We start from the raw sequence: 41181 nt of genomic DNA on the forward strand, positions 1-41181 counted from the left end.
CAGCAGCGGTCCGACCCGCTCCGCCTCGGCGGTGACCTGCACGGCCCCGCGCACCCGGTCCCACGTGGCGTCGCCCGGGGGCCACGCGGACCGGCCCGTCACAAGGTTGCGCACGACCTCCACGGGCACCCGCGCCCCATCGAGAGCCGCACTCGACCACGCGCCCCGCACGCGCGACTCGGCGGCCGCCTCCGGGATGCGGCGGCGCAGGCCCTCGTGAAAGCGCAGCCGGGTGCCGGCCTCGCGCGCGGCCGCGCAGGCCGTAGCCACGCGGGGCCAGGCGGCAACGAGCAACAGCGAATCGGCGGGGGCAGACACGTGCCGCAGCCTACAGTTGGCCCGTGTTCTGGACCGGCGGCTCGGCCGCTCCCGCGCCCGTCGGGTCCGCCCCCGTCTCGGCCTATGGCGCCGCGTTCGGCCACCCGTACGGCCACCCACACAGTGCCGCGGCAGGGCTGCCCGACGGCGGGCTACCCGACTCACTGGTCGTCGTCATCACGCTGGCCGCGGCCCTCGTCTGCTGGACCCTGGTCACCTTCGTCGCGCGCCGCCGCACCGCGATGACCTCCGCCGCCACCGCCGCCACGTACCAGTCGCTGCACACCGCCTCGCTGGCCGCGCGCCACCTGCGCCACGGCCTCACCCCGCAGGCCGCCGAGCGGGCCGCCAGCGAACTGCGCCCGCTGTTGGGCGTGGAGGCCGTGGCCTTCTGCGACGCCGGTGGGCTGCTGGCCTGGGAGGGAGTCAGCGAGCAGCACGCCGTCGACTTTCCCGAGCAGGCCCAAGAGGTGCTGCGGTCCGGCCGCACGGTGCGCCTGGAACACCGAAAGCTCGACTGCGGGCAGCCCGACTGCAGGGTGCGCGACGCGATCCTGGCCCCGCTGGTGTGCCAAGACCGGGTCGTGGCGGTGCTCGGCTCGTTCGACACCCACGTCTCCGCCGACCTCGTGCGCGCCACCCAGGCCGTGGCCGACTGGGTCTCCAGCCAGGTCGAACTCGCCGAACTCGACCGCGAGCGCGCCCGCACGACGGAGGCCGAGCTGCGGGCCCTGCGCGCCCAGATCAGCCCGCACTTCGTCTACAACGCCCTGGCGGCCATCGCCTCGTTCGTGCGCACCGACCCCGTCCGCGCCCGCGAGTTGCTGCTGGAGTTCGCCGACTTCACCCGCTACTCGTTCCGCTCCACGGGGCAGGTGACGCCGCTGGCCGACGAGCTGACCAATATCGAGCGCTACCTGGCGCTGGAGGAGGCCCGTTTCGGCGACCGGCTCTCGGTGAGCCTGCTGGTGGCCCCGGAGGTGCTCGGCGTCGACGTGCCGTCGCTGGCGATCCAGCCGCTGGTGGAGAACGCGGTGCGGCACGGCATCGAGGCCAAGGAGGGGCCGGGGCACATCTCGATCACGGCCACCGATCTGGGCGCCGAGGCCGAGATCGTCGTCGAGGACGACGGCGTCGGTGCCAGTCCGGAGGCCGTGCGCGCGGTGCTGTCCGGCGAGCCCGGCGGCGATCACGTGGGCCTGGCCAATGTCGATGCCCGGCTGCGGACCACCTACGGCGACTCCTACGGCCTGGTCGTGGAGACCGCGCACGGAGCCGGCACCCGCGTCAGCTTCCGGGTCCCCAAATTTTCGCCCCACCTCCACGGGTGAGTCGCCGCTACCCTTGGCGGGCATGACGACGTCCAGCGCCGGCGCGTACGCGAACGGCCCGGCACCGCACGGGGCGCCGGGTCGCCCCGGCGGTGGGCTGCAAGCCCTCATCGTCGACGACGAGGCCCCAGCGGCGGCCGAGCTCGCCTGGCTGCTGGAGCAGGACGAGCGCATCGCGTCGGTGCGCACCGTGCATTCCGGCGCCGATGCGCTGCGGGCTCTGGATGCCGCCGCGGCCGACGTCATCTTCTGCGACATCCGCATGCCGGGCCTGGACGGGATGGAGTTGGCCCGGGTGCTCGGCCGGTTCGCCGAGCCGCCGCAGATCGTTTTCGTCACCGCCTACAGCGACCACGCGCTCGGCGCTTTCGAGGTCGCGGCCGTCGACTACGTCATGAAGCCGGTGCGCCAGGCGCGACTGGGTGAGGCGGTGCGCAAGGTGGCCGCGCGCACCCACAGCGGCGGGGCCACCGTGGCCGCGGCCCAGCCCGTCGACGAGACGATCCCTGTCGAGCTCGGCGGCGTGACGACCTTCGTGCAGCGCTCCGACATCCTCTACGTGCAAGCGCAGGGCGACTACGCGCGCCTGCACACCGCGGACGCCAGCCACCTCGTGCGGATGTCGCTGACCCACCTGGAGGAGCGTTGGGGCGAGGCGGGATTTGCGCGTATCCACCGCTCCACCCTCGTGTCGCTGCCGGCGATCGACCAGGTGCGCGTCGAGCGGGGGCGGTGCGTGGTGTGCCTGGGTGACATCGAGTTGCAGGTCAGCCGCCGGCACACGCGCGAGCTGCGCGACCGACTCATGCGCCTGCCCGGGCGGGGCGGCAGATGAGCTTGTCGGGCCGCGGCCCGACACCCAAACGGGTCCGCATCACCTCCCCGCGCCGCCAGGCCATGCGGCGACCTCCGACGCGCCCCATCACCACCGAGCTCGACGAACAGACCGCGTTGGGCCAGGTCTATGTCGACGCGCTGCTCACGGCGCAGCGGCGCCTGGCCGTCCGGCTGCTGGGCGGGATGCTGCTGCTCGTCGCCGTGACGGTAGCGACCTTCCTCGGGGTGCCCGCCGTGCACGCGGCACGGATCGGCCCGGTGCCGTTCACCTGGCTGTGGCTCGGCGGCGCCGCCTACGTGCTGCTGGTGCTGGCCGCCCTGGCCTATCTGCGCGCCACCGAGCGGCTCGAGCGCGAGTTCATTGCGCTGGTGCGCCGAAGCCGCACGTGACCGGGCCTGCATGACTGCGCAACCGTGGCTGGCGCTGCCGATCGCGCTCGTGTGCGCGCTGACGGTGCTGGGCGGCATGTACGGCCTGCGGCTCTCGCGCACCACCTCCGACTTCTACGTCGCCGGTCGCGCCGTCGGCCCGTGGACCAACGCCTCCGCCATCGGCGGCGAGTACCTGTCCGCCGCTTCCTTTCTCGGCGTCGCGGGCATCGTCTACCTCGGCGGCGTCGACACCTTGTGGTTCCCCGTCGGGTACACGCTCGGCTACCTCGTGCTGCTCGTGCTCGTCGCGGCCCCGCTGCGCCGCTCCGGCGCCTACACCGCCTCCGACTTCGCCCAGGCCCGGCTCGAACGCCGCGGCGTGCGCCGGCTGAGCACCCTGTTGGCGATCCTCATCGGCTGGCTGTACCTGTTGCCGCAGTTGCACGGGGCCGGGCTGGCCCTGCAGAGCCTCACCGGCGCTCCCGCGTGGGTGGGCGGGATGCTCGTGTGTGTCGTCGTGACGTTCAACGTCGTCGCCGGGGGGATGCGCTCGGTGACCCTCGTGCAGGCCGTTCAGTACTGGTTCAAGCTCGCCGCGATCGCGGTCCCGGCGCTCATCCTGCTGGGGTTGTGGTGGGCCCAGGGCGCGCCGGCCCCGCAGCTCGACCTCGCGCTGGCGCTCGACCCCGCCCCCACCGCGACCCGCGCCTACGTGACGGTCAGCACCCTCGTCGCCTTGTGCCTGGGCACGATGGGCCTGCCGCACGTGCTCGTGCGCTTCTACACCAACCCCAACGGGCGCGCGGCGCGGCGCACGACGGTCGCGGTCATCGCCTTGCTCGGCGCCTTCTATCTCTTCCCGCCCCTCTATGCCATCTTGGGCCGCGTGTACCGCCCCCCGACCGGCACGGCCCCTGCGTTCGACGGCCGGGCCGACGCCATCGTGCTGCAGTTGCCGCAGGTCATGAGCGATGGCCCGCTGGGGCGCACGCTGCTGGCCGTCCTCGCCGCCGGGGCCTTCGCGGCGTTCTTGTCGACGGCCTCTGGCCTGGCGGTCGCGGTGACCGGAGCGCTGGACCAGGATGTCGTGCGGCCGGGACTGGCGCGGATCACCGGCGGTGACGCCGAGGGGGTGCACAGCTTCCGGCTTGCGGCGCTGCTGACGATGCTCGTGCCGGCGATGATCTTCCCCTCGGTCGGCGACATCGGCCTAGCCACCACCGTGACGCTGGCGTTCGCCGTCGCCGCCTCCACCTTCGCCCCGCTGCTGGTGCTCGGAGTGTGGTGGCCACGGCTGTCGTCCACGGGCGCCCTCGCCGGCCTGGCCGTCGGCGGCGTGACGTCGCTGGGTGCTGCGACCGCGACGGTCTTCGGGGTGCTGCCGCCGGGTGCCTGGCACACGGTCGTGGCCAATCCCGCGGCCTGGAGCGTGCCGCTGGCGACCCTGACGATGATCCTGGTCTCCCTGGCCACACCCGGTCGGGTCCCCGCCAACACCAGGGCCACCATGATGCGCTTGCACCTGCCCGAGGGCGCCTTTCCGGGCCGTTCCGGTCTCTGAGGCGGCGTCCGCACCCGCTGAGGCCCCGTCAAGACCCCTTGACGCCCCTTGTGGCCTCTAGAGGCCACCGCGAACCATCACCGTTCGGCGCTGCGCAACGACCGTTCATCGCGTCCGGTTTCCTACCGGCGCAACGATTCGGCCACTTCCAGTGACGCACCGTGCCAATCGGGGGACAGCGGTGGTGCGCACCGTGCAAGGTGTTCCCCACGACGACGGCGCGTCCGTCTCGCCGAGCCGTCCCGACATGGCGCGGCTCCCCTAGCGCCACCAACGGAGGTGACCCGGTGTCCAGCAGCCAGAGCGGCGGCTCGTCCCAAGCAGACGGCTTGACCGCCTACCAGGAAATACAGGCCAGCGAAGAATTCCAGGATTTACGTAAGAGATTCCGGGCTTTCGTGTTCCCGATGACCGCGGGGTTCTTGATCTGGTACTTCCTTTACGTGCTGACCGTCACCTTCTTGCCGGAGTTCATGTCGATCCGGGTCGTCGGCAACATCAACCTCGGCCTCATCTTCGGCTTGCTGCAGTTCGTCACGACGTTCGCGATCACGATGGCCTACGTGCGTTGGGCCGACAAGGTTTTCGACCCCCGTGCAGACGCGCTCGCTGCCAAGTTCGCTGAGGGAGATTCTTCGAAATGAGCACCCTCGCCTTCACCCTCCCGGCGGCGCTGCCCGCGGCTGAGGCCGTGCGCGTCGGTAACCCGACGCTCAACATCGCTATCTTCGTCATCTTCGTCGTCTTCACCCTGACGGTCGTCATCAAGGTCGCTGCCGGCAAGAAGACCGCGGCCGAGTACTACACCGCCGGTTCGGCCTTCACCGGTCGGCAGAACGGCTGGGCCATCACCGGTGACTACCTGTCGGCGGCCTCGTTCCTGGGTATCGCCGGCGCCGTCGCGATCCAGGGCCTCGACGGCTTCCTGTTCTCCATCGGTTACCTCGTCGCCTGGCTCGTGGCGCTGCTGCTCACGGCCGAGCTCATGCGTAACACCGGCCGGTTCACCCTGGCCGACGTCGTCTCCTTCCGGTTGCGCCAGCGCCCGGTGCGCATCGCGGCGGCCACCTCCTCGCTGACGGTGTCGTTCTTCTACCTGCTGGCGCAGATGGCCGGAGCCGGTGGTCTCGTCTCGCTGCTGCTCGGCCTCGACCGGCGCTGGGCGCAGAACATCGTCATCGCCATCGTCGGCGCGGTCATGATCGGCTACGTCATGATCGGCGGCATGAAGGGCACCACCTGGGTGCAGATCATCAAGGCGATCCTGCTGGTCAGCGGTACCGCCATCATCACCATCTGGGTGCTGGGCATGTACGGCTTCAACCTCTCCCAGCTGCTGCAGGGCGCGGTCAACACCTCCCCCGCCGGCGAGAAGCTGCTCGAACCGGGCCTGAGATACGGCGCGAACCTCACCTCGAAACTCGACTTCATCTCGCTGTCGATGGCGATCGTGTTGGGCACCGCGGGTCTGCCGCACGTGCTCATCCGCTTCTACACGGTCCCCACCAGCAAGCAGGCTCGCAAGTCCGTGGAGTGGGCCATCTGGCTCATCGGTGGCTTCTACCTGCTCACCCTGGTCATCGGCTACGGCGCCGCGGCGATGGTGGGCCCGGACCAGATCATGGCGGCACCAGGCGCGGCGAACTCGGCAGCGCCGTTGTTGGCCTACGCACTCGGCGGTTCGTGGCTGCTGGGCATCATCTCCGGTATCGCGTTCGCCACGATCCTCGCTGTGGTCGCCGGCCTGACGATCACCACCAGCGCCACGTTCGCGCACGACCTGTACAACGAGGTCATCAAGCGCGGCAAGGCCACCCCGGAGCAGGAGGTCAAGGTCGCCCGCACGACCGCGTTGATCTTCGGTGTCGTGGGTGTGGTCGGCGGCATCCTGGCCTACGGCCAGAACATCGCCTTCCTCGTGGCCCTGGCCTTCGCCGTCGCGGCGAGCGCCAACCTGCCGACGATCATCTACTCGCTCTTCTGGCGCCGCTTCAACACTCGCGGTGCGCTGTGGAGCATGTACGGCGGCCTCATCTCCGCCGTGGGTCTGATCCTCTTCAGCCCGGTCGTCTCCGGAAAGGTCAACGCGCAGGGTCAGGTCGTGTCGATGATCACCAACCCGAACATCGACTTCTCCTGGTTCCCGCTGGAGAACCCGGGCATCGTCTCCATTCCGCTGGCGTTCTTCCTCGGCTGGCTGGGCACGGTGACAAGCAGCGAGACCAACGCGGTCAAGTACGCCGAGATGGAGGTCCGCTCCCTCACGGGTGCGGGCGCCAACATCAAGGCGCTCGACCACTAAGACGTCGGGCCCAGGCGCCGGCCGGACACCCAACCGTCGGCGCCCGGCCGCCCGTCGAACACCCGGAGGCCGTCCCCGCAACCGCGAGGGGCGGCCTCCGCTTGTGCGCTCCGAGCCTGGTGGGTGCCGCCGCTGTCGCGGGGCCAGCCGCGGGGCCCTGCTCGCTGCGGCGAACCTGCAGAGACACGTGTGGGTCGGGCGTCCAAGACGCCGGCGGTCTAGCGTGGCGCTCCTGACCTCCTCTCTGCTGGATCGAGTTGCCATGAACGCCCCCTCGCACCGCCGCCTGCTCGCCGTGTGCCTCGGCCTGGGTCTCGTCGTCGCCCCGCTGCAGGGTCTGGCCGTGGGGCCGGCCAACGGGTCGCCCGAGGTGCACCACGCCGCCCTGCAGGCCCTGGACTCCGCCACGACAGCCCAGCAGGCTCAGGCGGCCCAGCAGTCTCAGGCGGCCGGGCAGGCCCCGACTGCGGGGGCCGCCTCCCAGGCCGCCCGCCCCAGCGCGTTCGTCGTCAACGTCGGCAGCGGGGGGCGCATCGCCGACGGCCGCCTGCACGTCGTGCGCACCGCCGTCGTCAAGGCCGGCGGCCGGGTAGTGCAGGAGTGGCCGCAGATCGGCGTCCTCGTGGTGCACAGCACCCGGGCCGACTTCGCCACCCGGCTGCGTCCCGGCGCCGCGACCGGGATCACCTCGGTGGGGCCGACCCGCACGGTGCCCATCACCGAGTCGCTGCGTTCGGTGCGCGCCAACCCGCCGCGCGCGGGGCTCGCGAGCCCCGCGGCACCCCGCAGGAGCCCCGACCCCAAAGAGCGGGAGCAGTGGGGTCTGGCGGCGGTCCGCGCCGTCGGCGCGACCCCGGCGGCCGCGACGATGTCGGCGCGCACCCTGGCCGGAGTGACGGTCGCCGTCGTCGACAGCGGCATCGAGGCCGCCCATCCCGACCTGCGGGGCCGCATCGACGCCAGCGCGTCGGTGGACTGCACGAACGGGGGCCGCCCCGACCGCACCCCCAGCCGATGGTTGAACACCACGAGCGGCCACGGCACGCACGTCGCAGGCATCATCGCCGCGGCCCGCAACGGCGTCGGCGGCTCCGGCGTGGCCCCCGGCGTGCGGCTGGCGTCGGTCAAGGTGGTCAACAACGACGGCTTCATCTACCCCGAGTACGCGATCTGCGGCATCATCTCGGTCGCCGACAAAGGCATCCGGCTGGCCAATCACAGCTACTACGTCGACCCGTGGCAGTTCTGGTGCAGCACCGACAAGCGCCAGGCCGCGGGCCGGGAGGCGGTGCGGCGGGCGTTCGCTTACGCGCACTCGCGGGGCGTTCTGTCGGTGGCAGCCGCCGGCAACGAAGGCCTCGATCTGGCGCGCAAGACCCGCGATGTGGCGAGTCCGGGCGACTCCGCGCCGGTCGCACGCACCCTCAACAGCACCTGTCTGAACCTGCCGGCCGAATTGCCCGGTGTCGTGACGGTCTCGGCGGCCGACCCGGGCGCGCGCCTGGCCGACTACTCCAACTACGGGCGCAACGTCATCGACGTCATCGCGCCCGGCTCCGACATCGTCTCGACGGTCCCGGGCCGCAGTTGGGCCCAGATGTCCGGCACGTCGATGGCGGCGCCCTTCACCACCGGCGTGCTGGCGCTGCTGGCCGCCCGCAACCCCACGGCCTCCCCGAATCAGTTGTCGGCGCTGCTGCTGCGCCAGGCCCGCGACGTGCCGTGCCCCCGCGGCGACCGCCGCTGCACGGGCACGACCGCCCGTAACTCCTTCGCCGGTGAGGGCATGGTGGACGCCTCCCGGGCCGTCGGCCGCCCCTGAGCCAAAAGGCCACCGGGTCAAAAGCCACTGAGCCAAAGTCACTTAGCCGAAGCCACTGAGCCGAAGCCACTCAGCCGAAGCCACTCAGTCGAACCGATTGCCTCGGGCCCAAGGGCCCATGGCGGGCATGAACCCCGGGCGTAGCGTGGTCGGCATCGAGCGCCGGCAAGGGTGCCGGGGCTCACGACAGAGAGATTCGTCGTGTTACTGGCTCCTTCCAGACCCGGTGACGACGCCCCCGGCGCCGCCCCCCAGGCCCCCCTTTCAAAACTGGCTCGCTTCGCCGTTCTCGGCGTCAGCGCATTGGCACTCACGGCCTGCGCCGCGGCCCCCGCGCAAGAGGGCGACCATCACGTCGGGGGCGAGGCAACCCTCGTTCTGCCCGACCTGTCGATGGTCGACTTCGCGGGCATTCCCGGCCGCACCTTGCTGCTGTTCGCGATGATCATCTGCGCGTTCGGTCTCGGCTTCGGTGTGTTCACGTATTCGCGGCTGCGCGCGATGCCGGTGCACGCCTCGATGCGCGAGGTGTCCGAACTCATTTACACCACGTGCAAGGCGTACCTGATGCAGCAGGGCAAGTTCCTGCTGCTGCTGTGGGTCTTCATCGCGATCGTCATCGTCGCCTATTACCGTTTCCTCGTCGGTTTCGACTGGGGCCGGGTGGCGATCGTTATCGCGTTCAGCCTCATCGGCATGGCCGGCTCGTACGGGGTCGCGTGGTATGGCATCCGGGTCAATACGCTGGCCAACTCGCGCACGGCGTTCGCCTCGCTGCGCGGCAAGCCCTACCCGGTGCACTCGATCCCCATGCAGTCCGGCATGTCGGTCGGCATGGTGCTCATCAGCGTCGAGCTGTTCCTCATGCTCGTCATCCTCACGCTGCTGCCCGGCGAGGTCGCCGGGGCCTGCTTCATCGGCTTCGCGATCGGTGAGTCGCTCGGCGCTTCGGTGCTGCGCATCGCGGGCGGTATCTTCACGAAGATCGCCGACATCGGCTCCGACCTCATGAAGATCGCGTTCAAGATCAAGGAAGACGACGCCCGTAACCCCGGCGTCATCGCCGACTGCACCGGTGACAACGCCGGCGACTCGGTGGGCCCGTCGGCCGACGGTTTCGAGACCTACGGCGTGACCGGCGTCGCCCTGGTGACCTTCATCCTCATCGGCGTACACGACCCGAACGTTCAGGTCACGCTGCTGGTATGGATGTTCCTCATCCGCGCGATGATGCTCATCGCTTCCGCATTGGCGTATCAGGCCAACGATCTGTTCACCCGCCGCCGCTGGGGCGCGCGCGATCAGATGAACTTCGAGGCACCGCTGACGAACCTCGTGTGGCTCACCTCGGCGCTGTGCATCATCTTCACCTTCGCGTCGTCGGCCGTGCTGTTGTCGCACGAGCCCGACGGCCTGTGGTGGAAGTTGTCGGCGATCATCACGTGCGGCACCCTGGCCGGCGCGCTGATCCCCGAACTCGTCAAGGTGTTTACCTCCACCGAGTCGGCCCACGTGCGTGAGGTCGTCAAGTCCTCCCGCCAGGGTGGCGCCTCGCTGAACATTCTCTCCGGCCTCGTGGCCGGCAATATCTCCGGATTCTGGCTCGGCATCGTCGTCGTCGGCCTCATGGGCGGCGCGTACGGGATCAGCGAATTGGGCCTGGATCAACTGATGCTGGCGCCCTCGGTGTTCGCCTTCGGTCTCGTGGCCTTCGGCTTCCTCGGCATGGGTCCGGTGACGATCGCGGTCGACTCCTACGGCCCGGTCACCGACAACGCGCAGTCGGTCTATGAGCTCTCGCTCATCGAAGAGGAGCCGAACATCGACTCCCAGCTGCAGAACGAGTTCGGCTTCGAGCCGCAATGGGACCGCGCCAAGCAGATGCTGGAAGAGAACGACGGCGCGGGCAACACCTTCAAAGCCACGGCCAAACCGGTGCTCATCGGCACCGCGGTCGTAGGGGCCACGACGATGATCTTCGCGATCATCATGGGCCTGACCAACGGCCTGACCGAAGGAATCGTCAACCTGTCACTGCTGCACCCGCCGTTCCTGCTGGGCCTCATCACCGGCGGCGCAGTCATCTACTGGTTCACCGGCGCCTCCATCCAGGCCGTGACGACGGGTGCCTATCGGGCGGTCGAATTCATCGCGGGCAATATGACCCTGGACGGAGTGACGAAGGCGTCGGCGGAAGATTCTCGCCGAGTCGTCGAGATCTGCACCCAGTACGCCCAGCGCGGCATGCTCAACATGTTCCTCGCGATCTTCTTCGCGACGCTGAGCTTCGCCTTCGCCGAGCCGTACTTCTTCATCGGCTATCTGATCTCCATCGCGATCTTCGGGCTGTACCAGGCGATCTTCATGGCTAATGCCGGCGGCGCGTGGGACAACGCGAAGAAGATCGTGGAGGTCGACCTGCACGCCAAGGGCACCCCGCTGCACGACGCGACGATCGTCGGCGACACGGTGGGTGACCCGTACAAGGACACCTCGTCGGTGGCGCTCAACCCGGTCATCAAGTTCACGACGCTGTTCGGTCTGCTCGCCGTCGAGTTGGCCGTCAGCATGGCGGCGCGCGGACTGTCCGCGTGGACGCTGGGCTTCGGCGTGGTGTTCTTCGTCGTCGCGTGCGTCTTCGTCTGGCGCTCGTTCTACTCAATGCGCATTCGTGAGGAGGTATCGGCATGAAGATCGCGATCAAGCTCGGGCTGGCCCCCGCAGCAGCCAGCGCTACCCAGAACCGGATCGAGGTGGACGAGAACGGCGACGTGGTCGGCCTCGAGGCGGGCCCCGTGCTCGTCCGCCGGTTGCTCAACCTCTTCGCCCCGGCGATCCTCATCGGCCGCGAACGACGTTCCGGCAACGGCTTCGAGGTGCTGCCGATCGACGAGGTGGACGCTGAAAACACCCTCGTCATCAACCTCGACGTCATCGACTCCACGGAGGTGTGGGGGCAACTGCACGCCAACGCAGCCGAGCCGAAGGTCATGAACTTCGTGTGGTGGTCGGCTTCACAGCACTACCACCACCGGGTCAACAAGGCGCTGCTCGGGTTGACGTTCGCGCTGTTCCCGACGTTCGCCAACTCCGAGCGGACGGCCAGTGAGATCCGCGAGATCATGCGCATGTGGACGACGCAGCCGTTCGTCGAGCAGGCCAAGGTCGCCTTCTCGAACCTGGGGGTGCGCCTGGAGCGGGTGCAGGAGCGGCATGAGCCGAAGACTCCCGTCGTGCTCTACCCGGCCATCTACGTCGACGAGCGCAAGCGTCCGATGGCGTTTATCGAGGTCGTCGAGAGGGTCGCCAAGCGGACGCCCATCCAGGTGCAGATGCGCCTGCACGAGACGCACCTGACCCGCACGCCTGCGATGCGGATGTCGGGGCACCGTTGGGCGTGGGTCGGTCCGTTGCGTAGCCGCGAGGACTATTGGGATGCCCTCGCCGGCACGACGGCGTTCTTGGCCACGGCCAATGAGGAGTCGTACGGGCTGGAGTACGTGGAGGCGATGCTCGCCGGCGTCATCGGGATCTTCCCCGACGAGCCGTGGGCGCACGCGCTGGTGCCGCAGGGGTACCCGTTCTTCTACAGCTCCCCCGCCCAGGCGGAGCAGCTGCTGATGGAGGCCGTCACCGCGCCGCAGGAGGCCCGGGCCCAGCTCGACCGCCTCGTCGGCGGCTCGTTCACCGACTGGGTGCGCGGCCACCACGACGACGACGATTTCGAACAGCAACTCTCCGACACCGTCCGCCGCTGGTTCGGCGACTGGAACTGACCCGCCCCGAACCCGGCAACACCGAACGGGCCCGTGCACCCCAGGGGCGCGGCCCGTTCGGTCGCGAACTGTTGCGGCAAATAGTCATGACCGAATGCGCAGGCTACTAGAAACCAGTCGGTCTCAGAAGTTCAATCCGCGCAGATTGACCACTCGACCGCCATTCCCAATCGATAAAGTAGGTTGAGATTCTGAAGAATCCTCTCGCGTCCAGGTCTGCAGATGTGACCCACTCCCACTCGTCATCCGGCGGGGTCACGCCCCCCTGCCAGGTGGCACGAAAGTCTACGACACGTTCGAATCGAATATTCCCACGCATTCGCGGAGTCGAGACTGTTAGGTTGAGCACCGTTGAGCCAGCGACATGCCCCACACAGAGACGCTGCAGGTACATATCATCCATGAGGATTGGAGTCGGTGACAGGCCATCCAGATGCCACCAGTCACCCGATTTTTCACCCATCACATGAACTTCTGTCCACGAAGCACCGTGAGGTCCGGTCGCGACGTCGTCTTCGTTCAACACTTCCACCCCCTGCGTCGACACTGAAAGTCGACCCGCCAGAGTTGAGCCCACCCCGTCACCGAGTCCTGGGTGATCGAGCCCGGCAGGTCGTCATCGAAATACCCCAGGCTCAGCCCACCACGGCCCGGGTCGGGGGCGTCCGCCGCCGGGACCGACGTGGCCCGACCGAACGGGTCGTACACGTAGCTACCGCTGCCCGACGCACCAGTCGTGGCCCGATCCGCGCTGTCATACGCGTAGCTGCTCGTCACGACCCCGGTCCCGGCACCGGCGCAGCTCGAGGCGTACGACCCGGACGTCCGCGAGGTCCGCCGCCCGTTGGCATCAAACGCATATCCGGTGACCCGGCACACCGAGACTCCCGGGTCATCCCCGGTGACCGGGGCGGTCCGGTCCCGGACACTGAGCAGGCGACCGTGCACGTCATAACCGTAATCACGCGTGTACGGGACCGCACGCCCCCGCAGCCACCGCCCTGCGGGAAGAGGCGCACCCGGGCACGCAGGGGACACCACCAGAGGCGTCGCCACGTCCAACGATGCGAGCCACGATGGAACTCCCCTGATGACCCCCACAGTCCCGCCGCCCCACCGGCGCACAACAGCACCAGTAGAAGTCACCAACCGCGCGTTAGCCAGAGGCCGCCGAGGTTCTTGACCATCCCCATGCCAAAGCGTTGCGTGCACGAGATGCTCGACCTGGGGCCGTCCGCCACTGAACGGGCCAGCTGACCTTGGTCTCAACGACGCGACGGGTGGCCCGTTGCACTGTGTGTTCGTGCTCAGCGGCGGCGGCCTCGAGGGGCGCCTGCGCCACCGTTTTCAGGGCCGCAACGCGACCGTTTTCCGGATCTCGACGAGTAGCGCTGGCCCGTAGCCGTGGGGCCGCGGCCCTGACCCGGGGGGCAAGGCCAGCGCCGGGGCGACGGCTCCCCCGCCAGCCCGTTCGGCGCGCATTCGCGCCTCTCGCCCGACGCTTGGCCGGAAGAGGTGAAGAACCGCGCGCCCGCCATTAGGTTTGGACCCACGTCGCGAAGACCGCTGACCGTTCGGCCGACTCCGGCCGTGCGGCCGCTTCGCGTGTCGAGCATTGCACTGACGACGATGACGTCCCCAGCAGCAGGAGGCAGCCGTGGCCGAAGAGACCACCACCGAAGCCCACACCTATCCACCGAGCGAGCAGACCACGCAGTACGCGAACGCCAAGGCCGACCTGTACGAGCAGGCCGACGCCGACTTCGAAGGCTTCTGGGCCGACCAGGCGCGCAAGTACGTCACCTGGGGCACCGACTTCGACCAGGTGCTCGACTGGTCCGACGCCCCGTTCGCGAAGTGGTTCGTCGGCGGCGAACTCAACGTCGCCTACAACTGCGTCGACCGCCACGTCGAGGAGGGCAACGGCGACCGGGTCGCGATCCACTTCGTCGGGGAGCCCGGCGACGAGCGCGACATCACCTACGCCCAACTCAAAGACGAGGTCTGCAAGGCCGCCAACGCCCTCTCCGAGCTAGGCGTCAGCAAGGGCGACGCGGTCGCCGTCTACATGCCGATGATCCCCGAGACCATCATCGGCATGCTCGCCTGCGCCCGCCTGGGCGCCCCCCACTCGGTGGTCTTCGGCGGGTTCTCCTCCGACGCGCTGCGCAGCCGCATCGACGACTGCAAGGCCAAGGTCGTCATCACCGCCGACGCCGGCTACCGCCGCGGCACCCCCTCGCCGCTGAAGCCGGCCGTCGACAAGGCGCTGGAGAAGGCCGACGGCGGCTCCGTGGAGAAGGTGTTGGTCGTCAACCGGGGCGACACCGATCCTGAGATGAAGGAAGGCCGCGACGTCTGGTGGCACGACGTCGTCGATTCCGCCTCCACCGAGCACACCGCGGAGAACCACGACAGCGAGCACCCGCTGTTCATCCTCTACACCTCGGGCACGACGGGTAAGCCGAAGGGCATCCTGCACACGTCCGGTGGCTACCTCGTGCAGACCGCGTACACGAACAGCGTCGCGCACGACGTGCACCCCGGCGAAGACGTCTACTGGTGCACGGCCGACGTCGGCTGGATCACCGGGCACAGCTACATCGTCTACGGCCCGCTGGCCAACGGCGTCACGCAGGTCGTCTACGAAGGCACCCCGGATTCGCCGCACAAGGGCCGCTGGTGGGAGATCGCGCAGAACAAGGGCGTCACGGTCTTCTACACCGCGCCGACCGCGATCCGCGCGTGCATGAAGTGGGGCGACGACATCCCCGCCAAGTTCGACCTGTCCAAGATCCGCATCCTGGGGTCGGTGGGCGAGCCGATCAACCCGCAGGCGTGGGAGTGGTACCGCGAGCACATCGGCCACGACGAGGCGCCGATCGTCGACACGTGGTGGCAGACCGAGACCGGCGCGATCATGATCAGCCCGCTGCCCGGCGTCACCGACCTGGTGCCCGGCTCGGCGCAGAAGCCGCTGCCCGGCATCGCGGTCGAGATCGTCGACGACGAGGCCAAGCCCGTCGAGCGCGGCCAGACGGGTCTGCTGGTCGTCACCAAGCCGTGGCCCTCGATGCTGCGCGGCATCTTCGGTGACAACGAGCGCTACAAGCAGACGTACTGGTCGCGGTTCGAGAACCTGTACTTCGCCGGCGACGGCGCCAAGTTCGACGAGGACGGCAACATCTGGGTGCTGGGCCGCGTCGACGACGTCATGAACGTCTCGGGTCACCGCCTGTCGACCGCGGAGATCGAGTCGGCTCTGGTCAGCCACGACCGGGTCGCCGAGGCCGCCGTCGTGGGCGCCACCGACGACATGACCGGCCAGGCGGTCGTCGCGTTCGTCATCCTGCGTGAGGGCGGCGCGAGCGACGAGGACCAGGAGAAGCTGGTGCAGGAGTTGCGCGGCCACGTCGGCAACGAGATCGGCCCGATCGCAAAGCCGAAGTCGGTGATGATCGTCTCCGAGCTGCCCAAGACCCGCTCCGGCAAGATCATGCGCCGCCTGCTCAAGGATGTCGCCGAGAACCGCGACGTCGGCGACACCTCCACCCTCACCGACTCCTCGGTGATGGACTTCATCAAGAACAACCTGCAGGCCAAGAAGTAACGGCCGACGCAGACGACGGTGGCCCGGGGCGCGTGCCCCGGGCCACCTTTCTGTCTCGGCCGACACCCGACGACCACCCGCGCTCGGCGAAACGGGCAACATACTGCGCGCCGCACCTAGCGCCCCCGAACGCCGGACGCCCACCGGCTGGCGCGCTCGGCAGAACGGGCAACATGTTGCGCGCCGCACCTAGCGGCCAGCCGCGGGCGGCCCGACACGTCGAGCATCGGGAGGCCGCGGGATCGTGGCCGTCGCCGGAACGGCTAATGACCCCTGGAGCAGCAGTAGAAGCCCTCTCACCGCAGCGCCATCCCGCCCTGATAGCACAAGTGCTACCCTGGGCCGATGGAGAGTGTTGGCCTGCGCGAACTGCGCCAAGACGCCTCTGAGCTGCTCCGTCGCGTAGAGGCGGGGGAAGAGATCACCATCACGGTGTCTGGTCGACCCAGCGCAGTATTGGTCCCAGCCCGACCGCGGCAGTGGCGCGCTTGGAACGACTACGCGGAGCTGTTCAAAGGGCAGGCAGACGGCGACTGGGGGCAGGATCGCGAACTGCTCGACAACGAGCTTCACGATCCCTGGGATCAGGCGTGAGCGAGCCGCCGCAGGCGCCGCCACGCGTGCTTCTCGACACGAGTGTCGTCCTCGCCACCGGCATCTCGCCGATCCCCGGTGTGCAAGCCATCAGCGTCGCGACACTGGCCGAGCTTCATTTCGGCGTTCTGGTGGCCAAGACCCCCGAGGTCCGCGCCGAGCGCCTGCGTCGGCTCAGCATCTTGCAGCGGCGCTTCGACCCGCTCCCCGTCGATGATGCAGTGGCGGACAGCTACGGCCAACTGGCGGCTGCCGTCGTCCATGCGGGCCGGCAGCCGCGTCGTCGAGTCTTGGATCTACTGATCGCCGCAACTGCCCACGCCCATGACGCCAGCCTCTACACGCGGAACGAAAACGACTTCGAGGGGCTCGAGCACCTCATCGAGGTGGTCCCGGTCTAAGGCCACGGTGCCCTTCGAGCGGGGCACGATCGGCGCTGGCCGGCACCTACACGTCGAGCATCGGGAGGCGGCGGGGGTCGTGGCCGTCGCCGGGGCGGGCCATCATCTCGATGGCGGGGCGGAACTGCATCCACCACTGGTCGACGGGGCGCCGCTTGGTCAGGTCGGCTACCTCCGGCAGGTGCGCCAGGTTACCCACCGACATCCGACCCTCGACGAGGCCCACGAAGGCCGCGTCGCGGCGGCCGCGTTCGAACTGCTCGACAAGCTGATCGACCGCGAACGACACGAGGCGCGTCGCGAGTAGCCGGTCGAACGGCGACGGGCTCCCACCCTGCTGCAAGTGCCCGATGTGAGCCTCCCGCACGTCGAAGGAGTCGCCGCCCTCCTCCTCGAACAGCCGCGCCAACACATTCGTCGTGTAGTGCTCGCTCGCCTCCTCGTTGCGCACCACGAGGTAGAGGCGCCGGCCCGCGTCGAAGACCGCCTTCATCTCCTCGATCTCATCGACCAGCGACGCCAACGTCACCCCCTCCTCATTGAGGTAGACGCGCTCCGCACCCGAGGCCAGGCCCGACATGAACGCCAAGAACCCGCAGCGGCGGCCCATCACCTCCGCGACGAAGCAGCGGCGGCTCGCGCTCGCCGACTGCTTGACCCGGTCCAGCGCCCACACCGCGTTGTTCAGCGCCGTGTCCGCGCCGATCGACAACTCCGAACCCGGCAGGTTGTTGTCGATGCTCGCCGGAACGCACAGGATGGGGATGTTGAACGCCGGATAGCGCGTGCGCTCCGTCGCCAGCAGGTGGCCGGAGCGGTAGGCGTTGAACCCGCCGACGATCAGCAGCGCGTCGATGTTGTGCGCCTCGATGCTGCGGGCCACGCCGTACAACTCTTCTTGCGTCGGCAGCCGGCGCCGGGTGCCCAGCTCCGCGCCGCCCTCACCCATCCAGCCTTCGACGTCGGCCCAGTCCAGCTCACCGACGGCGCCCTTGAGCAGCCCCGGAAATCCGCCGCTGACTCCCAGCGGCGTCAACCCCGCCTGCAGCCCCAAACGCACCGCCGCCGACGACGCCGCGTTCATCCCTGGGGCCAAACCGCCGCAATGCAGAATCGCCACCCGTTTGCTGCCCGACGCCGGCGAACCCACCGCCCGCGTCAGCGCCCCGAACAGCCCGATCGCCTTGCCGAAGCTCTCCCCGCGCGCCTCGATCGCTTTGTCGTACTCGCCCTCCTTGATGTACCCGGCGACCGCGCGGGTGTTCTCGATGGACTGCACCAGCGGCAGCCGCGCGAGCCGGTTGCGACGCACCCCGATGATGTGGGCCGGGCTGTCCGCCGTGGCCGCCAGCACGTCCTGCACTGCCGCGATCCCCAGCAGCGTGCTCATCCACCGGTCGTAGGCGCTCGGCGTGCCGCCGCGCTGCACGTGCCCGAGAATCGTGATCCGCGCGTCCTCCCCCAGCCCCCGCTCGATGACGTCGTGCAGCCGGTCGACATCGATGCGCTCACCCTGCCGATCCAGCGCGCCCTCGGCGACGAGCACGATGCTGTCGCGCCGCCCCGCCGCCCGCGCCGCGGCGAGCTTGTCGCACAGCCGCTCCTCCCAGCCGTCGCGCGGCGGATCCTCCGGCACGAACACCGCATCCGCGCCGCCGGCGATCGCCGCCGACAGCGGCAGATACCCGCAGTGCCGGCCCATGACCTCCACGATGAACGTGCGCTGATGGCTGGCCGCCGTGCTGGAGATCGCGTCGAGGGCCTCAATGATGCGGTGCAGCGCGGAGTCGGTGCCGATCGTCATGTCGGTACCGACGAGGTCGTTGTCGATGGAGCCCACGATGCCGGCGACCATGAGGGTCGGATGCGCCGCCATCGTCTCGGCGGAAATCTCACCCCGTTCGTGCAACTCCCGCAGGAGGTCGGGCCACTCCCGGCGAAACAGGTCGGTGCCGGTGAGGCTGCCGTCGCCGCCGATGACGACGAGCCGGTCGATGCCGCGCTCGAGCAGGTTCTTGGCCGCCGTGCGCCGCCCCTCACGCTCACGGAAGGCCGCGCAGCGGGCCGTGCCGATGATCGTGCCGCCCCGATGCATGATGTTGCCGACGTCGTCCCAGGTCATCTCGCGTATGCCGGGGCCGCCGTCGACCGCACCCTGATAGCCCTCGTAGATGGCGAACGGGCGCGCCCCGAGGTGAATCGCGCCGCGGACCACGGCCCGCACCGCCGCATTCATGCCCTGCGCGTCACCGCCGCTGGTCAGCACCCCGATGCGCGGTCCACCGCGCTCGCTGCTGCCCGCAGGCCCCTGGGGCGCCTGCTCGCTCGTCGTGTTGTCCTGTTCCCGATCCAGCCGCTGGGTCGTCACGGTCCCAGTCTGTCGTGCCGGACACCCCGATAGTCAGCACAGCCCCCAGATATGCGCAAAGCCCCGCGCTGGCGGAGCGAATCGGACGATCTGCCGGATGCCGCCCCGGGCGATGTCGAACCGCGCTGGATTCCTGCCGTCCGGCCGCGCCATCCTGTGCCGATAATCCCTGCCGTGGTGTCATGGTGGAGGGGAGGACCCGCCGAGAGGAAGGCCGCATCGTGAGTGACGCGGACCAACGACCGGCCGACGCGCAGGCCGATCAAGACGATTCAGCCGGCGCAGGCGGCCTGGTGGCCGTACTGACGCGGCCCAGCGGATACACGTCAGGGCCGCAGGTGCTCGCCGAGCTACGCCGAGCCATCGCCTCCGGCGAGGTGGCGCCGGGCACGGCGATCCCCCTCGACGATGTGGCGGGCTTCTTCGGCGTCAGCCGGATCCCGGTGCGCGAGGCGCTGAAAACGCTGCTCGGAGAGGGCCTGCTCGACCATGAGCCGCGCCTGGGCTACACGGTGGCGCGCCTCTCGGATGCCGAACTGGGCGAGCTCTACCTCGTCGCCGGGGCGCTGGAGGCGGCCGGGCTGGCGCGGGCCGTCGAAAACGCCACGGAGGCCGACCACGAGCATCTGCGCCAGATCCACGGGCAGGTCGACACGGCGGTGGTGGCCGACCCGGTCGCCTTCGGGCGCCTGAGTCGGGCGTTCCACGAGGCGATGCTGGCGCCCTGCCGCATGCCGCGATTGCTGCACATGCTGCGCGTCGCCTGGAATGTCACCGAGCCCAGCAAAGCGATGGTCCGGCTCACCCGCGACGAGCGCGAGCATCTGCGCGTCGACCACGAGCAGATTCTGGCCGCCTACGTGGCCCGCGATGCCCAACTGCTGGGCAGCCTGGCCCACGAACACACCGAGCGCATCGGCGCGGCGGTCGCGGCACCCGACTCCGCGTCGCCCGAGCACGGCTGACCGTCCCGGGGTGGCGGAGTCGCTGGCCCGCCACACGCTCGCTAGGGTTTGTTCGTCCGACGCCCAGGGCCGCATCCCGGCCCGCTGGAGGAGGTAACAATGGCCACGCACACCCCGGAGTCGGCCGCGCCGCAGGCGCCCCGCACCGCGGACCCGACGATCGGCAGGCTCGTCAACGACGCCCTGGTCGACGTCTCCACGCTGTTCCGCAGCGAGATCGCCCTGGCCAAGGCGGAGGTGACCAACGACGCGAAGAAGGCCGGCAAGGCCGGCGCCATGTTCGCCGCGGCAGGCTTCATCGCGGTCTTCGGCTTCCTGTTCCTGCTGCACACCATCGCGATGGGCATCATCGCGGTCGGGCTCGCACCCTGGCTCGCCTACCTCATCGTCACGCTCGTCCTCTTCCTCGTCGCAGGCATCCTCGGGCTCGTCGGCAAGAGCGCCCTCAAGGGCTTCAAGGGCAAGCCGGAGGCGGCCATCAACCAGGCCCAGAAGACCGTCGACGACCTCAAGCTCGCGGCGACGGGCGAGCGCACGGCCGCCCTGCGCCTGGCCGACCCGCACGCGCACGGCGCGACCGGCGTCAAGAAGTAGGTGCTCGGGCGGGCCCTGGCGGCCTCCAGCGCAATCACGGGCGCAGCAGCGGCACCGGTGTCGGGCGACACCGGTGCCGTTCTGGTGCCGGGGCCCTGGGAGCACCGGTTCGTCCCCGCCAACGGCACCCGGCTGCACGTCGCGCAGTCCGGCACCGGCCCGCTCGTGCTGCTCGTGCACGGATACCCGCAGTTCTGGTGGTCGTGGCGCGCGCAGCTACCCGCGCTCGCCGACGCCGGCTTCACCGCCGCCGCGGTCGATCTGCGGGGGCACGGGGCCTCGGACAAGCCGCCCCGCGGCTACGACCCCGGCACTTTGTGTGCCGACCTCGCGGCGCTCGTACGCAGCCTCGGGCACACGCGGGCGGTCGTCATCGGCCACGGCCTCGGCGGCTGGCTGGCCTGGGCGATGCCGCACCTGCATCCGCAGGTCGTCTCCGCCGTCGGTGTGCTCGCCATGCCGCATCCGCGGCTCCTGGGCCCCCGCACCCTCCCGTGGCGGTTGGCCAGGCCTATGTGGCAACGCCCGGTCCGCCGCGTCATCGGCGGACCGGCCTCCCGCCGCCTCGCCGATCCCGCGATCCTCGAAGAGTCTCTGCACCGCTGGTCGGCGCCCGGCGGGGCCTGGCCCTCGACCGAGGTCGTCGCCCGCTACAGCCAAGCCCTCGCGCTGCCGTTCACGTCCCGCTCGGCGACCGAGGCGCACCGCTGGCTCGCCGGCGCCCACCTGCATCCGGCAGGTCGGCGCCTGCTGCGCACGATCGGGCGCACGGTCGACGTCCCGGTGTTGCAGGTGCACGGCGCGCAAGATCCGCTGCTGCCCGCGGTTCTGGCCGCCCGCTCCAGCGGGTACGTCCGCGGCACCTACGAGTGGCACCGTCTGCCGGGCGTCGGCCACTTCGTGCAGGAGGAGGCGCCCGCCGCCGCGACTGCCATCCTGACCCGCTGGTTGGGCGGCGACCCAGACGACCAGGTGAGCGCCGACCAGCCGAGCCGCTGAGAAGTCGAGCCGCTGAGAAGTCCAGCCGCTGACCGTCAGGCCGCGCAGCGGCCCGTGCCCACGGGTGCGGAGGCCGCGCGCGCCTGGGCGAGCACCGGCTCCAGTTCGTTGTTGGTCAGGGCGTAGGCGGTCTGCGGGTCGTCCAGCGAGCGGGCGAAGATGACTCCGGCGACGCTGCCGTCGGTGCGCAACAGCGGCCCGCCGGAGTTGCCCGGCCGCACTCCGGCGCGCAGGGCGTACAGCTCCCGCGTCACCCCGCTGCGGCCGTAAATGTCGTCACCGCGCGCGTTCACCTCGCCGCGCACCCGGGCCGCCTGCACCCGGTACGGCCCGCCACCGGGGTAGCCGGCGACAACCGCCGAATCCCCGTGCGAGAGCGCGTCGCCCAATGGCAGTACCCGCGCCGAGGCGGGCAGGTTGGCGGAGAGCACCGCCAGGTCGCGGTCGGGATCGAAGGCGACGACCTCGGCGCTCACGCGACGCACCCCGTGCACGAGCGTCACCTGTTCGGCACCGGCGACGACGTGTGCGTTCGTCACCACCAGCCCCGGCCCCGCGACCCAGCCCGAGCCCTCCTGCGAGCGCCCGCAGGCCAGGGCCAGGGCGTCGACCTGCCACACCGAGTCGACCACGCCCTGGATCGCCGGGGTGTTGGCGGCCGCCTCGTCGGCCGGGTCGACCGGCACGATCGGCTCGGCCCGGATGCCGTCGAAGGCCCGCGGCACCCCGTACCGGTCCAGCGTGAGCAACACCCGGCCCAGCAGACGGTCGCTCTGCGGGGGCATCGCGCGGTCGATCGCCGAGAGCACTTGCGACTGCGAGATCGTCGCGCCGACCGTGTTCGGAGCGGCGCCGCGCAACAGGCCCGCACCGAACCACGCGATCGTGATGACCACCAGCACCGTGAGCACGCTGCCGAGCACGTCGTCGAGCGGCCCGATACCGCCGCGATGCAACCCGCGACGCAGGGGCCAGGCCAGGCGGGTCAGCAGCGATTGCCCGATCGTGCCGAGCACGAACAGGCCCACGACGAGCAGCAGCGGACCGGCCCACGGCGCCGCGAGCAGGCCGGAGTGGGCCTGCGCGGTGAAGTTCGCGATGGGCCCGGGCAGCAGCCACAACGCCAGCCCGGCGCCAACCAGGAAGCCCACGGCCGAGAACGCCGTCAGCACCAGCCCGCGGCGGTAACCGATCATCGCGTAGGCGGCGAACACCAGCGCCAACAGCGCGTCGAAGATCATCGGCGTCATGACGAGTCCACCTGCCGGGTGATGTCGTCGCTGGTCACGGGGCGTCCGTACCGCTGCGGTAGCGGCCGGGTGCGGGTGCTGTCCCACGCCCGCGTCAGGCCCGCCAGGTCGAAGGCCCCCGACAGCAGCGCCGCCGTGAACCCCCAGATGTAGAGGTCGTCCAGCTCGAACGCCGGGCCGCGGTAGCCGTTGGGATGGGTGGCGACGAAGCGCACCCCGGGGTCCAGCAGGCGGTCCAGCGGCACGCGCCGCACCGACTCCACCTCCTGCGGGGAACGCACGCTCAGGGCCGGCTCCAGCGCCGACCAACCCAGCACCGCGGTGACGACAGAGTTGCTGACCGGCACGTACACCGGCGGCAGGGTGCCGAACACGTCGACCCCCGCGGCGGCCAGGCCGACCTCCTCATGGGCTTCCCGCAGCGCCGCAGCGACCGGCCCGTCATCCTGCGGGTCGATGCGGCCGCCGGGAAAGGAGACCTGCCCCGCGTGGGCCCGCAGCCGCGACGACCGCTGGGTGAGTACGACGGAATCGCCCCCCGCCGCATCCGGGTAGAACAGCATGAGCACAGCCGACGCCCGGCCTCCGTCCCGAGGGGGGCTGAGCCGGCCAAGGTCGGCGGGGTCGACGTCGGTGGCGGCGGCAGCCAGCGCGTCGACCCACGTCGGCCGCGCCGAGTGCCTCACCGAGCCACCTGCTCGGACTCGAGCACCGCATCCTCGGCAGCCGGCTCCTCGACGGTCGGGCCTTTGACGAGCCGTGCGGCGGCGACCGGATCGGTGACCCCGATGCCGAACGACGGGCACCACTTGGCCACGGGGCAGGCGCCACACGCGGGGCGCTTGGCGTGACAGGTGCGCCGGCCGTGGAAGATCAGCACGTGGCTGGCCTGGGTCCAGTCGCGGCGCACCAGCAACTCACCGATCGCGTGCTCGACCTTGACGGGGTCGGTCTCCTCGGTCCAGCCGAAGCGCCGCACGAGGCGACCCACGTGGGTGTCGACAGTGATGCCGGGCACCCCGAAGGCGTTGCCGAGCACGACGTTGGCGGTCTTGCGGCCCACCCCCGGCAGCGTGACCAGGTCTCTCATTCGCCCGGGCACCTGCCCGTCGAATCGCTGCACGAGCTGGCCGGCCAGCTTGGTGATCGACTCCGCCTTGGCTCGGAAAATGCCCGTGGGGCGGATGATCTGCTCCACCTGCTCCCGGTCGGCCTCAGCCAGGGCCAGCGCATCGGGATACCGCGCGAAGAGCGCCGGGGTCACCGAGTTGACCGACACATCGGTGGTCTGGGCCGAGAGCACGGTCGCCACGAGCAACTGGAACGGGTCGGCGAAGTCCAGTTCGCAGTGCGCGTCGGGATAGCGCTGCGTGAGCACCCGAATCATCCGCCGCGCCCGCCGGGTACGTGCCAGCGGACTCTCCACGGAGACCGGCGTTGCTGCCGGAGCAGACGTGGTCGCGGAGGGCTCAGGAGGGGTCGCGGACGCAGGCGGCACACCGTGGACAGTAGGAGACACACCTGGGAAACCGCTGGCCACCGGGTCAGCGGAGCCTGCCTCTGGCACACTGGGCTTCGTGAACTACGACGTGGTTAGGCAGGCACCGCTGTTCAGCTCGCTGTCAGACGAGGACGCGGCCACGCTCCAGACGTCGATGACATCGGTCACACTCGACCGAGGCGAGGTCTTGTTTCGAGAGGGTGAGCGCGGCGACCGGCTGTATGTGCTGCACAACGGCAAGATCAAACTGGGGCGCACGAGTTCGGACGGCCGGGAGAACCTCGTGGCGATCATCGGCCCCGGCGAGATGTTCGGCGAACTGAGCATGTTCGACCCCGGCCCGCGCAGCGCGACGGCCACCGCCGTTGCCCGCTGCGACCTCATCAGCCTGGGGCACGACGCCTTCCACGCGTTCCTCTCCGACCGGCCGGCCGTCGCCCAGTCGCTGCTGGGAGCCCTGGCCCGCCGGCTGCGCCGCACCAACGACTCCCTGGCCGACCTCGTCTTCACCGACGTGCCCGGCCGCGTCGCCAAGGCCCTACTCGACCTCTCCCGCCGCTTCGGTCAGCCTGTCGACGGCGGCGTGCGGGTCGCCCACGACCTCACCCAGGAGGAGCTGGCCCAGCTCGTCGGCGCCTCGCGCGAGACGGTCAACAAGGCCCTCGCCGACTTCGCCGGACGCGGCTGGCTGCACCTGGAGCCGCGCGCCGTCGTCCTGCACGACACCGAGCGCCTCGCCCGCCGGTCTCGCTGAGCCGAACGCGCCGCTGAGCCGGTCTCGCCGAGCCGACCTCGCCGCTGAGCCGGTCTCGCCGAGCCGGTGGTCGGCCGCCTGTCGAGCGCCGCTCAGTGGCTCCGCAGGTACTCCAGTTGAGCGCGGACGCTCTGCCGTGCCGCCGGCCACACCTCCTGCGGCGCATCCTGATACACAGTCCGCACCACGTGCTCGACCAAGGCCTCCAACTCCCCCGCCTCGGGGTCGTCGTCGGCCTGCGGGACGGGACGGTCGGCCAGCACGGCGCGCACCTGGTCGAGGCGCTCGCGCCGGTGGTCGAGGTAGTAGTCGATGACGCCGGTGACATCGGCTCCGGAGAACGGAGCCGCGTGGCCGGGCAGGATCACCTCGACCGGGTGCTGCGGGTCAGTCGCCAAGTCGCGCAGTCGGGCCAGGCTCGCCAGGTAAGCGCCGAGGTCGCCGTCGGGCCAGGTGACCACCGTCGTGCCGCGGCCCAAAATCGTGTCGCCGGTCAGCAGCGCCCCCAACTGCGGTACGTGGAAGCAGTAGGAGTCCATCGTGTGCCCCGGGGTGGGGACCGCCACGACCCGAAGCCCCTCGACCTCGATGTCGAACGTCGGCGCCGTCCCTTCGGCCGTTTCTTCGGCCGTTTCTTCGGCGGTGGCCGGCCGGTCGCGGCCGGGAAAGTGCACCGGGGCCCCGGTCAGCTGCGCGAAGCGCTCGACGCCTTCGAGATGGTCGAGATGGTGGTGGGTCACGAGAATCGCCGCGATCCGCACCCCCCGCTCCCGCGCGGCGGCGATCACGGCATCCAGGTGCCCGGGCAGCTGCGGCCCGGGGTCGACGACCACGGCCTCGCCCGCGCCGGGGGCGTGCAGCAGCCACGTGTTGGTGCCCTCATGGGTCATCGCCGACTCGTTCGGCGCCAGCACGCAGAGCACGCCGGGGGCGACCTCGCCACCGTCCCAGCGCCGCTCCCACGAGCCCGGCAGCCCCGGTGGTCCGCCGGAGGTGGGTGGTGGTGTCGAGGTCACGAGGCCTCCTCGCTCCCGGGCTCACAGACGAGCACGAGGTCGTCGCCGCGCTGGTCCAGCCGCGGCTCGATCCGCGGCAGCGGCACCGCGGGCGGCGGCGCGGCGAGCAGGGTGCGCACGTTCGGGATCGTCGCCAGCGCGCGCACCTGATCCTGCGTGGGCGGCAGCAGGATGATCGCGCCGTCGTCGAACTGCGCGAGCAGGTCGGCCGGCCGCTCCCAGCCGGCGGTCACAGCCTCGCTGGTTCGTCCGTCGGGTTCTTGCCCGTGGGGCACCCGGGCCGCGAAAAAGAAAGTGTCGTAGCGCCGGGTCTCGAACTGCGGGGTGACCCAGCGGGCCCGGGGAGCCAGGAGCTCGGTCCGTAGCGCGAGCCCGTGGTCGTCCAGCACCTGCGCGAACGCCACCTCGCGGGTGACCAGAGCCTCCCGCAGCCCCTGCCAGGTCGGGCCGCGCAGCTGGGCGGGCGGCTCGCCGCGGTCGTCGCCGGCGAGCAGCACCCCGCACTCCTCGAAGACCTCCCGGGCGGCGGCCACGACGAGGCGACGCGCGAGGGGCTCGGGCACGCCGAGCAGCCGCGCCCATTGCGCGGGCGTGGGCCCCCGCCACGGCAGCGCCGGGTCTTCGTCGCGCGGGTCGACTCCCCCGCCGGGAAAGACGGTGACATCGGGGGCGAACGCCATCGACGCCGCCCGCCGCATCATCCATACCTGCACGCCTCCAGCTGCCTCCCCCGACGCAGCACCGTCCTGCTCGTCGCGGACGAGCAGGACGGTGGCGGCGGGTTTGACCGGCGGCGCCTGCGGCGGATTCGGCCCGAGCCACGCCGCCGCTTTGGCGCGCAGGCCGGCCGGCAGCGCGAACTCCAGCGGCTGCGTCACCCCAGACCTCAGTCGTCGGCGAGCGCGACGATGACGTCGACCTCGACCGGCACGTCGAGCGGCAGCACTGCGACGCCGACGGCGCTGCGGGCGTGCTGGCCGCCCTCACCGAAGGCGAGCGCGAACAGCTCCGAGGCGCCGTTGATGACGCCCGGCACGCCCGTGAAGGAGGGGTCGGCCGCGACGAAGCCGCCGACCTTGACGACCGAAACGACCTTGTCGAGGTCGGTGACCGAGGCGATCGCGGCGAGCGCGTTGAGCGCACACACCTCCGCGAGCTTCTTGGCGTCCTCGGGCGAGACCAGCCCTTCGCCCACTCCGACCTTGCCGGTCTGCAGCGGCTTGCCGTCGACCATCGGCACCTGCCCCGAGACGTAGATGCGCCGACCGTCGAGCTTGGCCGGCACGTAGGCCGCGACCGGGGGCACGAGTTGCGGAACCTTCAGCCCGATGCCGGCGAGCCGCTCTTCTACCTGTCCCATGAATTACTCCTTCGGTCGCTTGAAGTAGGCAACGAGATTGCCGTCGGGCATGACGACGGTCTGCACGAGCTCCCAGCCGTCCTCACCCCAGTTGTTCAGGATCTGTTGCGTGGCGTGCACGATGAGCGGCGCCGTTGCGTATTCCCACTTGGCCATGGGCGTCACTCTAGCCAGCCTCCTCGGTGCGATGCGCGGCTCGCGCCCGCGTCCCGGCTCCTAGACTTCTGGCCATGTCGCACGCATCGCCCGAGCAGGCGCAGGAGATCGCTCCCGACGCACCGGGGCACCCCGACTGGTCGCGGGTCCGGTTGCACGTCGTGACCGGCAAGGGCGGCGCGGGCAAGACGACGGTCGCGGCCGCGTTGGCGCTGACGCTGGCCAGCCTCGGTGCCCGGGTGTTGTTGTGCGAGGTGGAGGGACGTCAGGGCGTCTCCCAGGCGCTCGACGTGCCTCCCCTGGCGACCACCGAGGAGCGCATCATGCGCGTCTCCGGCGGGGGCGAGGTGTGGGGTCTGGCCGTCGAGGCCAAAGCGGCGCTCATCGAGTACCTGTCGATCTTCTACCACCTGGGTTCGGCCGGCGGCATTCTCGAACGCCTCGGCGCCATCGACTTCGCCACGACGGTCGCGCCCGGAGTCCGCGATGTGCTGAGCATCGGCAAGGTGTACGAGGCCACCGGGCGCCAGGGCGACCGGGCCTACGACGCGGTGGTGCTCGACGCCCCGCCGACCGGCCGGGTGCTGCCCTTCCTCAACGTCAACCAAGAGGTAGCGCAGCTGACCAAGGTCGGCCCGATCAGCCGGCAGGCCGAGTCGATCTCGCGGTTGCTGCGCTCGCCGAGGTGCAAAGTGCACGTCGTGACCCTGCTCGAGGAGATGCCGGTGCAGGAGACCATCGACGCCGTCGGGGAGTTGCGCGCCGAGGGCTTCGGCGTGGGCGCGGTGATCGTCAATCAGGCCCGGTCGGCATACTTCGAGCCGGAGCAGAGCGAGCGGATCCGCGACGGCGCAGTGCCGGCCACGGCCGTCGCGACGGCGCTCGCGCAGGTGGGCCTGGGCGGCCTGGGTGGGATGGACAACGGCTCGGCCGCCGCCGGCGCGCCGCCGGGCACCGTGGCCGCGCAGGCGTTGCTGAGGCAGGCCCGCGCCAACGTCGAGCGGATCGAGTTGGAAGACACCCAGCTCACGCAATTGGAGGAGCTCGACGTGCCGATCCACATGCTGCCGCACGTGCTGGACCCGACGGGCGCCAGCAGCGTGCGCGAGTTGGCCCAGGAGTTGGCGGATCAGGCGGTGTGGGGATGAGCGCGACGACCGGATCGGCCCAGCTGCGCTCCCGCGCGGCCCGCCCGAGCAGCGCCCCCACGCTGGCGTTCGACGACCTGCTCGACGACCGAGCCACCAGGGTCATCGTGTGCTGCGGCTCCGGCGGCGTCGGCAAGACGACCTCCACCGCGGCGTTGGCGCTGCGCGCCGCCGAGCGCGGCCGTCGGGTGGCCGTGATGACGATCGATCCTGCGCGTCGACTGGCCCAATCGCTGGGTCTGCAGGAGCTGGACAACAGCCCGCGGGCGGTGGTCGGCGTCGGCTCCGACGGCGGCAGCCTCGACGCGATGATGCTGGACATGAAGCGGACCTTCGACGAGGTCGTGCAGGCGCACGCCACGCCGGAGAAGGCCGAACAGATCCTGGCCAACCCCTTCTATATCGCGCTCTCCAGCTCGTTCGCGGGCACGCAGGAGTACATGGCGATGGAGAAGCTGTGGCAGCTGCACGCCGAACGCGGCCCCGACGGCGCCCCGCGCTGGGACCTCATCGTGGTCGACACGCCGCCGTCGCGCTCGGCCCTGGACTTCCTCGACGCCCCCGAACGCCTCGGCAGCTTTCTCGACGGGCGGTTCATCCGGTTGCTGCTCGCCCCGGCCAAGGTCGGTGGCCGCGCCTACTTCAAGGTCGTCTCCAAGAGCATGGGTGTCGCGCGGGGGGCACTGGCGCGCATCTTGGGCACCCAGCTGCTCGACGACGTGCAGACGCTGGTCTCGGCGCTCGACACGATGTTCGGCGGCTTCCGGGAGCGGGCCGAGCACACCTACGCGCTGCTGCAGCAGCCGGGAACGGCCTTCGTCGTCGTCGCCTCGCCGGAGCGGGACGCGATGCGCGAGGCCGGCTACTTCGTCGAGCGGCTACGGGCCGATGCGATGCCGCTGGCCGGGGTCGTAGTCAATCGCATGGTCGTCACGCCCCTGCCACAGCTGGAGGCGGCAGAGGCCGAGCGGCTGGCCGAGCGTCTGGCGGAGCAGTTGGCCGACGCCGGAGAAGATGCCGGGCGAGACTCCGCAGACGCCGTCTCCGGTGACGAGGCGCGCTCGCTGCTGCCGGGACTGCTGGCGCTGCACGCGGACGCGGCCCGCACGGCCGTGCGCCACCGCGAAGCGGCACGACGGTTCGCCGATCGCCACCCGGGGGTGCCGCTGGTGGAGGTGCCGCTGGCCGCGGTCGATGTGCACGACGTGGCGGGACTGCGCACCATCGGTGCCGCGCTGGCGGGAGTCGCCTCGGACGTCGAGGCCTGATCAGGCGCTGACTGCGCCGCGAGGGGCGCTGCGCTGAAATAGCCGCCAGGGGCGCTGCGCTGAAATACCGGATGGGCGCCGCGTGGGCTCAGGCAGATTCCTGGCAGTCCAGGCCGCGCTCGAACAGCGCCTTCCAGGAGGGTACGGACGGGTGCCGGCGGAGCATCGCGCGGCGCTCCCGCTCGGTCATGCCACCCCAGACTCCGAACTCGGTGCGGTTGTCGAGTGCGTCGGCGAGGCACTCGCGGACCACGGGGCAGCGCAGACATATCTGCTTGGCCTGCTGCTGCGCAGCTCCTTGCACAAACAATGCGTCGGGCTCGCCCTTGCTGCAGGCGGCCATCGGTGCCCAGTCTTCAACAAGCCTGGACTGACGACGCCGCATCGGCGCTGATGAGATCGTCACTGTGGGCCCCTTGTTCGAACTTAAACCCCCACGGGGTTCTTCCGAGTCCGGCACGGCAAGTTCTTGAGCAAACATAACGCGGCGATGCGTAAACCCGATCTTGCCCCAACACCTCGATGATGGCACAGATTCACCGACGGGTCACTCCCCAACCACTGCCCATTTTCTCGACCACCCCGGGTGTGCGCCGAGCGGACGCCCGCACGCCACGAACGGTCGTCGACCCGGACCATGGCGCGCCAATCGGTTGCATGCAAGCCCGGTCCCGCCGCACGTGCGAGGCCAGACGCGACTGCTGAGCAATGTCAACGATGCGGTCACAAGCGGCTACCGCGCCGCACAGGGGATGCTGGTTGTCAGTGCGGCGGTTTACCCTGGGCCAATGAACTCCGTACCAGGCGACCCGTCGCATCCAGCGTCGGGGTCCTCGACCACGCCCGGTTCTCCGTCGTCGGCGACCGGGCGTTCCGGTGCGACCGCGGCGGGTGGCAAGCCCTCCCGATCCGCAGGGTCGCGCGGCGGCAAGTCGAGCGTGGGCAACGCCTTCAGTCTGCTTGGTGCGTTCGTGGCACTGTCGATGGTCGCCGGCCTCCTCGGGGCCGGCATCTTCGTGCCGGTCGTGGGCCTTGCCGGCCTGACCGCCAAGGAGGCCATCGGCACGTTCGATTCGCTGCCTGCGGAGTTCACCGCCTCCCCGATGGCCCAACAGTCCGAGATCCTGGCCAAGGACGGCACGGTCCTGGCCACGCTGTACGAAGAGAACCGCACGGTCGTCCCGCTCGACAAGATCGCGCCGATCATGCAAGACGCACAGATCGCGATCGAGGATGACCGCTTCTACGAGCACGGCGGGGTCGACGCCCGCGGCATCGCACGAGCGCTCTTCCAGACGTTGCAGGGTGACAAGCAGGGCGCCTCGACGATCACGCAGCAGTACGTCAAGCAAACCCGGGTCTACACGGCGCTGAAGGAAGAAGACGACCAGGCAGCGGAGGCCGCGCAGGCACGTGGCGGCATCCCCGGCATCGTGCGCAAGCTGCAGGAGGCCAAGTACTCCATCGCTCTGGAGGAGAAGCTCTCCAAGAAACAGATCCTCGAGGGCTACCTCAACCTCATCTACTACGGCGCCGGCGCCTACGGTGTCGAGGCCGCCGCAATGCGTTACTTCGGGGTGTCCGCGGCCGATCTCAGCCTGCCGCAGGCTGCGATGATCGCGGGCATGGCTCAGCGGCCCGGCGCCACCGACCCGTTCCAGTACCCGGACCGGGCCAAGGCCCGCCGTGACGACGTGCTGCAGCGCATGCGAGACACGGGCAAGATCTCGACGCAGCGGATGCGACAGGCGATGCGCACCTCCATCGAGTTGAACCCGACGAGGGGGCAGGCTTCCTGCCCGGCGTCGAAAGACCCGTACTTCTGCGACTTCGTCAAGGCGTGGCTCATGGAGCAGCCGGGTCTGGGCGACACTCCGGCCGAGCGGGAGAAGCGCATCTACCGGGGCGGCCTGAAGATCGAGACGACATACGATCTGGCACTCAACGAGCAGGTCAAGAAGACCCTCGAGCAGCGACTGCCGGTCGGCAACCGCGCCGGCCGCGGCACCGCCGCGGCAGTCGTGGAGCCGGGCACCGGGCACATCGTGGCGCTGGCGCAGAACACCGACTACGCCACGGGCCAGAGCAAGGAGTTCGGCAAGACCTCGGTCAACTGGACCGTTGACCAGCGCTACGGCGGCTCGGCCGGCTTCCAGATCGGTTCGACGGCCAAGATGTTCGCCGTCGTCACCGCGATGGAGAAGGGCCTGAGCGCCGGCACGAATGTCTACGCTCCGGCAGACGGCACCCGGTTCAGCGCGGGCCGTCTCGGCGGCACCGAGTGCGGTTACACGGGCAGCTTCGCCCCGAGCAACGCGGAGAGCCGCGAGCAGGGCAATATGACGCTCGCGCACGCCGCCGCGATGTCCGTCAACACCGCCTTCGTGCAACTGGCCAGCATGGTCGGCGTCTGCAACGAGCGCGCAACGATGAAGAAGATGGGCCTGCACACCGCCACCGGCGGCGAGTACGGGGAGTCGGGCATGGCGGCCGTCATCCTCGGCGCCGACAACGCTTCGCCGCTGACCGTGGCCTCGGCGTACGCCACGCTGGCGGCCGGCGGCAAGCGCTGCGACCCGGTGCCGGTCACGAAGATCACCGACTTCAACGGGCAGGGCTTCAAGGTCAGCGACGGCAACTGCGAGCAGGTGCTCGACCCGAATGTCGCCTACCGCGCCACGCGCATCCTGACCGGCGTGTGGGAGGGCACCGGCCGCAACGTGGGCCGTCCCGACGGGCGGGCCGCCGCCGGCAAGACCGGCACCACCGACCGCAGCATGCAGACGTGGTTCGCGGGCTTCACGCCGCAGCGGGCCGGTGCTGTATGGGTGGGCACCCCCGACCCACCGCGCCCGATGCCGGGCGTCTACGGCGCAACCTACGCCGGGCCGCTGTGGCGCGACGTCATCGCCGCCACGAGCAAGGGCTTGCCGCGCGAGCAGTTCCGGGTCATCAGCGCCGACGGCAACAGCAGCTCCGACCAGATCGAGGTGCCCAACGTCATCGGGCGCTCCGAGAACTCGGCGACGCGGCGCCTGCAGGAGGCCGGGTTCAAGGTGAACGTCGCCTCGCGCAAGGTGCGGGCCAACACCATCCCGTGGGGTCGGGTCGCCGACACCTCCCTCGAGGCCGGTGAGATCGCCCCCAAGGGCGAGACCGTCACGCTGTACCTGTCCCGCGGCATCCCGGCTGCGCAGCAGGCCAACAACCGCACTCCCCGCTCGACCGCCACGCGCAACAGCACCGGCACCCCGAGCCCGAGTTCGCCGGACGACAGCGCCAGCCCGAGCCCGACCAACTGATGGGGGCGCTGCTGCGCGCTGCGGGTGGGCTCGCCGTGGCCGGCGCGGGGGGACTTGCGTACGCCGGGCTGGTGGAGCGTAATGCCTACGCCCTGCGTACGTTCGACCTGCCGGTTTTGCCGGTGGGGGCGCAGCCCATCCGGGTGCTGCACTTCTCCGACCTGCACCTCATGCCCGGCCAGCGCCGCAAGATGCGCTGGGTGCGCGGGCTCGCGCGGCTCGAGCCGGACATGGTCGTCAACACCGGCGACAACATCGCGCACCCGGAGTCGATCGAGCCGCTGCTGCATGCGATGGAGCCCTACCTGGACCGGCCGGGGGCGTTCGTCCTCGGCTCCAACGACTACTTCGCGCCGGGCCGACGCAATCCGTTCGACTACGTGCGCAAGCGCGCGGTCAAGCCGACGACGCCGCGGCTGCCGACCGCTGAGCTCGTGCGCGGGCTGGCCGAACACGGCTGGGCGGACCTGACGAATGCCCGCGGCTCGCTGCGGGTCAACGACACCGCCCTCGAGCTGGTGGGGGTCGACGATCCGCACCTGAACTACGACCGTTACGACGCGGTGGCGGGCGCACCTGACCTGGCCGCGGACCTCAAGGTGGGCATCTGCCACGCGCCGTACACGCGGGTGCTCGACTCGATGACGCGTGACGGGGCGCAACTGCTCATCGCGGGCCACACGCACGGCGGGCAGCTGGCGCTGCCGATCTGGGGCGCCTTGGTCACCAACTGCGACCTGGACACTCGCCGCGCCAAGGGCGTCTCCCGCTGGTGGCCGGGAGCCAACGGCATCCCCTCGGAGCGGGGCCCGCAAGGCTCGGCGTGGATGCACGTCTCCGCCGGGTTGGGCACGTCGCCCTACGTGCCGTTCCGGTTCGCGTGCCGCCCCGAGGCGAGCCTGCTGACCCTGGTCCCCACCGACTACTGACCGGCCCGCCGTTCAGTGTCACCGCCCCTGCGTCAGCCTCGTGACACAGGGCAAGACGGCACCCGAACCCGATTCGGTGCGCGGGCCCCTCGTCGGCTATCGTAGGGCGGGCGCCGAGCCCCGGATGGATCGCTCGGACCAGGCCACGGGGTGTGGCGCAGCTTGGTAGCGCGCTTCGTTCGGGACGAAGAGGTCGCAGGTTCAAATCCTGTCACCCCGACACATAGGGCTCTGATCGCACACACGCGATCAGAGCCCTTTCGCTTGGGTCGGCGGAGCGCAGAGTGCCACCGCCGCGTCGGCTGCGGCAGGGTCGCGGCACATCGTGTGGGGCCTTCGAGGTTCTCCCCCGGAGGAATTCGCCGCCCCGCACGATGCGCCGCAACCCGCCCAACCACCGAGACGAGGCATGCGCCAGCGTCAGCTCACAGCACTCGTCATCTGGCCTTTCGACCTGCGAACCACGAGTTTGAGCATTCCCTGGGAGCGTCCCGACAGGTGAGCCGGGTCACGCCACGTGGTGGCACCGTTCCGCGGCGGCCGAACAACGCCGATCGCTCAGAATCCGTCCGTCGCCCGCGGCGCGGCCTTGCCCGTTTCGCGCTGTTGCAGGTCCTTGCTGAGGAGCTCGCCGATCTGGGCGACGTTCAGGGCGCTGCCGCGACGCAGATTGTCGCCGACCACGAAGAATTCGATGCTGTTGGGGAAGTCCACGGACTGGCGCATGCGGCCGACGAAGGTGGGATCCGAGCCGACGACGTCGGTGGGCGTCGGCCACTCGTCGTGGGCCGGGTCGTCGAGCACCACGACGCTGGGGGCATGCACGAGGGCGTTGCGGGCCTCCTCGACCCCCAGGGGGCGTCGGAACGTGGCGTGCACAGCCACCGAGTGGCCGATGACCACGGGGACCTGCACGCAGGTGGCGGCCACCAACAGGTCGGGCACACCGAGGACCCGACGGATCTCGGTGCGGATCTTCAACTCCTCCGAGCTCCACCCGTCGTCGCACAGCGTGCCCGCCCACGGCACCACGTTGTAGGCCAGCGGAGCCGGGAAGGGCGACTCCGGCGGCAACCCCGTCGCGACCCGCCGGCGCACCCCGCCCGTGTGGGTGCCGACCCCGGCGGTGTGCGACAAGGCGTCGGCCTCGGCGTAGAGCCGCGCCATGCCTTTGTGCCCCATTCCGGAGGCGGACTGGTACGTCGCCACCACCAACTCGACGAGCTCCCACCCGGAGTGCAGCGGCCACAGGGCGTCGATCAGCGTCAACGTCGTGCTGTTCGGGCTCGCGACGATGCCCCGGGGTCGGTTCTTCACCTGCGAAGGGTTGATCTCCGGCACGATGAGCGGCACGCCCGGCTCCGAGCGGTAGGCGCTGGTGGCGTCGATAACGGCCGTGCCGCGATCGACCGCCCGCGGAATCCACTCTCGAGCCACCTGCGTGGGCACGTCGAAGATCGCGGCGTCGACGCCATCGAAGCTGTCAGCGCCCAAGGTCTGCACGACGACGTCCTCGCCCCGCACCTGCAGCACCTTGCCGGCCGAACGCTCCGAGGCGATGAGCCGGATTTCACCCCAGACGTCCACTCGCTCGGACAGCAACTGCAGCAGCACACCGCCCACGGCGCCGGTGGCTCCCACCACCGCCAGCGTGGGCTTGCTGCGTTCGTTCATCGTCCGGTGCCCCCGTAGACGATCGCCTCCCCGTCGGCCGAATCGAGCCCGAACGCGCTGTGCACGGCGCGCACGCCGTCGTCGAGCTGGTCGTCGCGGGTCACCACCGAGATGCGGATCTCCGAGGTCGAGATCATCTCGATGTTGATGTTCGCCTCCGACAGGGCGCGGAAGAACGTGGCGCTCACGCCGGGGTTGGAGCGCATGCCGGCGCCGATCAGCGAGAGCTTGCCGATGTGGTCGTCGTACAGCAGCGACTCGAAGCCGATCTGGTCGCGCACCCGGTCGAGGGCCTGCACGACGTGCTGGCCGTCGGACTTGGGCAGGGTGAAGGAGATGTCGGTGCGGCCCGTCTCGGCCGCGGACACGTTCTGCACGATCATGTCGATGTTGGCCTCGGTCTCGGCGACGACGCGGAAGATCTGCGCCGCCATGCCGGGGTGGTCGGGCACTCCGACGACGGTGATCTTGGCCTCGCCGCGGTCGTGCGCGACGCCGGCGATGATGGGGGCCTCCACGGCTTCTCCTTCTGCTGGCTTGTCCGTGATGAGCGTGCCGTCCTTGTGGGAGAAGGACGAGCGCACGTGGATCGGGATGTTGTAGCGGCGGGCGTACTCCACGCACCGCAGCATGAGGATCTTGGCGCCGTTGGCGGCCATCTCGAGCATCTCGTCGGTGGAGAGGCGCTCGAGCCGGCGGGCGGCGGGCACGATCCGCGGGTCGGCGGTGAAGACGCCGTCGACGTCGGTGTAGATCTCGCACACGTCGGCGTTCAGAGCCGCGGCCAGCGCCACGGCGGTGGTGTCGGAGCCGCCGCGGCCGAGCGTTGTGATGTTCTTCGTCGTCTGGCTGACGCCCTGGAAGCCCGCGACGATCGCGATGTGCCCCTCGTCGAGGGCGCTGCGGATGCGGCCGGGAGTGACATCGATGATGCGGGCCTTGCCGTGCACCTCATCGGTGATGACTCCGGCCTGCGAGCCGGTGAACGACTGCGCCGTGTGACCCAGGGAGGCGATCGCCATCGCGAGCACCGCCATCGATATCCGCTCCCCTGCCGTCAGCAGCATGTCGAGCTCGCGTGCCGGCGGCAGCGGGCTGACCTGCTTGGCGAGGTCGAGGAGGTCGTCCGTGGTGTCACCCATCGCCGACACCACGACGCACACGTCGTGGCCGGCGCGTCGGGTCTCCACGATCCGCCGGGCCACGCGCTTGACGCTGTCGGCATCGGACACCGACGAACCGCCGAACTTCTGCACGACCAGGCTCACGACACACTCCGCTGGGGGATCGGGGACAAAACGACGTCGCAGGAAGTCTAATCCGCCCGCGGTTCGAACCTCCCGTTGCTCGAATCGCGGGACGGGATGCCGATGGGAACTGGGGGCGTTTGCGGCCGCCGCGGTCTCGAAACGCAGTGGGAGCCAGCCCGGCTGGTGTGGCAGAGGAGGTGGGCCGTGGTCGGCGCCGTCTCCACCGCGCTTCCTGCCGGGCTGCCTGCCGGACTGCCTGCCGGACTGCCTGCCGGACTCCCTGCCACGCGCCCGGTCGCCGTCGAGTTGGCCGATGTGAGCCGGCGGGCGGACTCCTATCCGGGCCTGCAGCGGGCGCAGGTGCGCATCGCCGCCGGGTCGGTGACGGCGGTGAGCGGCGAGCCGGGCAGCGGGGCGCACACCCTACTCGGGCTCATCGCCACCCAACTCGCCCCGACCACTGGGCGGGTGCTGCTCAACGGTCACGACACGCGCGCGGCGAGGGTCGCGGCCCGCGCCGTCGTCGGGTGGGTGCCGGCGGACCCCGTCGACTGGGGCCGGTTGCGGGTGCAAGAGGTGCTGGAGACGGTGTTGCGGGCGCAGGGGGTCCCCCGGCGGGAGGCGCGGCGGCGGCTGCGAACGCTGCTGACCGCCGCCGATCTCATCTACCACGCGCGAGTGCCGGCCACGGACCTGCCGCGGCGGCTGTCCCGCCGCCTGACGTTGGCGTGCGCGGTGGCGCACGGGCCCCGGGTGCTGGTGTTGGAGGCACCCTTCGCGGGGCTGCCGGCGGCCGAGCGGGCGGAGGTCGTGGCGGGGCTGCGCGGGCTGGCGGCCCGCGGGGTCGCGGTGGTGCTGGGCGCGGATCCGCAGGTCGATGTCGACGACGTCGCCGACCGGATACTCGTGCTGCGCGGCGGCCGCATCGCTGCCTCCCACGATCTGGTCGGGTTGCCGCGTCCGACGCGGTGGCGCATCGTCGCCGACGACGCGGACGCCCTGCGTGCCGGCCTCGACACCCTGGGTGTCGAACACGTCGACGTCGCCGGGCCCGACGTCATCGACCCGGACGCGGTCGACCCCGACAGCGGCTCACCTCGGGGCTCGGCGCAGGGCCCGACGCGGGACTCGACGCTCGACGCCGGGGGCCGCGCCGGAGGGCCGGCCTCGGCGTTCGACCTCACCGATCCGCAGGCGCCGACGGTCGTCGAGGTCGTGCTGGCCCAAGACCAGGACGCCACCGAGCTGCTCACCGCGCTCGTGCGCGCCGGGATCCCGATCCGCGGGTTCCTGCCGCCGACGGCCATCGGATCCGTTGGGGACGTCGGGGCCGCGGGAAGCCCGGGAACATGGCCCTCTCGACCGGACTCCGAACCGTCCACGCACACCGCCGCGTCCGCGCACACCGTCGTGCAGGCGCCCGAGCAGTGCCCGGCTGCGGGGCCTGCCGGGCGGCCGCCGGACGCACCGAGCGGTCCATCGCCGGACGCATCGAGGCAATCCCCGCCGGTCGCGCCGAGCGGGCCTACGCAGGGGGACCCGTCGTGACCGGGGCACCGTGGCACGGTCCGGCCGGTCACGGGGCGACTGGTGGGAGCGCGACCGATTCCGGTGTGGCCGACTCCGGTGTGGCCGACTCCGGTGTGGCCGGCTCTGGTGTGGCCGGCTCTGGTGTGGCCGACGGTGGTGTGGCCGACGGTGCGGCGAGGCCGTCGGCCGCCGCGCGGGTGTTGCGAGAGCGGGCGCCCGAGCAGTTGACCCGACGGGAGCTGCGCGAACGGGCGGCGCTTCGGGAGCAGCGCGCCCACCCGCTCCGGCCCCGTTGGCCTCGTCTGAGCTGGCCCCGTCTGGCGCGGCGGGCTCGCGCGAGCGGCGAGGCGGCTGCGACAACGCCGGCATCCGCTGGGGCCGGGCATACACCCGCCGGCCACGCTTCCCCCGACAGCAGTCACGCCTCCCCCGTCGGCCGCGCCTCCCCGAACAGAGCGTCGGGTGGCCACCGCTCCGGCGCCGCCGGGCTGTCGGGTCGCGCGCAGGCGGTGCTGGGTCGGGTGCTGCCCGGCGGCTTCGGCGGCGATGGGCCGCCGAGGGTGGGGCCCGCTCTGGTCGGGGTCATGCTCGCGGCGCAGCTCCATGCGCTGCGCTGGTGGCGGACGCCCCGGCTGGTCGTGACGTTCGTCGTAGCTCTGGCCGGGGCGTACGCGCTGCTCGGTCTGGCGTGGGTCGCGACGGGCGGCCGCGTCGGGGTGATGTTGGGGCTCGTGTCGTTCGCGGCGCTGGTCGCGGTCGTGCTCGCCGTCCCGGCGCTGGCCTGCTCAGCGGTCGCGGGCGACCGGGATCGTGGGGTGCTGCCGGTGCTGCAGCTCACGGCCCTCTCCGGGGGGCAGTTGATGCTCGGCGCCTGGGTGGCCGCCTGCGGGGTCGGGCTGCTGGCCCTGCTGCTCGGCGCCCCGGTGTTGCTGGTCGCGGCGGTGCTCGACGGGACCGGGCTGGCGGCACCGCTGGCCACCGTCGCGGCGCTGGTCACCGCGACGGGTTGCGCGGGTGCCCTGGGAGTCTTCGCGGGAGCCTCGATCCGCCGCGGCCCGGCCGCGATGGCCTTGACGCAGGTGCTGGTCGCGGTGCTGTCGGTCGGCACGCTGATCGGCTACGCGGTGCTCGTCGCGATGACCCCACAGACCACACAGGCACCTGTGCGGGTTGCGGCGGTCACGCTGGACCCGGCCCTGGGCGGCACCGCGCCGGAGGGAGGGACACCGGTGGCGGACGAGCACGGCTGCGTCCTCGTAGAGCGAGACATCACCCGCTTCCGCAGCGACCGAGTGTGGCCGGTCCTAGCGTTCAGCCCGTTCGTCACGCTCGCCGACGCCTTGGGAGCCGGGCCCGAGCGTCCGAGCGTTGTCAACGCGCTCAGCGACGCCATCCGGGGCACCCGCGCCGCCCCCGGCGACGAGCCGGTGGAGAACTGCCCAGGGCGCCCCGTCGATGAGGCGTCAGCAGGCTCGGAGGCGCCGGCGGGCGGGCCGGTGTGGCCCTTCGGGGTGGCAGTCTCGCTGCTGCTGACCGGCGCGCTGCTCTGGCTCTCGGCTCGCCGGCTGCGCACTCCGCAGGATCGGGTCGGGCACGCGCCGGGCTCTTGGCGGCACCGGGTGGCCCGACTCCCGGGGCTGCGACGATTCGCCGACGACTAGGGGCGTGCGATTGCCATCGCCGGCCAGGTCGTCGGGGCAGGCGGCCAGGGTCGGCGCGGACAGGCGTCTGCGCGTCTAGGCGTCCGCGGCCAGGCGTCGGCGGCCAGGCGCCTGCGCGGACAGGGTCGGCGCGGACAGGGTCGGCGCGGACAGGGTCGGCGCGGACAGGGTCGGCGCGGACAGGGTCGGCGCGGACAGGCGTCCGCGGCCAGGATTTCGGCCAGCACCTGCGCAGCCAGGCGTGCCGGTGGCACTGCGGTGGGGTGGCTGAGCGCTCTACCTCGCGAGGAGACGACCGTGGGTCGGGCTGCGTCGATTGTCTCGGGCTCGGACGGCCCGCATGGGTGCGCCCCACAGCCCAAACGCTATGTGATGCAGATCACTCCCCCTGGGCGTCGACGATGGCCACGAGATTGCTTGCGTCCCAACGAAACTCATCGCCTCTTTAGTGAAACTGAATCCCCCTGCGCTGCAATGGATTTCAACTATTAATAGCGTTGCTGTTACAAATCCTGTTCGATAGTGTTTCCGG

General features: G+C 70.7%; 34 protein-coding genes, 1 tRNA gene and 1 pseudogene. 23 read left to right on the plus strand and 13 right to left on the minus strand.

Annotated features, from left to right (window positions below):
- A pseudogene (locus tag KILIM_RS16100) lies at window positions 1–318 on the minus strand (hypothetical protein); the annotation flags it as partial.
- Between the two features lie 23 nt (window positions 319–341).
- Here KILIM_RS16100 and KILIM_RS16105 point away from each other — a divergent pair.
- The 9 genes from KILIM_RS16105 (at window position 342) to KILIM_RS16145 (ending at window position 12319) form a co-directional block, all read left to right on the plus strand.
- Entirely contained in the window at window positions 342–1649 is a 1308-nt protein-coding gene (locus KILIM_RS16105; RefSeq protein WP_006593787.1) for a histidine kinase, read from the plus strand.
- 13 nt (window positions 1650–1662) lie between these two features.
- Window positions 1663–2484, plus strand: a complete 822-nt coding sequence (locus KILIM_RS16110) for a LytR/AlgR family response regulator transcription factor (protein WP_006593788.1) — start codon at window positions 1663–1665, stop codon at window positions 2482–2484.
- Window positions 2481–2876, plus strand: coding sequence for a hypothetical protein (locus KILIM_RS16115; RefSeq protein ID WP_006593789.1), 396 nt, complete (start codon window positions 2481–2483; stop codon window positions 2874–2876). Before KILIM_RS16110 ends, KILIM_RS16115 begins: the two co-directional genes overlap by 4 nt.
- Window positions 2877–2886: 10 nt before the next feature.
- Complete coding sequence (locus KILIM_RS16120; RefSeq protein WP_006593790.1) at window positions 2887–4419, plus strand: sodium/solute symporter; 1533 nt, start codon at window positions 2887–2889, stop codon at window positions 4417–4419.
- Window positions 4420–4706: 287 nt separating this feature from the next.
- Complete coding sequence (locus KILIM_RS16125) at window positions 4707–5063, plus strand: DUF485 domain-containing protein (protein WP_006593791.1); 357 nt, start codon at window positions 4707–4709, stop codon at window positions 5061–5063.
- A complete protein-coding gene (locus KILIM_RS16130) occupies window positions 5060–6721 on the plus strand; it encodes a monocarboxylic acid transporter (RefSeq protein ID WP_006593792.1) in 1662 nt (553 codons plus the stop codon). Before KILIM_RS16125 ends, KILIM_RS16130 begins: the two co-directional genes overlap by 4 nt.
- A 262-nt stretch (window positions 6722–6983) precedes the next feature.
- Entirely contained in the window at window positions 6984–8543 is a 1560-nt protein-coding gene (locus KILIM_RS16135; RefSeq protein ID WP_006593793.1) for a S8 family peptidase, read from the plus strand.
- Window positions 8544–8744: 201 nt separating this feature from the next.
- Window positions 8745–11234 carry a sodium-translocating pyrophosphatase gene (locus KILIM_RS16140; RefSeq protein WP_255247681.1) on the plus strand — a complete coding sequence of 830 codons (2490 nt, stop codon included), beginning with the start codon at window positions 8745–8747 and terminating at the stop codon, window positions 11232–11234.
- Window positions 11231–12319 (plus strand): hypothetical protein, encoded by a 1089-nt coding sequence (locus KILIM_RS16145; protein WP_006593795.1) that lies wholly within the window; start codon window positions 11231–11233, stop codon window positions 12317–12319. Before KILIM_RS16140 ends, KILIM_RS16145 begins: the two co-directional genes overlap by 4 nt.
- Before the next feature lie 519 nt (window positions 12320–12838).
- On the opposite strand, the gene KILIM_RS24105 is transcribed toward KILIM_RS16145, so the two are convergent.
- A complete protein-coding gene (locus KILIM_RS24105; protein ID WP_157551768.1) occupies window positions 12839–13096 on the minus strand; it encodes a hypothetical protein in 258 nt (85 codons plus the stop codon).
- A gap of 880 nt (window positions 13097–13976) precedes the next feature.
- Here KILIM_RS24105 and acs point away from each other — a divergent pair.
- The 3 genes from acs (at window position 13977) to KILIM_RS16165 (ending at window position 16924) form a co-directional block, all read left to right on the plus strand.
- Window positions 13977–15929, plus strand: a complete 1953-nt coding sequence (gene acs / locus KILIM_RS16155) for an acetate--CoA ligase (protein WP_006593798.1) — start codon at window positions 13977–13979, stop codon at window positions 15927–15929.
- Window positions 15930–16274: 345 nt separating this feature from the next.
- The gene (locus KILIM_RS16160) at window positions 16275–16523 is read left to right on the plus strand and encodes a type II toxin-antitoxin system Phd/YefM family antitoxin (protein ID WP_006593799.1); all 249 of its coding nucleotides are present in this window, start codon (window positions 16275–16277) and stop codon (window positions 16521–16523) included.
- On the plus strand, window positions 16520–16924 hold the full coding sequence (locus KILIM_RS16165) for a type II toxin-antitoxin system VapC family toxin (RefSeq protein ID WP_006593800.1): 405 nt from the start codon (window positions 16520–16522) through the stop codon (window positions 16922–16924). Before KILIM_RS16160 ends, KILIM_RS16165 begins: the two co-directional genes overlap by 4 nt.
- A 46-nt stretch (window positions 16925–16970) precedes the next feature.
- Here KILIM_RS16165 and KILIM_RS16170 read toward each other — a convergent pair whose 3' ends face one another.
- Complete coding sequence (locus KILIM_RS16170) at window positions 16971–19292, minus strand: 6-phosphofructokinase (RefSeq protein ID WP_006593801.1); 2322 nt, start codon at window positions 19290–19292, stop codon at window positions 16971–16973.
- 221 nt (window positions 19293–19513) lie between these two features.
- Between KILIM_RS16170 and KILIM_RS16175 the strand changes: the two genes are divergently transcribed.
- The 3 genes from KILIM_RS16175 (at window position 19514) to KILIM_RS16185 (ending at window position 21850) form a co-directional block, all read left to right on the plus strand.
- Window positions 19514–20257, plus strand: a complete 744-nt coding sequence (locus KILIM_RS16175; RefSeq protein WP_217997122.1) for a GntR family transcriptional regulator — start codon at window positions 19514–19516, stop codon at window positions 20255–20257.
- A gap of 99 nt (window positions 20258–20356) precedes the next feature.
- Complete coding sequence (locus KILIM_RS16180) at window positions 20357–20851, plus strand: phage holin family protein (protein ID WP_006593803.1); 495 nt, start codon at window positions 20357–20359, stop codon at window positions 20849–20851.
- Window positions 20852–21850, plus strand: a complete 999-nt coding sequence (locus KILIM_RS16185; RefSeq protein WP_006593804.1) for an alpha/beta fold hydrolase — start codon at window positions 20852–20854, stop codon at window positions 21848–21850.
- A 35-nt stretch (window positions 21851–21885) separates the two neighbouring features.
- Here the strand turns inward: KILIM_RS16185 and KILIM_RS16190 are convergent, their stop codons facing one another.
- The 3 genes from KILIM_RS16190 to nth are packed head-to-tail and all read right to left on the minus strand — an operon-like array spanning window position 21886 to window position 24487.
- Window positions 21886–23100 (minus strand): MarP family serine protease, encoded by a 1215-nt coding sequence (locus tag KILIM_RS16190; RefSeq protein ID WP_006593805.1) that lies wholly within the window; start codon window positions 23098–23100, stop codon window positions 21886–21888.
- Complete coding sequence (locus KILIM_RS16195) at window positions 23097–23786, minus strand: NUDIX hydrolase (RefSeq protein WP_006593806.1); 690 nt, start codon at window positions 23784–23786, stop codon at window positions 23097–23099. Before KILIM_RS16195 ends, KILIM_RS16190 begins: the two co-directional genes overlap by 4 nt.
- Window positions 23783–24487: an endonuclease III gene (gene nth / locus KILIM_RS16200; RefSeq protein ID WP_006593807.1), complete on the minus strand. Its 705-nt coding sequence runs from the start codon at window positions 24485–24487 to the stop codon at window positions 23783–23785. Before nth ends, KILIM_RS16195 begins: the two co-directional genes overlap by 4 nt.
- Before the next feature lie 190 nt (window positions 24488–24677).
- On the opposite strand from nth, the gene KILIM_RS16205 reads away from it, so the two are divergent.
- Window positions 24678–25355, plus strand: a complete 678-nt coding sequence (locus KILIM_RS16205) for a Crp/Fnr family transcriptional regulator (RefSeq protein WP_006593808.1) — start codon at window positions 24678–24680, stop codon at window positions 25353–25355.
- Window positions 25356–25447: 92 nt separating this feature from the next.
- On the opposite strand, the gene KILIM_RS16210 is transcribed toward KILIM_RS16205, so the two are convergent.
- From KILIM_RS16210 to sp36, 4 genes are read right to left on the minus strand one after another with little or no spacing between them, the layout of a single operon-like run.
- Window positions 25448–26371 (minus strand): MBL fold metallo-hydrolase, encoded by a 924-nt coding sequence (locus KILIM_RS16210; protein ID WP_006593809.1) that lies wholly within the window; start codon window positions 26369–26371, stop codon window positions 25448–25450.
- The gene (locus KILIM_RS16215; protein ID WP_006593810.1) at window positions 26368–27249 is read right to left on the minus strand and encodes an NUDIX hydrolase; all 882 of its coding nucleotides are present in this window, start codon (window positions 27247–27249) and stop codon (window positions 26368–26370) included. Before KILIM_RS16215 ends, KILIM_RS16210 begins: the two co-directional genes overlap by 4 nt.
- 8 nt (window positions 27250–27257) lie before the next feature.
- Window positions 27258–27731, minus strand: coding sequence for a RidA family protein (locus KILIM_RS16220; RefSeq protein WP_006593811.1), 474 nt, complete (start codon window positions 27729–27731; stop codon window positions 27258–27260).
- Between the two features lie 3 nt (window positions 27732–27734).
- Window positions 27735–27887: a Sp36 family protein gene (gene sp36 / locus KILIM_RS23725; protein ID WP_085956018.1), complete on the minus strand. Its 153-nt coding sequence runs from the start codon at window positions 27885–27887 to the stop codon at window positions 27735–27737.
- A gap of 74 nt (window positions 27888–27961) precedes the next feature.
- Here sp36 and KILIM_RS16225 point away from each other — a divergent pair, with 74 nt between their 5' ends.
- The gene (locus KILIM_RS16225) at window positions 27962–29035 is read left to right on the plus strand and encodes an ArsA-related P-loop ATPase (RefSeq protein WP_006593813.1); all 1074 of its coding nucleotides are present in this window, start codon (window positions 27962–27964) and stop codon (window positions 29033–29035) included.
- Window positions 29032–30303, plus strand: a complete 1272-nt coding sequence (bagB, locus tag KILIM_RS16230) for an ArsA family ATPase (RefSeq protein ID WP_006593814.1) — start codon at window positions 29032–29034, stop codon at window positions 30301–30303. Before KILIM_RS16225 ends, bagB begins: the two co-directional genes overlap by 4 nt.
- An 88-nt stretch (window positions 30304–30391) precedes the next feature.
- Here the strand turns inward: bagB and KILIM_RS16235 are convergent, their stop codons facing one another.
- A complete protein-coding gene (locus KILIM_RS16235) occupies window positions 30392–30646 on the minus strand; it encodes a WhiB family transcriptional regulator (protein ID WP_006593815.1) in 255 nt (84 codons plus the stop codon).
- A gap of 628 nt (window positions 30647–31274) precedes the next feature.
- Between KILIM_RS16235 and KILIM_RS16240 the strand changes: the two genes are divergently transcribed.
- From KILIM_RS16240 to KILIM_RS16250, 3 genes are all read left to right on the plus strand, one after another.
- Complete coding sequence (locus KILIM_RS16240; RefSeq protein ID WP_169330771.1) at window positions 31275–33605, plus strand: transglycosylase domain-containing protein; 2331 nt, start codon at window positions 31275–31277, stop codon at window positions 33603–33605.
- Window positions 33605–34534: a metallophosphoesterase gene (locus tag KILIM_RS16245; RefSeq protein ID WP_006593817.1), complete on the plus strand. Its 930-nt coding sequence runs from the start codon at window positions 33605–33607 to the stop codon at window positions 34532–34534. The genes KILIM_RS16240 and KILIM_RS16245 overlap by 1 nt, the downstream gene beginning before the upstream one ends.
- A 146-nt stretch (window positions 34535–34680) precedes the next feature.
- Window positions 34681–34754, plus strand: a tRNA-Pro gene (locus KILIM_RS16250).
- A gap of 338 nt (window positions 34755–35092) precedes the next feature.
- Here KILIM_RS16250 and KILIM_RS16255 read toward each other — a convergent pair.
- Both KILIM_RS16255 and KILIM_RS16260 read right to left on the minus strand, forming a co-directional pair.
- The gene (locus tag KILIM_RS16255; RefSeq protein ID WP_006593818.1) at window positions 35093–36208 is read right to left on the minus strand and encodes an aspartate-semialdehyde dehydrogenase; all 1116 of its coding nucleotides are present in this window, start codon (window positions 36206–36208) and stop codon (window positions 35093–35095) included.
- Window positions 36205–37476, minus strand: a complete 1272-nt coding sequence (locus tag KILIM_RS16260) for an aspartate kinase (RefSeq protein ID WP_006593819.1) — start codon at window positions 37474–37476, stop codon at window positions 36205–36207. Before KILIM_RS16260 ends, KILIM_RS16255 begins: the two co-directional genes overlap by 4 nt.
- Before the next feature lie 186 nt (window positions 37477–37662).
- On the opposite strand from KILIM_RS16260, the gene KILIM_RS22610 reads away from it, so the two are divergent.
- Window positions 37663–39006 (plus strand): ATP-binding cassette domain-containing protein, encoded by a 1344-nt coding sequence (locus tag KILIM_RS22610; RefSeq protein WP_006593820.1) that lies wholly within the window; start codon window positions 37663–37665, stop codon window positions 39004–39006.
- Window positions 39003–40649, plus strand: a complete 1647-nt coding sequence (locus KILIM_RS24110) for a hypothetical protein (RefSeq protein WP_006593821.1) — start codon at window positions 39003–39005, stop codon at window positions 40647–40649. Before KILIM_RS22610 ends, KILIM_RS24110 begins: the two co-directional genes overlap by 4 nt.
- The last annotated feature ends 532 nt before the right edge of the window (window positions 40650–41181 follow it).

The organism is Kineosphaera limosa NBRC 100340 (genome assembly GCF_000298215.1).
GTDB classification, from domain to species: domain Bacteria; phylum Actinomycetota; class Actinomycetes; order Actinomycetales; family Dermatophilaceae; genus Kineosphaera; species Kineosphaera limosa.

What these genes read in the sequence shown, in the direction of transcription:
- KILIM_RS16180 (WP_006593803.1), top strand. Translation starts at nt 20,357, where the DNA reads ATGGCCACGCACACCCCGGAGTCGGCCGCGCCGCAGGCGCCCCGCACC.
- nth (WP_006593807.1), bottom strand. Translation starts at nt 24,487, where the DNA reads ATGATTCGGGTGCTCACGCAGCGCTATCCCGACGCGCACTGCGAACTG.
- KILIM_RS16160 (WP_006593799.1), top strand. Translation starts at nt 16,275, where the DNA reads ATGGAGAGTGTTGGCCTGCGCGAACTGCGCCAAGACGCCTCTGAGCTG.
- KILIM_RS16190 (WP_006593805.1), bottom strand. Translation starts at nt 23,100, where the DNA reads ATGACGCCGATGATCTTCGACGCGCTGTTGGCGCTGGTGTTCGCCGCC.
- KILIM_RS16115 (WP_006593789.1), top strand. Translation starts at nt 2,481, where the DNA reads ATGAGCTTGTCGGGCCGCGGCCCGACACCCAAACGGGTCCGCATCACC.
- KILIM_RS16120 (WP_006593790.1), top strand. Translation starts at nt 2,887, where the DNA reads ATGACTGCGCAACCGTGGCTGGCGCTGCCGATCGCGCTCGTGTGCGCG.
- KILIM_RS16145 (WP_006593795.1), top strand. Translation starts at nt 11,231, where the DNA reads ATGAAGATCGCGATCAAGCTCGGGCTGGCCCCCGCAGCAGCCAGCGCT.
- KILIM_RS16220 (WP_006593811.1), bottom strand. Translation starts at nt 27,731, where the DNA reads ATGGGACAGGTAGAAGAGCGGCTCGCCGGCATCGGGCTGAAGGTTCCG.
- KILIM_RS16130 (WP_006593792.1), top strand. Translation starts at nt 5,060, where the DNA reads ATGAGCACCCTCGCCTTCACCCTCCCGGCGGCGCTGCCCGCGGCTGAG.
- bagB (WP_006593814.1), top strand. Translation starts at nt 29,032, where the DNA reads ATGAGCGCGACGACCGGATCGGCCCAGCTGCGCTCCCGCGCGGCCCGC.
- KILIM_RS16255 (WP_006593818.1), bottom strand. Translation starts at nt 36,208, where the DNA reads ATGAACGAACGCAGCAAGCCCACGCTGGCGGTGGTGGGAGCCACCGGC.
- KILIM_RS16135 (WP_006593793.1), top strand. Translation starts at nt 6,984, where the DNA reads ATGAACGCCCCCTCGCACCGCCGCCTGCTCGCCGTGTGCCTCGGCCTG.
- KILIM_RS16225 (WP_006593813.1), top strand. Translation starts at nt 27,962, where the DNA reads ATGTCGCACGCATCGCCCGAGCAGGCGCAGGAGATCGCTCCCGACGCA.
- sp36 (WP_085956018.1), bottom strand. Translation starts at nt 27,887, where the DNA reads ATGGCCAAGTGGGAATACGCAACGGCGCCGCTCATCGTGCACGCCACG.
- KILIM_RS16245 (WP_006593817.1), top strand. Translation starts at nt 33,605, where the DNA reads ATGGGGGCGCTGCTGCGCGCTGCGGGTGGGCTCGCCGTGGCCGGCGCG.
- KILIM_RS16235 (WP_006593815.1), bottom strand. Translation starts at nt 30,646, where the DNA reads ATGGCCGCCTGCAGCAAGGGCGAGCCCGACGCATTGTTTGTGCAAGGA.